The sequence below is a fragment of the Paenibacillus sp. J14 genome (assembly GCF_000518465.1).
GTDB lineage: Bacteria > Bacillota > Bacilli > Paenibacillales > Paenibacillaceae > Fontibacillus > Fontibacillus barengoltzii.
Genome location: NZ_JADQ01000016.1, coordinates 1 through 57671, shown reverse-complemented (window position 1 = coordinate 57671; position 57671 = coordinate 1). Strand labels below are relative to the sequence as shown.

Annotated in this window: 45 protein-coding genes, 1 other RNA gene and 1 pseudogene (1 of these 47 running past the window's edge); 39 read left to right on the top strand and 8 right to left on the bottom strand. The window is 46.9% G+C overall.

Annotated elements, in window-relative coordinates; translation table 11 throughout:
* The 12 genes from M891_RS25280 to M891_RS0108245 form a co-directional block, all read left to right on the top strand.
* Positions 1–257, top strand: partial view of a glycosyl hydrolase family 28-related protein gene (locus tag M891_RS25280; protein ID WP_028538496.1) — the final stretch only. Its footprint begins 1141 nt before the window's first position; 257 of the gene's 1398 nt are visible here — the last part of the coding sequence; its start codon lies off the left edge, out of view; the stop codon is at positions 255–257.
* Between the two features lie 334 nt (positions 258–591).
* Entirely contained in the window at positions 592–1137 is a 546-nt protein-coding gene (locus tag M891_RS0108295) for a YveK family protein (protein ID WP_028538495.1), read from the top strand.
* On the top strand, positions 1137–2147 hold the full coding sequence (locus M891_RS0108290) for a Gfo/Idh/MocA family protein (protein ID WP_028538494.1): 1011 nt from the start codon (positions 1137–1139) through the stop codon (positions 2145–2147). The genes M891_RS0108295 and M891_RS0108290 overlap by 1 nt, the downstream gene beginning before the upstream one ends.
* A 17-nt stretch (positions 2148–2164) precedes the next feature.
* The gene (locus M891_RS0108285) at positions 2165–3502 is read left to right on the top strand and encodes a nucleotide sugar dehydrogenase (protein WP_084628851.1); all 1338 of its coding nucleotides are present in this window, start codon (positions 2165–2167) and stop codon (positions 3500–3502) included.
* 22 nt (positions 3503–3524) lie between these two features.
* A complete protein-coding gene (locus M891_RS0108280; RefSeq protein WP_016313980.1) occupies positions 3525–4109 on the top strand; it encodes an acyltransferase in 585 nt (194 codons plus the stop codon).
* Positions 4110–4111: 2 nt separating this feature from the next.
* Entirely contained in the window at positions 4112–5251 is a 1140-nt protein-coding gene (locus M891_RS0108275) for a DegT/DnrJ/EryC1/StrS family aminotransferase (RefSeq protein ID WP_051416876.1), read from the top strand.
* A gap of 10 nt (positions 5252–5261) precedes the next feature.
* Complete coding sequence (locus tag M891_RS0108270; protein ID WP_164744198.1) at positions 5262–6578, top strand: lipopolysaccharide biosynthesis protein; 1317 nt, start codon at positions 5262–5264, stop codon at positions 6576–6578.
* Entirely contained in the window at positions 6578–7960 is a 1383-nt protein-coding gene (locus tag M891_RS0108265) for a polysaccharide deacetylase family protein (RefSeq protein WP_051416875.1), read from the top strand. Before M891_RS0108270 ends, M891_RS0108265 begins: the two co-directional genes overlap by 1 nt.
* A complete protein-coding gene (locus M891_RS0108260) occupies positions 7957–9045 on the top strand; it encodes a glycosyltransferase (protein ID WP_028538489.1) in 1089 nt (362 codons plus the stop codon). Before M891_RS0108265 ends, M891_RS0108260 begins: the two co-directional genes overlap by 4 nt.
* A complete protein-coding gene (locus tag M891_RS0108255; RefSeq protein WP_028538488.1) occupies positions 9042–10319 on the top strand; it encodes an O-antigen ligase family protein in 1278 nt (425 codons plus the stop codon). Before M891_RS0108260 ends, M891_RS0108255 begins: the two co-directional genes overlap by 4 nt.
* Positions 10285–11418, top strand: a complete 1134-nt coding sequence (locus tag M891_RS0108250) for a glycosyltransferase (protein WP_028538487.1) — start codon at positions 10285–10287, stop codon at positions 11416–11418. Before M891_RS0108255 ends, M891_RS0108250 begins: the two co-directional genes overlap by 35 nt.
* Positions 11411–12832 carry a sugar transferase gene (locus tag M891_RS0108245; protein WP_028538486.1) on the top strand — a complete coding sequence of 474 codons (1422 nt, stop codon included), beginning with the start codon at positions 11411–11413 and terminating at the stop codon, positions 12830–12832. Before M891_RS0108250 ends, M891_RS0108245 begins: the two co-directional genes overlap by 8 nt.
* On the opposite strand, the gene M891_RS0108240 is transcribed toward M891_RS0108245, so the two are convergent.
* The gene (locus M891_RS0108240) at positions 12829–14187 is read right to left on the bottom strand and encodes a right-handed parallel beta-helix repeat-containing protein (RefSeq protein ID WP_084628849.1); all 1359 of its coding nucleotides are present in this window, start codon (positions 14185–14187) and stop codon (positions 12829–12831) included. The two genes, M891_RS0108245 and M891_RS0108240, sit on opposite strands and share 4 nt — an antisense overlap.
* Complete coding sequence (locus M891_RS0108235; protein ID WP_028538484.1) at positions 14184–15188, bottom strand: LCP family protein; 1005 nt, start codon at positions 15186–15188, stop codon at positions 14184–14186. The genes M891_RS0108240 and M891_RS0108235 overlap by 4 nt, the downstream gene beginning before the upstream one ends.
* A 345-nt stretch (positions 15189–15533) precedes the next feature.
* Here M891_RS0108235 and smpB point away from each other — a divergent pair, with 345 nt between their 5' ends.
* Entirely contained in the window at positions 15534–16013 is a 480-nt protein-coding gene (gene smpB, locus M891_RS0108230) for an SsrA-binding protein SmpB (RefSeq protein WP_016313970.1), read from the top strand.
* Between the two features lie 168 nt (positions 16014–16181).
* Positions 16182–16549: a transfer-messenger RNA gene (ssrA, locus tag M891_RS24885) on the top strand.
* A 64-nt stretch (positions 16550–16613) separates the two neighbouring features.
* Here the strand turns inward: ssrA and M891_RS0108225 are convergent.
* Positions 16614–17504: a LysR family transcriptional regulator gene (locus M891_RS0108225; RefSeq protein ID WP_028538483.1), complete on the bottom strand. Its 891-nt coding sequence runs from the start codon at positions 17502–17504 to the stop codon at positions 16614–16616.
* A gap of 132 nt (positions 17505–17636) precedes the next feature.
* On the opposite strand from M891_RS0108225, the gene M891_RS0108220 reads away from it, so the two are divergent.
* The 4 genes from M891_RS0108220 to sigJ all read left to right on the top strand — a co-directional run bounded on the left by M891_RS0108220 (position 17637) and on the right by sigJ (position 21740).
* Complete coding sequence (locus M891_RS0108220; RefSeq protein WP_051416874.1) at positions 17637–18839, top strand: MFS transporter; 1203 nt, start codon at positions 17637–17639, stop codon at positions 18837–18839.
* A 377-nt stretch (positions 18840–19216) separates the two neighbouring features.
* The gene (locus tag M891_RS0108215) at positions 19217–19837 is read left to right on the top strand and encodes an FMN-dependent NADH-azoreductase (protein WP_028538481.1); all 621 of its coding nucleotides are present in this window, start codon (positions 19217–19219) and stop codon (positions 19835–19837) included.
* Between the two features lie 91 nt (positions 19838–19928).
* On the top strand, positions 19929–20753 hold the full coding sequence (locus tag M891_RS0108210; protein ID WP_016313946.1) for an NAD(P)H-binding protein: 825 nt from the start codon (positions 19929–19931) through the stop codon (positions 20751–20753).
* A 132-nt stretch (positions 20754–20885) separates the two neighbouring features.
* On the top strand, positions 20886–21740 hold the full coding sequence (gene sigJ, locus M891_RS0108205) for an RNA polymerase sigma factor SigJ (RefSeq protein WP_028538480.1): 855 nt from the start codon (positions 20886–20888) through the stop codon (positions 21738–21740).
* 154 nt (positions 21741–21894) lie between these two features.
* On the opposite strand, the gene M891_RS0108200 is transcribed toward sigJ, so the two are convergent.
* On the bottom strand, positions 21895–22713 hold the full coding sequence (locus M891_RS0108200; protein WP_051416873.1) for a type II CAAX endopeptidase family protein: 819 nt from the start codon (positions 22711–22713) through the stop codon (positions 21895–21897).
* A gap of 300 nt (positions 22714–23013) precedes the next feature.
* Between M891_RS0108200 and fliD the strand changes: the two genes are divergently transcribed.
* The 10 genes from fliD (at position 23014) to M891_RS0108140 (ending at position 41799) form a co-directional block, all read left to right on the top strand.
* The gene (fliD, locus tag M891_RS0108190; RefSeq protein WP_176222393.1) at positions 23014–24261 is read left to right on the top strand and encodes a flagellar filament capping protein FliD; all 1248 of its coding nucleotides are present in this window, start codon (positions 23014–23016) and stop codon (positions 24259–24261) included.
* A 92-nt stretch (positions 24262–24353) separates the two neighbouring features.
* Positions 24354–25265 carry an aminoglycoside phosphotransferase family protein gene (locus tag M891_RS0108185; protein WP_028538477.1) on the top strand — a complete coding sequence of 304 codons (912 nt, stop codon included), beginning with the start codon at positions 24354–24356 and terminating at the stop codon, positions 25263–25265.
* Positions 25266–25653: 388 nt separating this feature from the next.
* Positions 25654–26331 (top strand): 2OG-Fe(II) oxygenase, encoded by a 678-nt coding sequence (locus tag M891_RS23550; RefSeq protein ID WP_051416872.1) that lies wholly within the window; start codon positions 25654–25656, stop codon positions 26329–26331.
* A 521-nt stretch (positions 26332–26852) separates the two neighbouring features.
* Positions 26853–28286: a hypothetical protein gene (locus M891_RS0108175; RefSeq protein WP_028538476.1), complete on the top strand. Its 1434-nt coding sequence runs from the start codon at positions 26853–26855 to the stop codon at positions 28284–28286.
* Positions 28283–29872, top strand: coding sequence for a hypothetical protein (locus tag M891_RS0108170; RefSeq protein WP_028538475.1), 1590 nt, complete (start codon positions 28283–28285; stop codon positions 29870–29872). Before M891_RS0108175 ends, M891_RS0108170 begins: the two co-directional genes overlap by 4 nt.
* Positions 29869–30885 (top strand): hypothetical protein, encoded by a 1017-nt coding sequence (locus tag M891_RS0108165; RefSeq protein ID WP_028538474.1) that lies wholly within the window; start codon positions 29869–29871, stop codon positions 30883–30885. Before M891_RS0108170 ends, M891_RS0108165 begins: the two co-directional genes overlap by 4 nt.
* Positions 30882–36086, top strand: coding sequence for a DEAD/DEAH box helicase (locus M891_RS0108160; RefSeq protein WP_028538473.1), 5205 nt, complete (start codon positions 30882–30884; stop codon positions 36084–36086). Before M891_RS0108165 ends, M891_RS0108160 begins: the two co-directional genes overlap by 4 nt.
* Before the next feature lie 3 nt (positions 36087–36089).
* Positions 36090–36929, top strand: coding sequence for a DNA adenine methylase (locus tag M891_RS0108155; protein WP_028538472.1), 840 nt, complete (start codon positions 36090–36092; stop codon positions 36927–36929).
* Positions 36930–37298: 369 nt separating this feature from the next.
* Positions 37299–39440, top strand: coding sequence for an McrB family protein (locus M891_RS0108145; RefSeq protein ID WP_028538471.1), 2142 nt, complete (start codon positions 37299–37301; stop codon positions 39438–39440).
* Positions 39412–41799 carry a restriction endonuclease-like protein gene (locus tag M891_RS0108140; protein ID WP_028538470.1) on the top strand — a complete coding sequence of 796 codons (2388 nt, stop codon included), beginning with the start codon at positions 39412–39414 and terminating at the stop codon, positions 41797–41799. The genes M891_RS0108145 and M891_RS0108140 overlap by 29 nt, the downstream gene beginning before the upstream one ends.
* A gap of 91 nt (positions 41800–41890) precedes the next feature.
* On the opposite strand, the gene M891_RS26070 is transcribed toward M891_RS0108140, so the two are convergent.
* Positions 41891–42034, bottom strand: a complete 144-nt coding sequence (locus M891_RS26070; protein ID WP_084628853.1) for a ribbon-helix-helix protein, CopG family — start codon at positions 42032–42034, stop codon at positions 41891–41893.
* A 270-nt stretch (positions 42035–42304) separates the two neighbouring features.
* Here M891_RS26070 and M891_RS0108130 point away from each other — a divergent pair, with 270 nt between their 5' ends.
* Positions 42305–42751, top strand: a complete 447-nt coding sequence (locus tag M891_RS0108130; RefSeq protein ID WP_028538468.1) for a hypothetical protein — start codon at positions 42305–42307, stop codon at positions 42749–42751.
* Positions 42752–42860: 109 nt separating this feature from the next.
* On the opposite strand, the gene M891_RS0108125 is transcribed toward M891_RS0108130, so the two are convergent.
* On the bottom strand, positions 42861–43616 hold the full coding sequence (locus tag M891_RS0108125; protein WP_028538467.1) for a CPBP family intramembrane glutamic endopeptidase: 756 nt from the start codon (positions 43614–43616) through the stop codon (positions 42861–42863).
* Positions 43613–45910, bottom strand: a complete 2298-nt coding sequence (locus M891_RS23545) for an alpha/beta hydrolase family protein (RefSeq protein ID WP_036699729.1) — start codon at positions 45908–45910, stop codon at positions 43613–43615. The genes M891_RS0108125 and M891_RS23545 overlap by 4 nt, the downstream gene beginning before the upstream one ends.
* Positions 45911–46061: 151 nt before the next feature.
* Between M891_RS23545 and M891_RS0108115 the strand changes: the two genes are divergently transcribed.
* From M891_RS0108115 to M891_RS25755, 10 genes are all read left to right on the top strand, one after another.
* The gene (locus tag M891_RS0108115; protein WP_028538466.1) at positions 46062–46793 is read left to right on the top strand and encodes a response regulator transcription factor; all 732 of its coding nucleotides are present in this window, start codon (positions 46062–46064) and stop codon (positions 46791–46793) included.
* Positions 46783–48243: a sensor histidine kinase gene (locus tag M891_RS0108110; RefSeq protein WP_028538465.1), complete on the top strand. Its 1461-nt coding sequence runs from the start codon at positions 46783–46785 to the stop codon at positions 48241–48243. The genes M891_RS0108115 and M891_RS0108110 overlap by 11 nt, the downstream gene beginning before the upstream one ends.
* Positions 48244–48632: 389 nt before the next feature.
* A complete protein-coding gene (locus M891_RS0108105) occupies positions 48633–49685 on the top strand; it encodes a siderophore ABC transporter substrate-binding protein (RefSeq protein ID WP_028538464.1) in 1053 nt (350 codons plus the stop codon).
* 13 nt (positions 49686–49698) lie between these two features.
* Positions 49699–50718, top strand: coding sequence for an ABC transporter permease (locus M891_RS0108100; RefSeq protein ID WP_009224926.1), 1020 nt, complete (start codon positions 49699–49701; stop codon positions 50716–50718).
* 122 nt (positions 50719–50840) lie between these two features.
* Positions 50841–51782 (top strand): iron chelate uptake ABC transporter family permease subunit, encoded by a 942-nt coding sequence (locus M891_RS0108095; protein ID WP_442952244.1) that lies wholly within the window; start codon positions 50841–50843, stop codon positions 51780–51782.
* Positions 51779–52531, top strand: a complete 753-nt coding sequence (locus M891_RS0108090; RefSeq protein WP_028538461.1) for an iron ABC transporter ATP-binding protein — start codon at positions 51779–51781, stop codon at positions 52529–52531. The genes M891_RS0108095 and M891_RS0108090 overlap by 4 nt, the downstream gene beginning before the upstream one ends.
* Before the next feature lie 301 nt (positions 52532–52832).
* Positions 52833–53003: a GyrI-like domain-containing protein gene (locus M891_RS25760; protein ID WP_309599147.1), complete on the top strand. Its 171-nt coding sequence runs from the start codon at positions 52833–52835 to the stop codon at positions 53001–53003.
* Positions 53004–53200: 197 nt separating this feature from the next.
* Positions 53201–54355 (top strand): DUF418 domain-containing protein, encoded by a 1155-nt coding sequence (locus tag M891_RS0108085; protein ID WP_028538460.1) that lies wholly within the window; start codon positions 53201–53203, stop codon positions 54353–54355.
* A gap of 27 nt (positions 54356–54382) precedes the next feature.
* Complete coding sequence (locus M891_RS0108080) at positions 54383–55492, top strand: sensor histidine kinase (RefSeq protein ID WP_028538459.1); 1110 nt, start codon at positions 54383–54385, stop codon at positions 55490–55492.
* A gap of 6 nt (positions 55493–55498) precedes the next feature.
* A complete protein-coding gene (locus M891_RS25755) occupies positions 55499–56104 on the top strand; it encodes a response regulator transcription factor (RefSeq protein WP_084628847.1) in 606 nt (201 codons plus the stop codon).
* Between the two features lie 172 nt (positions 56105–56276).
* Here the strand turns inward: M891_RS25755 and M891_RS23540 are convergent.
* Positions 56277–57671, bottom strand: a pseudogene (locus M891_RS23540) (IS1182 family transposase); the annotation flags it as partial.

Genomic DNA, 57671 nt, shown 5'->3' with positions numbered 1-57671 from the left:
ATACGAAGAACTTCACCATTTCGAGCAACACGATCGAGCATGCCGAGAAAGGAATCTGGACTTGGCAGAATGCGGAGAACGGAACGGTCGAGGGCAACAAGATTGAAACAACGAAGGGCGGAATCGACCTGACCACCTATCTTGCGAATTGCATCCAGAAGGATATCGTGGTTAAGGACAACATCGTTAAGGGACAAGCCTTCAACATCCAACTGGCAAAATCGAACGTCAATGTTAAGGTAGTATCGAACTTATAATTAAATCATCACTTGATAGAGTTTAACAGGTTTATGAAGAGACAATCGTCTTTTCGTAAACCTGTTTTTTGTTTGTCTCTCAAATGCGTCAAAAAAAACATTCTTCTCTTGATTGCAATTTGTGTTAATATAAGGTTATATTTAGGTGACTATTTTCCTAGTTTTAAATGCCTATCCTATTTTTTCATGACGGATTTTCTGGGACTTATTTTGGAGTGATATTCTGACATCGACTGAGGTGGAGCTATTGGAAAGTAGCGGTTTGTTTAAAATCTTAAGAAAACACATGATTGCTTTTATTGTTACGCTTCTAGTCTGTGAGGGAGGCGTTTTTTTGGTTAATACGCTGGCCAAACCTCAATATCAAGCGACTGCAAGCTTGGTAGCTACGATTGCTTCTACCGAGGCGGGGACTTACACCGAATTTTTGGCCAGTCAGATGTTAACTAAAACGTATGAGGATGCGATTGAGAGTCGATTTATTGCCAATGAAGCAAAAAATAAACTACAGACCAAGGAAACCGCATATGAATTATTAAAACGGATCAAAGTCAGGACAGACCCCGACACTCTAGTAATTATTATCAAAGCCACACATGACAATCCGCAGGATGCGGTGGCCATTGCCAATGCCTTCGCCGAAAGCTTTATTCAGAAATCGAAAGAGCTGGTGGAGAGTTCCAGTGTCATGATTTTGGACAAGTCAAATCTGGAAGAGGCTTCAATTCCCGTCAGCCCCCGGAAGATCTTGAACTATGCGATCGGCGGCTTTATCGGTCTATTTGCAGGGCTATGCGTCTCGATGCTGCTGGAGAAGCGCGGGGGCTCCAAACGCAGTCAGCAAAGGCGAACTCCGAGAGAAAAGGAGATGGAATTCTAATGATTCACTTTGCGATTATCGGATGCGGCCATATTGCGAACAAACATATCGAATCGATAAATAGCACGGATGGAGCGGTACTTACGGCGTTATGTGATAACAACCCTCAACGATTGCTTGAACTGGAAGAGAAGTGGAATGTCCCGGTTTATCTGAACATGGACGAGATGCTGCAACAATGCCCTCACATCGATGTCGTGTGCATCTGTACGCCAAGCGGATTACATACTTCTATGGCCATTGCCGCGGCCAAGGCCAAGAAGCATCTGATCATTGAGAAGCCCGTTACGTTAACATTGGAAGATGCTGACCGCATTGCAGCGGCAGCAGAAGAGAATGGGGTCCTGGTTACGGTGGTTCATCCTAACCGCTATCGGCCAGCCATTCGGCAATTAAAGCACGCGTTGGATCAAGGGATGTTCGGCAAGTTAAGTCATGTGAATGCAACGGTTCGCTGGAATCGGAGTCAAGCCTATTACGATCAGGCTCCATGGAGAGGGACGAAGGCCATGGATGGAGGCGTCTTGATGAATCAAGCGATCCATAGTTTGGACCTGTTGATCTGGCTTTTTGGCCCGGTGAAGGAAGTGAAATCGTTGGTGGATACCCGGTTCCGGAAGATTGAATCGGAGGATGTTGCGGTCGCCGTGCTTCGGTTTGAGAGCGGACATCTGGGGGTTGTCGAGGCATGTACGACGGTGTATGAGCAAAATTTGGAGGAGTCGATCGCTGTTTTTGGAGAGCATGGATATGCGGAAATCGGCGGCAGAACGGCCAATTGGATTAAGCAATGGAATTGCTCCTCGATGACCAAGGAAGAGACGGAGGTGCTGATTTCCGAGATTGAACGGGACCCCTTTGGCAAACCGGGACATCAATGCATCATTGAGGATATGGTGGAAGCCATCCGGGATCACCGCCCGCCAGCCATCACGCTGGAGGATGGCAGAAATGCACTGAAGCTTGTCATTGATATGGTTGAAAATGGCAGTCCACAAGTCGTTATGTAGGAAAGGGAGAGGGCGCTATGCGTGAATCAATGCTGCAATCGCAAGATCATCGTACCGAATTGATGGATAAGCTTCACAGCAAAACAGCGAAGATCGGAGTCATTGGACTTGGGTATGTCGGGCTTCCGCTCGCTGTAGAGAAGGCAAAGGCCGGATACCAGGTCATTGGGTTTGATGTCCAGCCGCACAAGGTGGACATGGTTAACCGGGGATATAACTACATTGGGGATGTAGTGGATGAAGATCTCAAAACGATGGTAGACAGCGGGCGACTGCAGGCGACTTCGGATTACTCCTTCATCTCTATGGTGGATACGGTTGCGATATGTGTGCCAACCCCGTTGGACATTTACCAGCAGCCGGATACGAGTTATGTGGAAAATTCCGCGAAGGAAATTGCCAAATATCTTCATCCCGGGATGCTCGTAGTCCTGGAAAGTACGACCTATCCCGGAACGACAGAGGAGCTCGTGAAGCCGATCCTCGAATCCACCGGATGGATCTGCGGGAAGGATTTCTTCCTGGCTTATTCGCCTGAACGGATTGACCCGGGCAACAAGCATTTCAATACGAAGAATACCCCTAAAGTCGTCGGCGGCGTCACGAAGTCCTGCTCCCAAATCGCCGAAGCGCTGTATAAGCAGGTGTTGGATGGAGAAGTGCATGTAGTCTCCAGCCCCGCAGTGGCCGAGATGGAGAAGATATACGAAAATACCTTCCGTCATATCAATATCGCGTTAGCGAATGAGATGGCTATATTGTGTAACCGGATGGGCATTAATGTCTGGGAAGTGATTGAAGCTGCGAAGACGAAGCCCTATGGTTTTATGGCCTTTTACCCGGGTCCGGGATTGGGCGGACACTGTATTCCAATTGACCCCTTCTATCTTACCTGGAAAGCAAGAGAGTATAACTACCACACTCGTCTGATTGAACTTGCCGGTGAAATTAATAACTCCATGCCGGAATTCGTTGTACAGAAAATCGCTGAACTTCTCAATACCAACAAGAAGCCACTTTATGGATCTGTCGTCTATTTACTTGGCGTAGCCTACAAGAAGGATATTGATGATTATCGGGAATCTCCGGTTCTTAAAATTGTGGAACTGCTGGAAGCGCGAGGAGCAGAGGTTATCCTAAGCGATCCACACATCCCGGCATTCAAGTATCACGGGCAAACTTACGAAACCGTGGAGCTGACGCAAGAGAGGCTTGCCCAATCCGATATTACCGTCATTGCCACAGATCATTCGGCATTCGATTATGACCTGGTCGGTCAAAGCAGCCGACTGTTGCTGGATACGCGCAATGCAATGAACGGGTATGCCAAGCCGGAGCAATATTACTTGTTATAGCATGAGGGACGGAGTGAAATGGATGACAAATTATTGGGCACACCCCACAGCGGTGATTGACGAGGGCGCTGTCATTGGGGAGAACACGAAAGTATGGCACTTTTCTCATATCTCTTCAGGATCAGAAATCGGCCATTCCTGCAGCTTGGGACAGAACGTCTTTGTTGCGCCAAGGGTCACGATTGGGAATGGTGTCAAAATTCAAAATAATGTTTCCGTGTATGAAGGTGTCATTTTGGAGGACTATGTCTTCTGCGGCCCCAGCATGGTTTTCACGAATGTGCGGACTCCCCGCTCGGCATTCCCTCGCAATACGAGCAGCGATTATCGGCCGACCCGAGTAAGAAGAGGAGCGTCGATTGGGGCCAATGCCACCATCGTGTGCGGGGTGGAAATTGGGGAGTGGGCGTTTGTTGCGGCTGGTGCTGTGGTAAACCGCGATGTTCCTCCATATGCCATCGTAGCGGGAGTGCCTGCCCGGCAAATGGGCTGGGTATGCGAATGCGGGATTACGCTTGCATTTAGCGGGTTGAAAGCGATCTGCCAGGAATGTGGACGTGAGTATGAGCGAAGTGAGAACTCAGTACATAAAACAAAGGAAGTGTAGCGATGCTCAAAGACGGAGTGAATCAAGCGGTACACCATAAGAAAATCCCGGTTCTCGACATGAGTTATGAGATGAAGCAATTGAAGCCACAAATTCTGAGCGCTTTGGAGAAGGTTCTAGACCGTGGGGCGTTCATTATGGGAGAGAACGTCAAGCAATTTGAAAAGGAAGCGGCCGATTACTTGGGTGCCAAACATGCTGTGGCGGTGAATTCTGGCACGGATGCGCTGGTGATTGCGCTGCTGGCGACAGGGATTGGTGAAGGCGATGAAGTGATTACTACGCCTTTTACGTTTTTTGCTACCGCTGAGGCGATTAGTCGGGTAGGGGCTGTTCCGGTTTTTGTGGATATTGATCCGGTGACGTACAACCTGAATGTAGAATTGCTGGAAGCTGCTTTGACAGAGAAGACCAAGGCCATTATTCCGGTGCACCTATTTGGGCACGCCGTAGACATGGACCCGCTGCTTCAGCTGGCTCAACGTAGGCAACTTGTCGTGATCGAAGATGTTGCCCAAGCCTTTGGCGGGGAATATAAAGGGCAGAAGACTGGCACATTGGGAGATGTTGGTTGCTACTCTTTCTTCCCGTCCAAGAATCTCGGAGCTTATGGTGACGGAGGACTGCTAGTCACGAATGATGACGGTCTGGCCGAGAAAGCTGCCATGCTGCGAGCTCACGGATCGAAGAAGAAGTACTATAACGAAATGATTGGCTTCAATTCCCGCTTAGATGAGATGCAGGCTGCCATTTTACGGGTCAAGCTTCCTTATATCGAAGAGTGGAATCAAGGTCGCAGTCAAGTCGCAGAGCGCTATCGGGAGCTGCTGGGCGGCATGGAGGGGCTCGTGTTGCCAACGGAGCATTCCTACGCCAAGCATGTATACCACCAGTATACGATTCGAGTATTAAACGGAAGAAGAGACGAACTTTTGCAGGGACTTGCTGCAGAAGGAATCAGTTCGATCGTGTACTATCCCGTTCCGGTCCACAAGCTTCCGGTCTACCAACCGAATGAGCTCTGTCTTCCTGAAGCGGAAGCTGCGTCTGCGGAGGTGCTGTCGCTGCCAATTTGGCCGCTCATGGATGAAGAGACGCAAAGACGGATCGCTGAGCAAATCCAAAAAGTCCTCGAATCATGAAGGAACGAAGATGATAAACAAGATCAAGAACTTTAAGCTCGACAGCTTTTTTCGGAATGTGGTCGTTCTGGCCAGCGGAACCATCCTGAGCCAAATCATCATCTTGGTGACATTGCCAATCATTACCCGCTTATATAATCCTTCCGAATATGGCGTGTACTCCATGTATACTTCCATCATCTCGATCATGCTGATGATGACATCCTTCTCTTACGAAAATGCCATTACCCTGCCGAGCAAGGACAAGACGGCAAGCAGCCTGCTGAGCTTATCCCTTCGCATCTGTGCGTTAGTCAGCCTCATCGGCGGGGTGGGAGTCTATTTCTTGGCCCATCCGCTGTCGGTTTGGACCAATGAACCGGATGTCCAGCGTTATTTCATCTTTTTTATAGCCAGCCTGTTTTTTAGCGGCTTCTATCAAATTTTGAACGGATGGTCCATCCGCAAGAAATATTTTCGGGAGATCTCGAAGACGAAGCTTTCACAAAGCCTCTCTCTCGTATCTTCCCAACTGCTGTTCAGCGGCATCTTCAAAGGTCCGCTTGGACTTATTCTAGGGGACGTCATAGGCCGGTTGGGCGGCGTGATCCCACAATGGAAGCTTTGGCGGAAAGATGTGAAGCAAGAGTCGATGCACAGCAATTGGGCGGAGATGAAGGAAGTCGCCTCCCGATACAAGCGGTTTCCGCTGTTGTCCTTGCCGTCCAACATGCTTAATAGCTTTGGGATCTACTTGCCGACGATTCTTTTTGCTGCCTTTTATGGACCGGAGGTGGCGGGCTGGTTTGCTCTCGGGCAACGGATATTGGGGTCCCCCATGACGTTGATTACCTCGTCGGTGATGAATGTTTATTTATCAGAGTCGTCCAATTATATGCTGTATACCCCCCATAAGCTATATCCCTTGTTTAAGCGGACGGTCCGTAACATCTTTATCATTGGTCTGCTGATTGTACTTGTCATGGTGTTCATTGCACCAGCGACCTTTGCCTTCCTGTTCGGGGAGGCATGGGCTAACTCGGGGCAAATTGTGCAGATTCTGGGAGTCATGTATTTAAGTCAGTTTGTCGCCAATTCGGTGGGTTCCACCATTGATGTGATGGAACGTCAGGATCTACACCTGTACCGAGAAATTGGACGAATCATTATCGTATTGGGCGCAGTGCTGCTTGCCTATTTTTCGGGGCAGAGTGCTGTCACCGCCATCCTGTGGTTTAGCTTAGCGGCTACATTGGGCTATCTGCTTCATCTCGGAATGTCTTGGTTCGCCCTGCGAAAATATCGTAACCTTCCCGAGCCGGAAGAAGTAGAACTGAGGGGATCATGATGTTAATTGTACGCTGTCCGGCAAATCGAGAGCCGGAACGGGAATATATTTTCCATGTGCTCTTGAATGAATTTCTAGGCATTTCCTATACGGTCATTCTTGAGGAACGCATGGATGTCGAGCTCTCGATGCCTTCAGTCAACGACTGCTCGTTACGGCTTCCAGATGTGTTCTTATCAACCCCGGATGAGAAGTGGTTGACGATCGATTCGCTGCCGAGGCTTCCGTTGTTACACCTGGATGCTACCGAGGCCGACTTGGGACGGATTCCAGTTATCTATGGAGATGGCAGAGCTTCGGAAAGCGGCATGTTACAAAGGTCCGAGCATAGCGTGGAATGCGGATTGGATATCTTCGGCAGCTGTTTCTTTATGCTGACCCGCTATGAGGAGGTCGTCCTGCCTGATCGGGATGAGCATGACCGGTTCCCCGCCCAGTGCTCCATCGCTTATCAAGCGGGATTTCTGGATGTGCCCATCGTTAATGTTTATACCGAGCTGTTATGGTTCCTGTGTAAATCTTTATGGCCGGGGCTGGAACGGAAGCGGCGTGCTTCTGTCAAGCGGATTAGCCATGATGTGGACCATCCCTTCTTCGCGCTTCGCCGGAACATATGGGGTATATTGAAGGGCAGCGCTGTGGAGGTTGTCAAACGAAGGGATATGGAAGCAGCCTATCGGAAGGTGCTGATGCTGGGGGGGCGCTCGCTTCGAGTCAAGCGGGATCCGTACTACACGTTCCCTTGGCTGATGGAAGTCAGCGAACGTGCGGGATTACGGAGCAGCTTCTACTTTATCCCTGAGCATACCGATCCGGAATATGACGGTCAGTATTCTTTGGATGATCCCGAGATTGAGCAATTGATGCTGGAGATTCATCAACGGGGTCATGAAATCGGGTTGCATCCCAGTTATCAAACGTATTTGTCCCCATCCCGGATTAAGCATCAATGGGGTCTGCTGAAACGGAAGGTGGATGAACTCGGGATCAAGCAGCCGATATGGGGAGGCCGTCAGCACTTTCTGCGATGGCGTGCGCCGGATACTTGGCAGCATTGGGAAGATGCTGGACTGAATTACGATAGTACGCTGGGCTATTCGAATTATCCCGGATTCCGATGTGGCGTTTGCTATGAATATCCGGTTTTCCAGCTTGCCGAGCGCCGGATGCTGCAACTCCGGGAACGCCCGCTTGTCATTATGGAGAAGGTGATCTTGCATGACGGCGGCTGGAAAGGAGAGTCTGCCTTTGAAGAGATCCGTCGCTATTATCGGGAGTGTATGAAATATAACGGGGAATTTACACTGCTCTGGCATAATAGCTTCTTATTACATCGATCGGACCGTGAGCTCTTCGCAAGGTGCTTGGAGGAACTGACATGAAAATTGCCTACCTGATTCATTGGAATGAAGGGCCGGAAAGCGGCGTTGCCAAGAAAGTGATCGGACAGATGGCCGAGTGGGCCCGTTCGGGGCATGAGGTGGCTTTCTTTTTATTTACCCATCGGCAGATTCGTGCATGGGAAGAAGTTTTGCACAACGTTACGCTGGCTGCACAGGTTTATGACAAGGGTACGGGCCGCCTGTCCGCGTTCCGACAATTATTGGGCCGGATTCGGGACTGGAACCCCGATGTGATTTATCACCGGTATGACCTGTATTATCCGGGGTTGCCAAAGCTGTTAAAACAGTTTCCCTCCATTTTGGAAATGAACACGAACGATCTTGCCGAGATGAAACAGCTGGGGAGCAAGGCAAGATACGGGTATCACTTGGCCACTCGCTCGCGGGTGCTGCGTGCGGCTCAAGGGTTTGTGTTTGTCAGCGGCGAAATGGCGGAGGAACGGCACTATAAAAAATACGTGAAGGATAAAGTCATCATTGGCAATGGATACGCCCTGGATCGGGTCTCGCCCGCACCTGTTGTGCAGCGGGATGGGATCCGGGTGATCTTCATCGGTTCATCCGGTCAATCCTGGCAAGGGGTTGACCATATTGCCGCTCTCGCCCGCATGCGTCCGTCTTGGACATTTGATATCGTCGGCTTTGCGCCGGAGGATTTCAAGGAGCCTGCGCCTGAAAATATGCTTTTTCACGGCAGACTGGATCGCAGAGACTATGAACCTCTCATGTACCAAGCGGATGTCGCCATCGGAACGATGGCACTCTACCGGAAAGGTATGAACGAGGCCTCGCCCCTTAAGGTGCGGGAGTATTTAGCTTATGGCCTTCCGGTAATTATCGGGTATCAAGACACCGACTTTCCAGAATCTGTCCCGTTTCTGCTGCAGTTACCCAATGCGTCCGGAAATTTGGAGCACCATCTAGCGGAAATTGATGCTTTTGTGCAGAGTTGGCGCGGGAAGCGGGTCCTCCGAGAACAGATCCAGCATTTGGATAATCGGGTGAAAGAGATTGTGAGATTAGAATATATGGATCGCATCAGGAAGAAGGTCAGCCAGCCTTGAACATTACCTTGATTCTGATTCTGGTGTTGGTTGTGTGCATCGGTCTCTTCATCTGCTTGTGCATTACTCGGGAGAACCTGCGGGTGGATGCCGCTTATGTCGTAGGATTTTGCGTTTATTTCGATTTGTTCGGTTATCTCTATAAGCAGGTGATGCCAGGGAATGCGCTGGTGCTGCTGCTGGCCGTTCCGTTCATCCCCGTCTGTATTGCGTTGTTTAGCAAGGGCAGCAAATCCTGGGACTTCCTCAGAGATCAAGGGATATGGTTGTGGGGCCTTGTCTTCTTGTACGCCTTGGGAAGCTTGATCTGGGCGCCGTACGAAACGGCAGGACTCAACAAATTGCTGATATTGTTCATTCATGCGGTGGTTCCTGGAATTTATACTTACATCCTGTACAAAAAATACAACAAGTTCTCATGGACCGTTCTTGCTTTGTTTGGCTTCGCCTTTGCGGCGGCCCATCTTACGCTGGGGGAGTACTCCCAGGAATATCCGGGAAGATTGGTGTTGCCTGGCGGCAACCCCATTTATAACGCGCGGATGTCGTTGTTTACGGTAACGGTCTGCTTATGGGGGCGGAACATTCCGCTATGGATTCGAATTCCGGTGATCGCCATTGCTGGTGCCTCTGCCATAGCTACAGAATCAAGGGGTCCGATTGCAGCTTTTGCAGTGGCCAACCTGATCATTGGTGCTGTCGTCTTGTTCAACAAATATAAGCAAGGTAAACTCCGCAATCTGAAAGGGATTGTCCTCGCCTTCTTAGCGGTGATTGTTCTAGGGATCTTTGCCGGCTTACCCTATTCCGCTGAGTTGAAGCAATGGGTGGAAGGCAGTCGTTTCTCCGTTCTTTTTGATCGTCAAGCGCTGATGGGGGACGACAATATGATCGGTCGGCTCGTCTTGCAGGAGAAGGCCATCGCGACGTGGAACGAGCACCCGTTTATAGGCGCAGGGATTGGCAGCGTGACGCCGCCTCTCGCCCATGACTTCCCGCATAACGTCTTGCTGGAAATCGTAAGTGAACTGGGCGTTGTGGGGATGACCCTTTGGACCTTGGCTTACCTGTATTCGCTTTGGGCTGGTCGCCAATTCCCAGTGGTGATGGTGTTGTTGCTTCAGACGCTGGGCAGCGCGCTGATGAGCGGTGATTTTGGCTATAACTTCGAGTATCTCCTGATGGCATTTGTGGCCCTTATGTTGGTACCCGAGAAAGAGCAGAAAGGGGGAGAAGAGGATGCCAAGAATCTTGTTCCTCATTACAGGGCTTAGTTATGCCGGAGCGGAGAACCAGCTCGTTCAGCTCTGTAAGGGATTGAAGCCCAAAGGCTGCGAGATTGCCGTGGTCAGCATGACTTCGCCAAAGGCGCATGTCGACGAATTAACTGAGCTTGGCGTGGAAGTGCATACGTTGAACATGAGCAGGGGGATTCCAGATCCTAGAGGGATCCTCCGCCTAAGAAGGATCATTAGTCGCTTCAAGCCAGATGTGGTGCACAGCCATTTGGTCCATGCCAATATTTTGGCCAGAGTGGCTCGGCTGTTCGTTCGAATGCCTTTGTTGATTTGTACGGCCCATACCCGGAATGAGGAAGGGAAAATCCGAGAACTCCTATACCGGTTGACGGACCCTTTGTGCGAAGTAACCACGAATGTGAGTCAGGACGCGGTGAATCATTATATTCAAGAGAAAATCGTGCCGCGGCACAAGATTCGCTTTATTCCGAACGGGATTGATGTTAGCCGTTATCATAAGCAGGATACGCGGAATAAGACTCGCGAAACGTTAGGCTTGGCAGAGCAACAGTTTACGTGGCTGGCGGCGGGGCGATTCGTGCCTGCCAAGGACTACCGGAATCTAGTCACCGCCTTCCGAAGAGTTGCGGACCTGCATCCGGACAGTCTCCTGCTGATTGCTGGAATAGGGCCTGAGCGTGAAGAGATCGAGGAGCTGTGCAAGACGTTGGGGTTGAAGGAGCACATCCGTTTTCTGGGGCTTCGCAAGGATATTCCCGAGCTCATGCAGGCGGCGGATGCCTATGTCATGTCCTCCCGCTGGGAAGGGATGCCGATTGTCCTGTTGGAAGCCGCGGCCAGTGGATTGCCGATCGTGGCAACGGATGTCGGCGGCAACCGCGAGGTGGTGCAAGATGGGGTAACGGGCTTGTTGGTTCCTGCGGAAGACAGCTGGGCATTGGGGGAACAGATGCTGGCCCTGATGGAGAAGTCGCCGGAAGACCGGCAAAGAATGGGCGCAGAAGGAAGGGAATACGTGCAGCAGCACTACACGATGGATGTGGTGATCGACCAATGGCTGAGCCTCTATGCACTACAAGGATTACCGCAGATGCGGAGGAAAAAGCATGATTAAAATCATTCGTTTGAGCGGCTCGAGAGTCGTTGTTTTGCTCTTGGATTGTCTGTTTATTTACATCAGCTATTTGCTGGCCTATACGATTAATTTTCAGGGCAATGTTCCGCAGGAACAATGGAACTCATTCTACGCTTATGCCCCATGGCTCGGGCTGTTTACAGCACTCACTTATTACTTCTTTAATTTGTACAATTTCGCGGGACGTCAGAAGCCGACCAAATGGCTGTACAATTTGCTTCTGGCGGACCTGGTCTTTGTGGTTGAACTGATTCTGCTGCATTATTGGCTGGAATCCTTCAGCCTTCCGAGAAGTGTGGTCGTCATTGCCTGCTTCATTCAATTGGCCTTGACGTTCGCGCTGCGATTGACGTTGTTCTTTATCCAAACCAAGGGAATCGGGAAGAAAAGAGCGCTTCTGGTTATTAGCAATCATAGTTCATCTATCGCCATCATTAAAAAGTTGAAAAACGAAGGCAAGGTCTGGTTTGAGCTTCGGCACTTGCTGGTTGTGGATCAGGAGACCTCAACACTCGGAGAGGTATGTTGGGAGGAAGTAGACACCCTGATACTGGGACCGGACATCTCGGCGCCTGTTCGAACGGAATTAATTCGTCAGGCGGGACATCGTGATATTGAAGTATTGCTGATTCCGGATTTTTACGAGCTGTATTTAATGAAGGCGGAGCTCCAGCAGATCGATGATTTGCTGTTGTATTCCATGATGCCTCCTGCCTTGACGATCTGGGAACGGATGGTCAAGCGCGGCATTGACCTTGTGGTCTCGTCCATTTTGCTGTTGCTCGCCTCTCCGGTGATGCTGCTGATGTTTGTGCTCATCCCGGCTACTTCGAAGGGAAAAGCGCTGTTCTACCAAGAACGTGTGGGGATTCATGGAACAACCTTTAGGGTCATGAAATTCCGAAGTATGGTGGATAATGCGGAGAAGCATACCGGGCCTGTACTGGCAAGCTCCGGGGATGCTAGAATCACCAAGCTGGGGCATTTCATCCGGGCGACCCGGATCGATGAGCTGCCTCAACTGTTTAACGTGATTCGCGGGGATATGAGTCTGGTGGGGCCGCGGCCAGAGCGCCCTTATTTTGTCGAGCAATTTGAGAAGGAACTGCCTCACTATTCGTATCGCCTTATGGTGAAGCCGGGACTCACCGGAATGGCTCAGGTGATGGCCAATTATACGACGCTGCCGTCGGACAAATTGCGCTATGACATCATGTATATTAAAAACTACTCACCGCTGCTGGATTTGAAAATCCTGTTCCAGACCGTACTGGTCGTGCTGCAGCGGGAGCAGTCTAAGGGATTGCAGGCAGAGGCCAAAGATTTTGACAGCATTGAGGATTACCTGCGGCAAGTGCAGATGGAGGTGGCTCCCGGGAGGGAGACACCTTAATCCAGGTTAGGAAGCGACAGGATCCGGTTCTGGTTCGCGGCGATCTTGTTGTTCTCCACCTTCACCTTGGATGCTTGGTAAGCCTGCTTCGGATCGAGAAACAGGATTCCGTATCGAACATTCGAAATCGTATTATTCGAGATGATCCCGCTTTGCTTGCTGTCGATCGGCGAGAAAATCCCCGATTTCATATTGATAATGCGATTGTCAGCTACCTTAAAATTAATGATATTCCCCAGTCGAATGCCATTTGAATCGGAGTAATCTGCGGTTGCTCCGTTTGAAATGGTATTTTTTTCGATGATAATATCTGTAAGTAAGTCCAAATCGGCTTCGATGGCTGCGTAATAACTTCCGATGCCATCAATTACGTTGCCCGTGACGGTGACATGGCTGGCATAAACCGAAATGCCGGAGAACATGTCCTGCGGGATCGGATCCACAATTGGATAGAAGCGATAGTGATTATCCCCGTTGTATGAGTTCGTAATATGGTTGTTCTTGATCGTCACGCCTGGCGCTGCGATTTTAATCCCGCGTTTTCCGACATGATGAATTTGGTTGTTCTGGATGAGCGAATTGGTTTTGGGTGTGCCGTCCTTCGCTTTGTCGAAATAAATGGCGTCCGCATCTTCACGCGGAGTAATAAACGAAAAGGTGTTCCCCGTAATGTTGACGTTTTGAGCATAGGGTTGATCAGGCTCAGCCCAGACGAGAATCCCGCGGGCAATCGGGTTCGGATGAATGGCGGAAATATGTGAAATGTTAGAGTTCTCGATGGTCACTCGGTTTGTGTTCCCGTAAATAAGGATGCCCGACAGCAACGCATTATAATTCGGATGATCCGGGTTCGAAGGCTGAGTGATTTGCATGATGGTACAATTTTTGATCTGAATGTCTTTGGATCCGGTGTGAACTCCAACTCCACGAATTAAGAGGTTATTCGCATCGATCGTAATTCCTTCCAGGGTAATCTGGTTCCCAGATAACCAGAAGGCTTCATAGCCGAACTCTTCTCCACCCGGGAATCGGGTAAACTTCAAAACGGGGTTGCCCACGCCAACCACCTTGATGTTGCTGGTGACGAGCAGCGGATCGTTCAAATCCATTAAATATGTACCCGGCGGGATGGTGACCACTGCCCCGTTCGGCTGGTCGGCCGCAAGTTCGAGGGCCTTATGGAAAGCGGCGGTATCATTTGTCGTTCCATTTCCAACGGCTCCGGTGTCCTTCACACTGATTAAATAAGGTTGAGGGTTTTGCTCATCGGCCGCCGCAGCATGGGGAAGCAAACAGATGATGAGCAAGATTGAAGCGCATACCCCCGTTAAGGTTCTCCTATTTCGCCTCTTCATGGTTCATTCTCTCCTAACAAAGACTTCGCTAATGCTTCCCATTCTTCAAGATCGGGAATCCAATAATATAATTCGCTCTTGACTACAGGGTCGTACAGCTTGTCGCTTCTGCCGGGAAGTTGGGTGTAAGTGAATTGATCGCCGTCGATGTCTTTCGCCAACCAGGCCAGGCTGATCATATCGCTGTCGGTGAGGTTCGTATCCAGAATGTCTTGTTTTACTTGATTGATCAGAGAGGGAAGTTTCTTTAAATTTTGCGGTTTGGCCATGGTTAATGCAATTTCCTTGAGGACCATGGCTTGATGAGCCTGCCGTCCCGAATCTCCCCCTGGGAGCGATTTGCGTTCCCGAACCAAATCCAGAACATCGGCGCCGTAGAGATGATTGTCTCCTGCAGGAATGGTCTTGTGCGCGTAGGTGAATTTGACGGGCTCATCCAGGTGGATGTCCAGACCACCCAACGTATCGATGAAATGCTCGAAGCCTTCAAAATTCGTTTTCAAGTAATAGTTAATGCTACAGGAACAGAGATTGCTTACGGCTTGCATGGCAGCCATGGTTCCGTCGTGGCCATCTCCCTTTAGTTCGGCCAGGACGTGCGCGTGGTTGATCTTGGTGTAACCGATTCCCGGAAGGTTGACTCTGGAATCGCGAGGAATGGAGATTAAGTTGACGATCTTCTTTCCAGGGTTCACATGGGCTAGAATAATCACATCTGTCCGGGATGCTTCCTGATCCCGAGCGTCCGTCCCCAAAATAAGCACATTGAAACTTACTTGATCTTTACTCTTGTCATTCGTATCGGATGAATTCGACTCAGATGATTGGGATGACGAGGTGGTAGGTGAAGAGGATTCTTCTGGTTGAGGTGCAGCCAAAACAGGAATTTCTGTATTGTTGAAGTGAGTCGCCGGACTCAGCTTCCAATAGGTAAACAGCCCCGCTCCGACTAGAAGCAGGATCAATATGCCTGCATACCCCATTCGTTTTTTCCATTTCATACTTAAATTATTGCTCCCCTCCAAAGCAGACAATCCGTTGGGGTAATTTCCCCTTCATTCTGAATTGTAACTTAAGTCGCATAAGCTGGCAAACCTTATCAGGATTCGTCATTTCGCGGAATCATCAGATCTGAAAGTCCTGGGCATCGCAGACTTTATGTGTTCCATAAGGGAGGTTGCGCTTAACGTACTTGATAAGGGTCAATTCTTGCTTTTGGCCGCTGGAGTTGGTACAATAAATGTCTGATAAACTGCCCGGTGGGGCTTCCGATTTAGCTTCTGTTGCGCGTTTTGTTGAGCTGAAAGTCGGAAGAGGAACTCACCCAACTTTGAGGAGGATGGAGCATGGGTAAGAAAAGTGACGGTAAAGTGCTGGCGCAAAATAAAAAAGCTTCCCATGACTATTTCATCGAAGATACCTACGAAGCGGGCATGGTGCTCACCGGCACCGAGATCAAGTCGATTCGGAATGCTCGGGTGAACATTAGCGATGCGTTCGCGACGATCCGGAACGGCGAAATTCATATTCACAACATGCATATCAGCCCGTTCGAGCAGGGGAATCGGTTTAATCCAACCGATCCGACGCGGACACGCAAGCTGTTGATGCACAAGGCACAGATCAATAAGCTGTTGGGTTTATCCAAGCAGGAAGGGTATACGATCGTACCGCTCAAGATCTATATCCGCAACGGATATGCGAAGCTGCTGCTGGGTCTGGGCAAAGGGAAGAAGCAATACGACAAGCGTGATTCCGCCGCGAAGCGGGATGCTCAACGCGATATTCAACGGGCGTTGCGCGAGAAGCAGAAGATTGCGAGATAACAGGCTCGCGACGGTAGTTCCCAGCGTTTCCATCAAGTCCATAAACATGATGGGAAGCAAACATGGTATAATAATGGATGTAAGAACGAAACATCACTTGTTCGTAATGCGAGCAAGCAGCAGGCCCTTGCAGGCTGCACCTTGATCCTCGAACACCCTTTTTATTAAGGGGGCGTTTTTGGATTCGACGGGGGTAGATCGAGCATGGGTAGCGGGTAGTGGGGAGCGTCCGCTTTATCAACGCTAACGCCAAATTTAAACGGCAAAGCTAAACAACCAACTCTGGCTCTGGCCGCCTAATAACGGCCTCCAGGCTCCTACCTTCCATCGCCCATGTGGCAGGATAGGGGCTCAACTTTTAGTGGGATACGCTGTCTAGTCTCCGCCTGCGGCTAGCTGAAGAAGACAATCAGGCTGACCCGAAGAGAATCCGGTGACGGGGAGTCTCTAGGGTGACATCAATACTGTCACTACACCCGTAGAAGCCTATGTGGCGTTGCCTTCGGACAGGGGTTCGACTCCCCTCGCCTCCATTTGAACTTAAAAAACCACAACCTTATGGTTGTGGTTTTTGATTTATTGCTCGGCGATCCTGTATGATCACTCGAAACCTTCGCCCGACTCCTGGCCCGTTTGGAGCAGGACGGTAACCAATTGTTTGGCTGCCGGCGATATCTCCCCGAAGGAATGCGCGATGATGCCGATATCACGAGTGACGTCCGGTCGAATCTCCTTGACGACCAAATCGTGCGACACGGAAGATAGCGTAAAATTGGAGATCAGCCCGATGCCTAGCCCGTTACGGACCATACGGATCAAGGTTTCGGCCGATTGCACCGTCAAACCTTCCCCCAACTCGATCCGGTATTCTCTCAGGATGGAATTCATGGCGATCTCATGCCCGCCTTTACAGAAAATAACCTCGTCTCGGTAGCAATTCAGATCGATAATCGGTTCTTTCGCCAGCGGATGATCCACAGGAACGATCGCAACCATGTAGTCGGACTGCAATTTCTCGAATTCTAATGAATCGAACGGAGACGCCACAATTCCTAGCTCTACAGTCCGGTCTTCCACCCATTGCTTGATTTGATCGGAGACGCCTTCCAGCAACTCGATTTTCACCAACGGATATTTTGTACGGAAAACGGCGATGGCCTTGGATAGCAAGTTTGTTGTTGCTGCGGGGAAGGAACCGACTTTGATCTTGCCGCCGAGCAGGCGGTTCTCCCGGCCGGCAATTTGATAAATGCTGTTCTCGATCGCCTTCATCTGCCTGGCTAATACGAGAATCTCCCGCCCTGCTTCCGTCAGCAGCAACCCTTTATGCTTGTCACGGATGAACAGTTGGATGCCAAGCGACGCCTCCAAATTTTTGATCGCTTTGCTCACGGCTGGCTGTGAGATGAACAACGCTTTGGATGCCTCCGTAATGTTCGATGTCTCTGCAACCTGCACAAAGATTCGGAGAAGGTTCAAGTTCATTTGCATGCACTCCACCATAACCAATTGGTTATTTCATATATTCAATTTATGTATTTTAGTTATATCTGATTATACCCTATGATGAGATTCGAGAGCGAATAGTGCTATGAGAATTCTTCATCTTAGGAGGTCTTGTGGATGGCAATTGCTTCTGATCAAGCCCAATATACCACCCCTGTCCCTAGCGCTTGGCGAATATGGACGACCGCTTGGCTCGTAACGGCGGTCTTCATCCTGTCCAATTCGGCCACCCCACTCTATGTTCGCTGGCAGCAGGAGATGGGCTTCTCCAATGGTACGCTGACATTAATCTTCGCCGCATATATCGCAGGTTTGCTCGCGACCTTGCTCGTCGCCGGTCAGTTGTCTGATCGGTACGGTCGCAAGCCGGTGTTGTTCCCGGGCCTTGCGGCCGCCGTGCTCGCTTGTATTCTTTTTGGCACGGCCTCCACGGTCGCATCACTCCTGCTCGCGCGATTACTATCGGGCATTGCCGTCGGCGTCATCGTCTCGGCTGGCATGGCTTCGGTCGTGGATGTCGGAGGCCCCGCTCGGAGAAAGACGGCTGCGCTCGCCGCTTCGGTCGCCATGGTGCTGGGTGCAGGACTCGGTCCGCTGTTATCAGGCATCTTTTCCGAGTTGCTCGCCCGACCGGTCGTTCCCCTGTTTGGTACCCAACTTTTGATATTAGCGAGCGCCTTCGCCGTTGCCGGGTCGCTTCCACGACTGCGCTTTCCAGCGCGTCAAAGCGAATGGCGGCTTCGGCTGCCCAGCGTGCCCAAGGGTAACCGGCTGCACCTTGCTCTTGGCATCGCGGTCTTCGCTCCGGGCATCACGTCAACATCATTTATGCTGTCGCTCGGCCCCTCACTACTGAAGAAGCTGCTGGGCGCCTCGGATCCGCTTATCGCCGGTGGAATGACATGCCTCATGTTTTTGATGGCGACGGGCGTTCAATTTCTCCTGAAGAAGCTTACCATCCGAGGCCAGCTTCTGATGGGCGCAGCGTCCGTCTTCCTCGCCATGCTCTGCATGGTGATCGCTTCCTATGCTTCCGCCGTCACCCCGCTAGTGCTGGCTGCCTTGCTGGCCGGTGCGGGTCAAGGTCTCGGCCAACTCGGTGGCCTGACACTGATCGGCTTGCATGTTCCTGAGCATCGCAGAGCCGAAGCGAACGCGGTTCTTAACATCGGCGGCTATATCCCTGCCGCTATCCTCCCTGTGTGCACGGGCTACCTGATCGACTATACGGGATTGGCCACGGGAGCAACCGCCTTTGCCGCGATCTTAACTGTGGCAGCCTTGGCTGCAGCAGGGTTCGTACGTGTTAAGCTGCCGTAATCAGTGGGGTGTGTCTGCATTTTATATCTACGGAGCTTACTCCATCGTGGACAACGGACAGGATTCGATGACTCGGAAGTTTTTTAAGGTATACGTTTTATTGGAAATATTAAGCTTGCCCTTCGTCGGCAAGTTTTTTTGTTTTCATACAGGTCACACACCTGTTTCACCCCGCCAATCCGCGTTCGAGGTGGTCTCTTGTGTCCATAGGTTACCAGACAAGTCATTGGCCATGTCATGGAGTTTCCATGTTACAAATCAGAGCCGTACGTCGTCATATGTGCAAAACGCAAAGGGGAGATGAGGATCGACGCAAGCAATACCATGATTATTTTTAGAGACAAAACTTCTATTACATTTCTGGAAGAATGATGAACATGGCAAATGTATTATTCGTTAAAGCTAACAATCGGGAGCAATCTATCAGCTTAAAGCTATACGACGCTTTCTTAAGCGAGTACCGGGAGAAAAACCCGAATGACAATATCACGGAAATAGACCTTTTCGAAGTGGAGCTGCCTTACTACGACGGCGAAATGTATTCGGGCATTATCAAGCTTTCCAAGGGTGAAGAACTTACAACCCGGGAACAAAACGCCATCGCGATCGCGAACAGCTACGCAGATCAATTCCTGGCAGCAGATAAAGTCGTATTCGCGTTCCCGCTTTGGAATTTTACGATTCCCGCTCCATTGCTGACCTACCTGTCCTATCTAAGCCAACCTCGCAAAACCTTCACTTATACGGCACAAGGTCCGGTAGGGTTGCAAGGCGACAAGAAAGTCGTGCTGCTTAACGCACGAGGCAGTGTTTACTCCGAAGGCCCGCTGGCTCAAAAAGAGATGTCTGTGAACTACGTGAAAAGCATGCTGGCATTCTGGGGAATAACGAATATTGAAACGGTTGTCATCGAAGGTCATTTGCAATTCCAAGATCGGTCTCAGCAAATCATCGAAAACGGCTTGGCCCAAGCGGTTAAAGTAGCATCCAACTTCTAGTTCACAATAAGCGCGTAACCTTATACCGCTGTCCTCAGCTGCATCATGTTCAAACGGTATAAAAATAGGAATAGCAAAGGATGTGAAAAACATGATTCTGGTTACAGGTGCCACTGGATCGGTAGGCCGTGAAGTTGTTCGGCTGCTGCATAAGGACGGTTTAAAGGTACGGGCGCTCGTCCGCAATCCGGAGAAGGCGAATCTTCCTGCAGGAGTTGAGCGGGTAGCTGGAGATTTATTGAAGTCGGAGACGTTTCTAGCGGCTTTGGAAGGCGTAGAGAAGGTGTTTTGGATGTTGCCCCTAGCCGCCGACTTTGATTTCCCGCGGATCGCAAGGCTTTCCGGAGTGCGGCATATCGTATTGCTCTCAGCGGCAACCGTTGAAATTGGAGCAGGAAATGCTATTGCACGGCTTCACTTAAAAGCCGAGCAGGCAGTGCGGGAATCGGGTGTATCCTGGACATTCCTGCGGCCCAGCGGTTTCATGACCGATGCGTTTCGATGGAAAGATTCGATCAGAACCGAGGGGGTTGTCCGGGTGCCATTCGGCGACCTCAGCATACCAATCATCGATTCGCGAGACACAGCTGCCGTCGCAGCGAAAGCTTTAAGCTCAGACGGACATGAAGGGAAGATCTATACGTTAACCGGACCTGAACGACTTACTCGTAGAGAACAAGTACGCATACTTGGCGAAGTATTGGGTCGGGATATCGGTTTTGAAACGATCCCGGACGACATCGCTTATGAGCAACTGCTTCGGTATATGCCTGGGGAAATGGTTGACGCACTCTTTGAACTATCCAAGCAAGGTCAAAGATTCTCTACTGTGCTTCCTACCGTGATAGAAGTAACCGGTCGAGCGCCGCGCACCTTCAAACAGTGGGCGATCGATCATGCTGAGGAATTCGGTTAACGATTGAATTATGGAACTCTCGCCGCGGCCAAATATGCCGAAAACGGTTGCGATCAGTCACGCCAGTATGCTTCGATAGATAAAGAGCACCCCGGTGTGCAATTTTTACAACAGGAAAAGGTGAGATGGCGTATGGAGGAACTGTACGATAAATATAAAGCGCTGTTGTTCACGCTGGCTTATCAGTTGACAGGTTCTGCGGCAGATGCGGAGGATGTGGTGCAGGACGTGTTCTTTAAGGCCTGCGACGTAGATCCCGAACGTTTGAGGGAACCGAAGGCCTATTTGTGCAAAATGGTAACCAATCGCTGTCTCGATCTGCAGAAATCTGCGCGGAGGAGGAGAGAAGTGTACGTCGGTCCTTGGCTCCCCGAGCCGATTCCGACACCGGAAGCGGATACGCTCGAAACGGTCGTCCGCCGTGACCTGCTGTCTTATGGTATGCTTGTACTGCTTGAGAGGTTATCGCCGACAGAGCGTGCGGTTTTCGTTCTTCGTGAAGCGCTTGGATTCGATTACCCCGATATCGCCGAACTGCTTGGCAAGCGAGAGACAAATTGCCGCATGTTGATGAGCCGAGCGAGAAGCAAGATGGGCATATCCGAGGAAGAAACGGTTGCGGCCGACGCGATCGAATTGGAATGGGTGAGCCGCTTCCTCACATCCCTCGAGCAAGGTAACGTTGATCTTGTGTTATCCTTGCTGAGCGAAGACGTCATGCTCGTCACTGACGGGGGTGGAAAAGTCATCGCGGCTACACATCCGATACAAACGCGCGAACAAGTGGCCCTTATCCTTGCTGGCGCGCTCCATGGCTTGAAGTCTCAGGGAAGTCTTCACTCCGAGTTTGCAGCTCTGAACGGAGAGACTGGAATTGTGCTTCGATCCGGGGACGAAGCCGTGGCCGCTATCTATTTACAACACCGGGGTGAAAAGATTCATAGAATCTACGTTGTAAGAAACCCGGATAAGCTTACTCGGGTATAGGGAGTCAACTGCGGATTTTTCATAAAGATAGAAAACTGGGAACGCGAATGATTTGGGACTAAAGTGAAATGTGGATCTGGCATACCACGGTTCGCCCCCATTTTGGAAAATAAAAACCACAACCATGAGGTTGTGGTTTTTTTGCTATATGGCATCAATTGTGAGACGTTCTTCCCCGTCTCCACATGTAGAAGGTCAGTCCAGCGTAGAACAGAATAACGAAGAGGCTCATGTCCCCGCTGATATATTTTGCGGCTTCTTGATGCTCGACCGTCACTGCGGCAAAAATGAGCCACACTAAATTATGCGTGGTGTGGATCATCGAGGAGGTCCATACACTGCCGGTCCGCATGCGAATTTCGCCGATCACGGGGCCAAGAAAGATCGTGCTGAGCACGGTCATGGGCAGCAGAAGCCAGAGATTCTCATCGGAGTGGTACGCTTCCGTGTTGAGAATTAACGGGAAGTGCCATACCCCATGGACGGCTCCGTGAAGTAACATCGCCTTTTTTCGGCTCATGCATCCAAGCATGGTCGGCAGCAGATACCCGCGCCAGCCAAGTTCTTCGCCCATGGATTGGGTTAACACCGACTTGATGTATAAGAAGACAATAAGCAGCGGAAATACCGTCCAACTGAAGCCTTCAAAGTCACTTCCAGGCTCGAAGGAGGATAGGTTCGCCACATAGGCGACGGCAAATCCCACAGCCAACGGGATGATTGGAACGATCAGCGCAAATCCCCAACTTTTGAAACCGAGCTTATGCAAACCAAGCTTTTTCCAGCCTGATTTACGGTAACCGTCACGCGTCACGATCAACATCATGATGAGCACTGCAATCGTTGGCGTCATCATATAAGCAAAGGTATTCACATGAGGGATGAAGCTGAAACCAACCGCCAGAAGCAAGACGAGCACGATAAATACAATGGATTTAGTTGAATCTTTCAGGGAGGAAAATATGTTAATCACACCTTCTTTTAAGAATACAACCGTATGAGTGGCTGCATTCCAAGAGTATCAAAGTCATGTCATATGGACATAGTGACCGTTGTCATAATAAAAGTCATATCTGTCATGCCGTGGACTTGCCAAGGCTTGGAGAAGATGCAATAATTCTAATCACATGCGAAGTTAAAGTTTTCTTTAAACTTCAACTATCGGCGATAATTCGGAGATAAAATAAGAGGAAAAGTGTCGAATCATCGTGCGAAGCGGGACCATGCATCCAGAATAAACTTTACAGTTCCATGATAAAGGGAGTGATGGATGATGTTATCGAACGACTCGTATAGCTTGATCGATTCGACGAGCGGAACGGCAGCCATGAATGTTGAATCCTCCAATAGAATGAGTGAGAGTTCGTCTTTATTGTCCAGGCTCATCTCACCAAGTATGCATTATGTGCAATATTTCAAGACAGCGGCAACCGGAATTGTTAACTTCTTGAAATCTACATACAGAGTGCAAGAAGCGGCAAAAAAATTGATGCTGCGGAATAATCCATTATTCGAAGCAAGAACGGTGGAAACCTCGGACAGCAGTCTGGTTATTGCAATGGCATCGGCTGGAGCTGCAAGGCAAACCTATGATGTGAAGTTGAAAGCGATTGCGACTTCTCAAAGGAACAGCGGAACCCTATTGTCTGGAGCAAGTGCGTCCGTTGTAAGCCAAGGGATAAATGAATTCACCCTTACCCTTGGCGGCAAGACGACCAAGCTATCGGTGGTGATCGCTGAGCACGATACGAATGATCAAGCGCTGAGCAAGTTACAAGAGGCGATCAATGCAGCAAAGACAGGGATCACTGCAACGATGGTCCCAGATGCGGATACGGGCCACCTGAAGCTAGAGTTATGCAGCGACCACACCGGAACGGATCAGGCTTTCGAAGTTGAAGACGTTATCGGCAATGCGATGTCAGCAACAGGTGTACAGAATGCAACCGAAATTGCGTCCAATGCCTCATACAGCGTGAACGGCGGTGCAATTCAAACGTCTCAGTCGAACACGATTGAGCTGGAGAAGGACAAAGTGACGGCAACACTCCTGGCTCCATCGATGGAAGCGGTGAGGATTCAGGTTAATCCGGATGCCGATAAAATCATTTCACAAGTGAGTGAGTTGATATCGAGTTACAATGCCATGGTGGGTCGTCTGACAGAAGCTGGCGGGATCTTAAACCCCTCTATCCGAAAAAGCTTGGACTTCTTAGTCGATTCCCCGACCTACGAGCAACTCGGACTCTATCGTGACGGCGACGGCTTACTCCAGTTGGATGAAGAACAGTTTAAGAAGAATTTGAGCTTGAATTTCGATCAAACTACGCGAGCAATTAGCAGTCATGTCGGCCTGGCTTACCGTCTAGCCTTAGCTATGGAAAGATTCAATACCGTGCCGGCCAGCAGCCTGATGAACCAAACGGCTCGTCAGTTACAACAATTCGCGATCTACCAGTCCTCGATTCAAATCACGATGCCAACCTACGGAAGCGGTTTGTTTGTGAATATGCTGTTTTAGTCATGGATTATTCATCGGGTCAACCAGAATTGGTTGGCCTTTTTTGGCATCAGGTATAATGATTCTAGGCGGATTGGGGGAGGGAGCATTCTGTGTTCGCGGATATCCAAGGTTACGAAACGTTCAAAAAAATCGATCCGATCACCAAAGGCTGGTCGAGCGACCAAAAATACTATATCGAAACCGTCACCAACGAGAGATGGCTGCTGCGCATCGCAGATATTTCCCAGTACGACCACAAGAAACATGAGTTTGAAATGATGAGAAGATTAGCCGAAAGCGGGATACCCATGTCGCGGCCTGTGGATTTTGGGGTATGCAACAACGGCCAGAGTGTCTATTCCCTCTCGACCTGGTGTGACGGCGAAGATGCGCAAGCGGTATTGCCGAAGCTGACGGACACGAGGCAATACCACCTTGGCGTGACAGCCGGGCAAATCTTAAGGCAAATTCACAGTATCCCTGCCCCGGTGGATCAAGAACCGTGGGAATCCTCTTTTAATCGAAAAGTAGACCGGAAAATCAAGCAATATCATGACTGCGGCGTAAAAATGGTGGGCGACGAGCAGATCATCGCTTATATTGAAGCGAATCGGCACTACCTTAGCGAGCGACCGCAGTGCTTTCAGCACGGGGATTATCATGTGGGGAATATGATCATCTCACCCGAAGGGGAGCTGTGGATCATCGATTTTAATCGCTGGGATTACGGGGATCCGTGGGAGGAGTTTAATCGCATCGTGTGGAGCGCTAAGGTCAGTCCGCATTTTGCGACGGGACAGATTCACGGTTATTTTCACGGAAATCCTCCGGACGAATTCTTTACGTTATTGGTTCTCTATATCGGCACCAATGCGTTGTCTTCGATTCCTTGGGCCATCCCTTTTGGTGAAGTGGAAGTCGCCGTGATGCAGCAACAGGCCCGAGATGTCTTGACGTGGTTTGACGGGATGAGGAATCCGGTGCCGGCGTGGTACTTGTCTGATTTTAAATCCAGTATATAGATGGGATTCCGTACAAGTTGAAGTGTGGGTGGAGGATTTGCGGCGATTGATTTTTATGATGGTTGTGTCCTGTATGACTTTGTTGCTCCTCGCGCTTCATGTCTCCAGAGGAATTTACGCTGGGTGCGGTTATCGATGAGGTCTCGTTAAGAGCTGTGAGTGAGGATCGGAGCAAGCGTCAGCAATCCCTTGTGGAGTTGAAACAGGAGTGGGATGCGGCGTGTTTGAAGTGAATAGAACCATGTTAAAATCAACAACCCTGCGAGGTTGTTGATTTTTTGTTTGATGGAATGATCCGTGGGAGAACGGTTGAATGAGGGGGATACTCGACGAACTTAGGCTGATGTATAATAATTCCATCAAAAACTGAATAGTAGAGGTGATAGAGATGAGCGAGGAGATTTCCATCTTGCCGATTCAATCCTTCTACTCGCTCGATGATCGTACCGTTGCGGCGACGGTACTGCACCAAGAGCCTTTGATCATGAGATTCGAACGGCTGCTGACGGACGACGAATGCCGGCAATTGATTGAGGCAGCCGCTCCCCGACTACGAGACTCCAAACTCGTGAACAACGTGGTCAGTGAGATCCGCACGAGCCGCGGGATGTTTTTCGAAGAAGAGGAAAACCCCTTTATCCATCGCATCGAAAAACGAATCTCCGCCTTGATGAATGTACCCATCGAACACGCGGAAGGCTTGCAAATCCTCCACTACAGCCCAGGCCAAGAATACCAAGCCCACTATGACTTTTTCGGCCCAAACAGCCCTTCTGCTGAGAACAATCGGATCAGCACCCTGATCATCTACTTGAACGATGTGGAGGCAGGCGGAGAGACCGTCTTTCCCTTACTGGATTTAGAGGTCAAACCCGAGCGCGGGTCCGCCTTGTACTTCGAATACTTCTATCGTCAACAAGAACTCAACAACTTGACCCTGCACAGCAGCGTCCCGGTGATTCGCGGTGAGAAGTGGGTAGCGACCCAGTGGATGCGGAGGCAGCGTGTGAGGGGGGGGTGTTTTGGTGAATTTGGAAAACAGATAAGAGCGCAATATTTATCGTGACGAGATATGGAGTTGACTAATGCTCGATTAATTTGAAACAAAACTTTGATGGCACAGCCATGATATTTATGGCTGTGCCATTTTGTAATTATACTACTTCCGAACACACTAATATCTGTCTCTTATGAATATCTTTATTTTGTGATTGTTTTGGTGTTCAGAATCAAACCTTTCTTACAAGGGTAAACATGCTTCTTTTGAGAAATTAGAATTTCCGTATTATTTCAAGATAAACAATTTATGAAGGGGAATAATATACTTATTCGTTTCTTGTCCACTATAACGAAAACGGCTGCTGAGAAGGGGAGCGAACAATATTGGAAAAATATACTATAACTACATATATAGAAAAACAGGTTATTTTTTACTTGTTTACGAAATAAGAAAGAATAGGCAGGACTTTTGTCATAATTTGTGGAAAATATAAAGGTTAGCTTCTTCTTAATTTTTTTCTTCGGAATGAGGTGGAAATAAGCAACATATGAAACTAATTTCCCGATTTATGAAGGGGGTAATTATAGATGCGTAAGGCGTATGATACAATTCTTCAATCTGAAGTCTCTGCTGAGTTGGCTGCTCAAAATGGCGGTTTTGAAGCATATCGTTATGAGTGCTCTTGTTGTGGAGAAGAAGTGTTTATTGCTGCGCCATACAGCACTAGAATGGTGGCACATTTTAGACATCGCAGTGGGAACAATGATGTTGAATGCGAGAATTACCTAGGTTTGCACGGAGCCATCAGCACTGATGCTCGTTCCAGACGGAGCAAACGAGAAAGAGTAGAGTTCTATTTTGATAATAGTAGTAGAATGTTTTATTTAGGTCTTAGGTTTAGCGAAAGCGAAATTAAAGTGTACGAACAGCAAAATGTTGATTTTGAATTAAGAACAAAGGATGCCAATATACCTTTTTGTACATTGAGAATTAACTTTGAGAATTTTGCACCAGATGTTGTTACAATGATCCCTTTGGATCATTTTTCATATAGCTATTATTTATCAAATACTCTTGAAACTACAAAAAGAAAGTTTAACTTCTTTTGTAACAAAAATAGTCCAACCTTTTTCAAAATACACGACTATGATAATGATTTTAAGGCAAAGTTAGTTCGTAGCAATACAATATACACTAATACAAATTATTTTGTTTCTATAGAAGAAAAGACCAAATTTACCTGCGACTGTTTTCCTAAAGGTGTAGAAGTTGGAGAAATAATCTCATTTGAAACAATGAATAGAAAATTTTCTGGGTTTGTTTTAACAATTAAACAAAAAACCGCTACTATAGATAATTTGCTAGAGTCATGGGGCTATCGATTAGATATTTCAGAGACACTAACTTTGCTTTGGCCACCATCAAAAACGTCAAATGAAGTCAATATTATCACATCAGAAAATGCTTATATATATTCGAGCTTTGAATTACAAGCACATGGGAATATCAATGTATATTCTAGGGAAATATCAAAAATATCACCTGAAATTTCAAAAATATCAATTACACAAAGAACTAAAATATTTAGAAAAAACTCGGAAATTATTATTGATAAAGAAATACCTAAATTTCACGGTTATACGGAGATAATCCCCACCAATATTAAAGTTAACAAGTTTACTATACCTGATAAGGGTGTCTATTATCATTTCAATCGCTATGGAGTTTCTCCATTATCATGTGGGCAGGATATTTATTTAACTCCAACAAGTTCAATAATCCACTATGAGTATAGTAACTACCCTGTAAGTTACATTTATCCTGACAGCAAAAAAGAGGTCTCTAGTGAAGATTTTCTTAATGATATCCTGGCACATAACAAACGATTAGAGGAATTCGATGATATTAGCTTTAGTTCAATTACACTTAGTGAAACAGCTTCTCGGTACATCGATAAGTGTAGGGTAAAAGGTAAAATTAACTCAGTTGCTAAGCAATTTATCAAGGAGGGATGGATATGAGCTATATCCATCAATTAACCGAAGATGAAGTGTATTATATATGCTCAGTTATACCACATAAAGATATAATTCGATATTTTACAAAAAATCCAAAAGAGTTTGCAAAAATCCGCCCAGGGTTCCGAGCTAATGCAATCTCAAAGCATGATGTTGTTAATTTGCTATTTAATAATCGTAATCGTCGTTTTATTTCGTTATTCATTGATAAACATATCAAAAATTGGCTTTCTCAGATTAAAGATCAAATAAACAGATATATAAGTGAAGGGGATAATAAAGAAGAGGCCTTTTTACGAACCCTACCTTATTCTTTCTTTTTCAAGAATGTCAAATTATATTTCAAACTTTTAGAGGAAAAATACTCAGAGGAATATATTTCGTTATTAAGTGTTGCAGTCACATCTCTAAGGGATATGAGTAAGAAACAAGAACTATCAGATAATAATATTAAGGAACTAGAGATTGAACTCGAGAAGCTTAAAGCGGATATTATATCGAAGGATGTTGAATTAATAAAATGCAGAGATGAGTTATCGTCTACTAGAATAGCACATGTTGAATCAATAAATGATCAGCTCTCAGTTATTGCTGAACTTCAAGCTGGTGCTGAAGAAGACAGGAATAAAATAGATTCTCTCCAAAAAGAAAAAGCACAATTACTTGATAAAATAGACCAGATTTCGAAGGCATTGGTGGACGCAAATAATTACATTGAAAAGCTTAAAGAACAATTGATAATCGAATTAGAAGAGGGACAAAAACGTATGGATGAGGAACAGAGTTCTGTAGTGTTTTCCAAGTGTCCATCTGATATGAATGAGTTCAAGGATTATTTAGGATATAACCTTTCCAATATTGGAGTGAATTACAAAGCAGAATATTTCACACTTCTGATAATGCATTTAAGTAAAACTCTATTTTATGGAGTACCTACTATAGTAAATCGCGCTACTGGGATGAATATTATTAAATGTGTGTCGAATACACTTATAGGAAAACCAACTGTAAGTACATTGAGTTATAGGAATGATATTACAGGTGATAAAATAGACCGGTTTTTACAAACAGCAGATCGTGTTGCTTGTTTAGACAACTTTATTGGCAACTATAATGAGACCGAGTTAATTCCAATACTGGATAAGCACAGAGATAAAATTATATTTCTAACTGTTGCATATGATCGAACACTCTATTATTTGTCAAAGGAATTTATGCGTTACTTTAATTATTTAAATTTGAATCGTATAGGAGTTCTCTCCGTAGTTACTGAGTTAACAGAAGACCCCTCAATAATACAGGAGCATAGATACACAGCACAATTTGAACGGGAAAACAATAGATATAGGAACATATTCAGGGGAATAGTTAAAGAATTGGGCTACCCTCATAGCTTAATTGAGCATTTTAGTCAATCAATAGATAATGAAAGTGATTTATGCTGTGTACTTGCGTTTAATGTTTTACCTTATTGTGTAGATGTGTTACATATTAATCCGTATAACACATCTGATCGCTTATTAAAATATGCGGGACCAGATGGCCGATGCACGCAAAAACAGCTGCTTTTGGGGTGGTTCTCACAATGAATGAACTAATTTGCGCTATGTCAAAGGATATGGGCATTAGTCGGTATAAGGGGGAGTCAATTGATTCGTTCATTTACCGAGTTTGTTATTCAGCAATGGGGCTCTGGTGCCTGTGGATAGCACAAAGCTCTTCGAATAATATGGTTGGGGCAACCAAGAAACACCAAACAGTAGTTATAAATGAGTTAATGAAACGTTACATTGAACTTTTCCCTAGCATAGCTAGCAAGTTTAGCAATGACAAAAAAACAAATATAAGTTTCTCTGTTCATATACGTAGCGTGTATGAGGAGACAGGTTATCTTTTTTTGAATGCTAATAATAGAAATGAGTTATCTAATTTTGGAAGAACTATCTGTATTGGTAATACATCCTTGTTTTTCGGTATTCCTACTAATAATTTTATTTTAAATGGACTTGGTGTGTTTACTTCACCAACAAGATATACAGTTACAATTTCCGAATTTTTATTAAGGGATTCTCTCTCTTATGAGGAATATTTATTGTCAATGTATGAAACTACAGACTTTTATGAGAAGGATGATTTGAATGATGACTTGCAGTTTTTTAATCCATTATCAGACGCTAATCCATCACAATCGTGGTCAGCCCAAATATTTACAGACTTTACTGTGGCTCGAAAATCTGAACAGGGTCCGTACTACAGAGTTATTCGAGGAGATGACAAATCACTTTTATTTGCAGATGAAACTATTGAGCGTCACGGTCACAGTTTAACAGCCTATGAATATAGACGCTTATATTTTGCATTAAAAGCTCATTACGATAACCCTTTAGTAGCCAAAATAGTAAAAATAGATGATGAATACTCAATACTTAGGCTAACGGGTTATCTACCAAACCGAGAATACTACTTTCTACTACTTATATCTTGGCCAATCAATAATGCTTTTAATAAAGTGCATTTTTTAATAAAAAACGACTTTATTGCAGAGATTACAAGTACTCTCAATAATATTGGTATTGAGGTAAGAGGGGAAGATGTGAAATGAGAAATGCAAATGGTGTACAACATTACTATCGGACTATCCGAGAAAAATTGACAAATTATATAAAATCAGACTATTTAGCTAATAGTGAAACCCTGCTCCTTTATGTTGATGATCTTCTGGGTGAACTTTGCTCTAAACATACAAATATTGCCCGTGAGCCTTATATCGAAACCTCCGCCTCATATAAAAAAGTTCCAGATGCTATAAAAAATTCTCCTCACATCAAACAAAGTATTAAGGAATCCCTACTGAAACTTATTGAAGCCAACCTTGGTATATTCGCTGATCCGTTTGAACACCAAATTAAGGCTCTTGAGTATTATTTGGCAGGGAGTGATGTGTTTGTTTCAACAGGAACTGGTTCGGGTAAGACAGAAAGTTTTCTTTGGCCAATAATAGCTAAATGTTTCGATGAAGCCAAGAATCATTCAGGGCTGTTTAAGATGGAGGCTGTTCGCACTCTCATTATTTACCCTATGAACGCGCTTGTTTCTGACCAACTTGCCCGATTTAGAAAAATAATTGGAAGCGATGAATTCCGAGATATATTCATTAAGGATACTCAAGCCAGCCGTATTCCACATTTTGGGATGTATACGGGTAGGACTCCATATTCTGGTGATGCAAAACTGGCAAGTAGCCGTGAACTAGCGAATGCCTTCCGTAAAAACTATTTAATAGATGATACAGCCGATGCCGAAACTCAGCGGCGACAACTAAATAATATAGAAGGACTAAAAAGAATCCATAAATTCCCTGCAAGATTTGGTGACAAAGGGCTAAAAGATTTTATTGAAAATTTGGAAAAGAATATTCACAAACCGTCACCATTTGATGCTGAACTCATAACGCGATTTGAGATGCAGAACTGTCCTCCGGATGTTCTAATTACCAACTACTCCATGTTGGAGTACATGCTTATGCGTCAGCGTGAAGCGACGATTTGGGAAAAAACTAAGCAGTGGCTAGAAGCATCCGATGATAATAAACTCCTAATTGTTTTGGATGAAGCACATATGTATCGTGGTTCTTCAGGTGGAGAAATTGCACTACTGTTGGAGAGATTATTCTACCGTTTGGGAATTTCGGTTGATAGAGTACAATTTATTTTAACAACTGCGAGTATGCCTCAAAATGAGCAAAAAGCAATAAATGAGTTTTATTCAGCGCTAACTGGTAAAAATATAGATTACTGCAAATTCTTGTTTGGTAATAAAGAAACTATCCCAGATAAATTTGAAGTACAAACAGATATTGACGCATTAGCTTCAATTAGTGCTGATGAAGTACAAGATGACAACATTATTGTCCGAATTAAAGATTTCGCAAAAAAAGTGTTTAACTATGATTTAGCAGATAATATTACTCAGAGTCAGGCTCAAGAATGGCTTTACGATAATCTACCCAAATATCAAGCATTTATGTTGCTTCATAAAATGTGTCGTGACGGTGCAAAATCCTATAGTGAGATCAAGAACGAACTCTTCGGAGACAGTAATAATGCTGAGAAAGCACTTGATGCTTTACTAGCCATAGTGCCTCTAGCCGCAAAGAATGGGAATATCCTATTCCCAGTGCGACTTCATATGTTTTTGCGTGGACTACAGGGGCTTTATGCTTGTTCTAATCCAAATTGTAATAGCGCAAGGTATTCAAATAGTGAGAAACTTCCATTAGGTAAGGTTATATCTTTACCAAAAGATAAATGTAATTGTGGTGGGCGAATTTATGAGCTTGTAAACCATATTAAATGTGGGGCTTTGTATTTTAAAGTTTATGTTCAGAAAAATGAGGGACAACCCTATTGGTATGTATTCCCTCAACGAGGGTTAAATGGTGATGTAAACTCGCTTAATGAAATGCTACTTTATGTTGCACCGAGAGGCTATCAGAAAAGAAAAAACGATAAAATAGGAGCGCTTGACCCTTTTACGGGAAAACTATACACGTCACCACAAAATAGCGATAATTTTTTAACAGTTATTTATAATAGTGATTTTGACTCAAAGTCACAGTCATTTACTTTTAATGTTTGTCCAAAATGCAGAAAGGCAATGCGACTTAAGAAACCTGTTAATTTTTCTACCAAGGGTAATATTCCGTTCTATAACCTGACAAAAGCTCAATTTGAACTGCAACCTGCGAAATCTGAATTGATTAATCAAGGTAAAAAAGTCCTGTTGTTCTCGGATTCCCGGCAGAATGCTGCAAAACTTGCACGTGACTTGTCAAAATCGTCTGATGCGGATGCTTTCCGAGAGGCAGTTATCTTATCCTCTCTTCTTTTGCGGATGGATGGAAAAGAACATTCTTTATCTGATTTATATCCTGCATTCTTAGATGTATGTGTTCAAAACAATCTCTCTTTTTTTAGTGGCAAAAGTAAAGAAAAATTTGAGAACCATAAGAGGCTGTTTGTTGATAAGAAAAACAAAACCGAACGTCGTGGAAAAGCAATTGACTATGGGGTACTAGTTCAAGAATATCAACCATTACCAGATGAGTATTATGAGCAACTGCTGACCTTTTTCACGGAAAGTCCTCGTTCATTCAAGGATATTGGTATTGGTTTCTTAGCCCCTCTGTCATCAATTCTTAGTGAACTTGAATATGATTTGGATGATTTTGGGGTGTCTATTGATAGTAAGACACTTTATCAAATGCTAGTTCTGTTATTTTGGGATGTAATGGATGATAGCGCTGCTATCGGTGAAATAATTCCTGATGATGTCAGAAGAGGCTTACCAGGCCGTAGTAAAGTACAAACATTTGGTTTGGGTGATTTTTTAGCAGAATTAGACAGACAGTTGATCCAAAGATTTCAAGAAATGCTGAATATCGATGGTTTAGTATTTAGGAAGATCATGGAGAGTGTTCGTGATTTGTTCTTCTCACAAGCATCAAATAATAGATATTACATCAAACTATCGGCGGTAGAAATAAAAATTGCCGATAGAGACTTTATGTGGTATCGTTGCGTGAAATGTGGGAAACTATCTCCTTACAAGATTGGTGACTATTGTGGTTCTTGTTATGATTCTACAGATGTTGTACCAATAAATGCTTTGGATTTATCACGTTTTGATTTCTGGCGAATTCCAGTACTTAACGCTTTGAATAAAATTGAAAATATTCACAAAATCAAAACTGAGGAGCATACAGCTCAATTATCTCATAAAGAAACCAGAAGTGATACCTGGAGTCGTACAGAAAAATATGAGATGCGTTTTCAAGATATTAACGTAGGCGAAAACGGTGAGGAATCGATTGATGTTTTAAGTTGTACGACAACTATGGAGGTTGGTATTGATATTGGTTCGTTGACTGCCGTCGGACTTCGAAATATTCCTCCAATGAGAGAGAATTACCAACAGCGGGCTGGTCGTGCTGGTCGTAAGAATGCAGGTATTTCCACAATTGTAACTTATGCTTCTGGTGGTACGCATGACAGTCATTACTTTATGCATCCTGATGAGATGATTTCTGGAGCTCCGCGTAAACCATGGATTGACCGAACTAATCCTAAAATTAAGCAGCGTCACACAAACATGTTAGCCTTAAATGGTTTTATGTCAACCTTAGAAATGAAATTACAGTTTGATGGCATTGTTGATATAGGTATTATAACGTTTTGTGAGAAATTTGGGGAAAAATACATTAATTATGTAAAAACTATGGATATGTGCACTGATGAGACAATCAGCCAATTCCGTGATATCTGTCAAAAGGTTTTAGTTGAAGGTAAACGAAATGAGTATATTAATAATGATAAAGAGACTTCGGCTTTTGATATCTTTTATCGTGAAGGCTACATTCCATCATATTCATTCCCGAAAAATATTGTGAGGTTTTATGTCGAGAAAGAATCTGAGAGGGGTAAAAATGCACCTCGAGACATACAGTATGCACCTGAGAGAGATATTGCTATAGCTCTCAGTGAATATGCGCCTGGTAGATTTGTCACGATAGATAAAAAGATATATAAAAGTGGTGGTATCTACGCCAATCCTCGTCCAAAAGGATACGAAACAAATCAAGCTGAATACTATTTCAAGAATAAGGATTATTATAAAGATATTATTATTTGCTCCGAATGTAACTGGTTCGGAATGGAACAGGAGGATTATTCAAAAGAGCAATGTCCATATTGTGGAGCGCGAACAGATCACAGAAAAATGTTACGTCCATGGGGGTTTTCTCCTGTTAAAGGTGACGAAGTAAAATTTGAAGATGAAGATGAACAATACACTTATGCTGAAGCACCTTACTATTCCTATGTTCCAGCAGAGACGGATATGAAAAGTTATAGGCAAAGTAATATTCGTTATGCAAAGCTGTCTGATAGGAAGGTACTAACAGTGAATATGGGAAGTAACAAGAATGGTTTTAACGTATGTAAAAAATGTGGAGGTGCGGAGGTTGCGGATTTGAGTAATAATGGTCATTTTACTTTTTCACAACCTTATCATGACCGTTTTTTGTGTCGGCATGAGAGATATGTAGCAACCAATATTTTTTTAGGATATGAATTTTTAACTGATATGTTTATGTTGGATATATCTTATGACACTACTAAACTTATAGGTAACAGCAATGCGGAGGAAAAGAGCATACTACGTGCTGCAGTAACGACCTTACATGAAGCACTTAGAAAAGCAATCTCTTTGGTACTTGATATAGATTACAGTGAGATAAGTGGAGGTTGGAGACCAAGAATAAAGAATGACGGTGACTCACACATTGAAATGTTTTTCTATGATAATCTTTCAAGCGGTGCAGGTTATTCATCTCTTGTTAGTTCGGTTCTTGATAAAGTGTTAGAAAAAGCAAGGCTTATTCTTTCGGAATGCGAGTGCTCACGCTCATGCAAACACTGCCTTGATAACTTCTGGAATCAGAGAAATCACCACTTTTTTGATCGGTACTTGGGACTACAGCTATTAAACTATGCTGAATTTGGGCAATTACCGGATGGATATGATTATGAAGAGCAACAGGGGCTTCTTGCACCATTGTATAGGCTCATTGCTGATGATAGAGAACTCATGCAACCTAGTCCACCAACTGAATTTGAGGTTGTTCCAGCAATTATAAAAAAGCCGAAAAACACAAGGAATAAGATGTATTTAAACCCATACGATCTGTCCGATTGGTTACCAAATGCATTTCTGACATATAGAAAAATGATTAGTGAGAGGTAGTACATGGCTAAGTCTCTTTCACCGCTCCGTTACCCAGGCGGGAAGTCAAAAATATATGATAAAGTAAAAACTCTTATAGAAATCAATGCTTTTGGTAACAAAACGTATATAGAGCCATTTGCAGGTGGCTTCGGTATAGGGATTGGTTTATTAAGAGAAAATGTTGTACAGACAGCTGTGCTAAATGATTTTGATTCCCACATATATCACTTTTGGTACTCAGTGTTTCATCACACTGATGAATTACTTAAGATGATTGTGGATACTCCCATAACCCTAGAAGAAAGAAAGACTCAACAGGCTATATATGATGATAGCTCTGCTGATGCATTGAGCGATGGGTTTGCAACGCTTTTTTTAAACCGTGTGAATTTCTCTGGTATTATTAAGGGGGGGCCGCTTGGGGGAGAATCGCAGAGCGGCAAATATAAGCTGGATTGTCGTTTTAATAAAGAGGATATAAAAAAGAAAATAGAGAATATCGCTTTGTTGAAAAATCGTATCACTATTTATAATTGTGATGCTAGTGATTTAATAATTAACAAGCTGAGTGAAGTTAAACATAATGCATTTTTTAACATTGATCCTCCTTATGTTATCAAAGGGAACAGACTGTATACTAATTATTTTGAGGAAGATGATCATATAAATCTTGAGAGGGTAATAAGCCAACATCTACAAAATTATCCATGGATCGTAACTTATGACAATTGTGAATTAATTAGAGATATTTACAGTCAATATCACTTGGAGGAATATTATATTCAGCACAACGCAGGTGGTAGTGTACTAGGTAAAGAATTAGTTATTACGAACATTCCGAATGGATCATTTGTTTGGTGAGTTTCAACTTGTAATCAAAATCAGATATATACAGATAAACGTTTATACCAATAACGATTTCGTCCTGAATTTTTTAGTCAAAAAAGCTCTTACTCTTAAGAGTAAGAGCTTTTTTGACTATGTTTAGTGCATTTTGAATAACCGAGTAAGTTTGATTGGATAGTGTTTCTCAGACTGGTTTAATTTATTTAATGAATCAGTTTCTCGCTGAACAGAATCAAAATTAGCTTCCAGATCATTGATTTCTTTAAACAGAGTGATCAAATCACGTTTCTCCAAAAACCTTCTGTTTTGATACAAGATTATTGGAATATAATTTATGAAGGTTATATTGAAAATATGTAATCAATATCAGAAACGAGGGTCAACATGCTCACTCAAGTTAGAAGCTGGACACACGATGATGCAATTCCTAATCTCATCGGTAGAAAAAAAGTGGACTGGTCTATTTTTGAATATGGGTCGACGATACCAAATGAGTTTGTGAAATTTTTCAATGAAGCCAACGGTGGAGAAGTGGTTGAGGTTGGTAAAGGAAAACAACTCACTCTTATTTATAATGGGCTCCATTATCAGGCCTCTTTAAGAAATGTTGATCAAGTAAGTGCAGGAAGAACTACTTTTCAAATACGTTACCACTCGCCTGAGATTAAAGAGCTTATGCAATCTGTTTTCAAAATTTCTTATGAATATATCATATCTCAAAAACCTCAGGATTCGGCTAGCAAAAAGCAAGTGCTCGTACCAGACGAATTAGCAGAGTTTATCGAGTTTTACTCCACAGGTGAACCATTCAAGTATGAGATGAAACTGATCCCCTCCACGAGTGCAAAATCCCCTGACATTTGGTGGGTCAATCAAGGTTCAACTCTTAATGCAGAAAGGGAAGAAGGGATACTGTGGGCACCTTTGTCTGGAAAAGGAGGACGCTCGCAATATCATTGGGATACGATGGATGAAGTGCGAAAAGGGGATATCATCTTACATTACGCGAATGGATCATTGCGTTTTGTAAGTAGGGTGATTGAAGACCCTGTACATGCTCCAAAACCCTCTTCAATGGCAGGGTCAAGTTGGGAAGAGGAAGGGAGACTTATTCGGGTGGAGTATTTTGCAATTGAGCCGAATATTCCATTGAGTAATTTTTCTCAGGAAATTTTGAAATTGAATATTCATCAGGGACCAATCCATTCAGGTGGTGGGGTGAAACAAGGATATCTATTCCGGTTCACCATTCCGGGGTTGACAGTCATCCAAGATCAATCACCTCAAGTAAAATGGCCAGATTTTACGCGTATAAAGGGAGATTACAATATGGATGAGGTAGTAAAAAGTCCAGCTCTCATTGAGGACAGAGATGTAGTGGAAGTTCTACGAAAGATCAAAGCGTATATTAGCCAGAAGGGGTTTAGTTACCCATTGCACCTCATCGAAAACTTCTACCTCTCCCTCAAAACCAAACCTTTCGTCATCCTAGCTGGCGTGTCGGGAACCGGGAAAACCAAGCTAATTAAGCTCTTTGCAGAGGCGATGGGGGCGACCTCGGAGAATGGACAGTTTACGCTAATTCCGGTCCGGCCGGATTGGAGTGATCCGTCGGATTTGATTGGCTACAGTGACTTGTCCGGTAAGTTCCGTCCAGGGCGGGTTACCGAGGTGTTGTTAGAGGCATCCCAAAACCCGAGCAAACCTTATTTCATCTGTCTGGATGAGATGAACTTGGCTCGAGTTGAGCACTATTTCAGTGATATGCTCAGCATTTTGGAGACTCAGGAATGGCGCGACGAACGTATTGCTACCGCTCCAATCCTTCACAGCAGCTCGCTTGTGCAGGACGAGGATCAAGAGGTTTATGGCAATCTATCGATTCCGGAGAATGTGTACTTGGTCGGAACGGTCAATATGGACGAGACAACACACCCTTTCAGTAAAAAGGTACTCGACCGGGCAAATACCATCGAGTTTAATGATATCTTTTTAGATCGGTATCCTGACGAGGAGTTAGGGAGAGGGCAACGTCCAGAGGCAACGCCTAATCGATTCCTAAGAAGTGATTATCTGCAGCTAGTCGATGCCTATGGTGCGGATTCCAAGGATTTGATTCGAAGCACGACCGAAAAGCTAATGAACATCAACAGCACTTTGGAAGAGATCCATGCGCATGTTGGTTTTCGGATTCGGGATGCGGTGTGCTTCTATATGCTCTATAACCAGCGGTTTGGGTTGCTCACTGAGGATGAGGCGTTTGATCACCAGTTGCTCCAAAAAATATTGCCTCGCATTCAAGGCAGCAGCGCTTCGATCCGCAGGGTTCTTCTGAAACTAATGCGGGAGTGTGTGGATTTTTCTTTTGCCGTCAATGAGTATGAGGAGGATATGACCTCCTTGTTCGAGGGGGATAAGTTCAAATCACTGATCGATCGGGCCAAGTATCCGCGTAGTGCCAAGAAAATCGCTTCGATGTTACGGAGGCTAGAAGAAGATGGATTCACCTCGTACTGGTTATCGTAATGCGCCAATCGAGTTAATACGCATAGAGACCAATTGGTTTGATTTGTATATCAAAGGGAAGCCATTTCATCCGACCGTCGAAACGATGCAGCTACATCGGCAAGATGGGGATGTGTGGGTGGATGCCCATTTCCATATCGAGGTCCCATCTCCAAAGGTGGTTATGACTTCAGTTGAGGTGTTCTCCCATCAAACCATGGATCTCGCGACTTGGAATCCTGGTGATTCGGCAGCGCCTCTATTTTTCGAAACCCAACCTTATGAATTCGTGCTGGAGAAGAAGCAAGAGGATTTGCCCATCGTGTTCTTCCATGAAAATCTTCACTTACGACAAGCGGTGAAACCTATAGGTAGTCGCAGTCGGATCTTGTCTGGAGTGCTCAACTTTCAGAATGAGGTCGGCCTTACGGAGTTGGAGCTTCGTTTGCATGGAGAAGTGATCTTTAAACTACAGCTTGAAGTGTTCCCGTCCAAAATGGACTACAAGCGCGATTATGAAGTGATTTTGCGAGAGGTAAATGAGCAGATCTATAACCTGTCTTTTGACTTCCTGCGCAAGACGTTTCATCTTACCGGATTAAGGGAGACACGGCAGCAGAGTGTAACGGAGTTTTTTACGATATTACAGCGGGTTTTTGTGCAGCTGACCCAAGGCATTGATCGGATCAAAAACGCTCCCCACTACAAAATGCGCCGTGAATCTCATCTTGTGGAAGCGTCGAAGGCGAAGCGGGTGGGGAAGGAGAATATCGCTTTTTTGCGTAAACGGCCAGAGCTATTTCTTCCGGGGCAGGAGCTACCTACGCACGTGCTTGAGACCCGGCGATATAGAGACTTCGATACGGCGGAAAATCGATTCGTCCGCTGGTTGTTATTGCGCATCACTTCAAAATTGAAGGAGCTACGGTCCAACGCAGCAAGGAAAGAGAACGTGGACCCCGTATTGCTGAAGAAAATCGACGTGATGAGTTCGCAGGTACAGCGGCTGTTGAGACAGGATTTTTTGCAAGTTGGGGATATGAAGCAGGTCTCCCTATCCCTGGTCTTACAGATGGCTCCGGGGTATCGGGAGGTCTATCAGATCTATCTCTTGCTGATGAAGGGGCTTTCGATCCAAGGCGATCTGTTCCGGCTATCGATGAAGGATCTGGCGCAATTGTACGAGTACTGGTGTTTCCTGAAAATCCACGATTTGATGCGGCGAAAATATGAGCTGGTAAGCCAGGACCTGATTAAGGTGAACCGGAGCGGTCTCGTTGTGACGCTGAACCAGGGGCGGAAGGCGAAGATGGTGTATCGGAATCCGCGTAATGGAGAGGTGTTTACCCTCTACTATAATGCTCTGCCCCCGGGAGACAGCCACACTACGTTGGCACAGAAACCGGATAATGTGCTGACATTAAAAAAGAATGATGCGGCGATTGAGTATAAGTATATTTTTGATGCCAAATATCGTTTGAATGCAGCCCATGAGGGGACGCCTTACTGGAAGAAGTACAAGCAGCCGGGGCCTGAAGAGGAAGACATCAACACCATGCACCGCTATCGGGATGCGATTGTGTACCAGGATCAACGAAACGGTGAGTACGAGCGGAGTATGTTTGGGGCGTATGTGCTCTTTCCATATCCAGATGAGGTGAAGTTTAAGGAGCATCCTTTTTACAAAAGCATTCAGCTCGTCAACATCGGGGCAATCCCGTTTCTGCCCAACACAACCGGTCTGATGGAGCAACTACTGGATGAGATCATTCAAGACAGCCCGGAGAAAGCTTACGAACGTTCCACTCGCCCTCGCGGGACGAAGGAATATTACTACAACAAGTTTGCGGGCAAGAACGTCTTGGTAGGTTCACTCAGAGAGCCTTCCCAGCTGGAAATGGCGCTGAAGCTCCGTTTTTACCATATGCCACTGAAAAATATCGTCGACCACAAGTTACTGACTCAAATCGAATACATTGCAATGTGCCAGTCTCGCAAGAAGTTCCTGGGCCCAGGGAACACGGGGATCCATTGGTTTGGTCGTGTTCTGGATTGGAAGGTGGTCCGGAGAAGGGAAATCACGGAACGGCCCGCTCGGCCTGGGACAGAAGAGGAGTTGTATGTTAAGTTTACGATCGAACGGTGGGAGCGGCGGGACAAGCCCATTGCGCTAGGTGGACAAGGGATATATACCTGTCTGTACACGAGCAAGTACATGTTTGATCGAGCCAGTGAAATTGCGGAATTGAAGCTGGAGAATGAGGAAGACCTACGGGAATGGCGTGAAGCACGTCGACTTGGTAAGGTGAAGGTGCAACTGGATCACAGCGATGTGGATTTGGCAGAAAAAGTGGTGGGGATTCGGGTGGAGGAATCCTAGGAACACTTCTGAAATAAATATCTTGAAGCAATGAAGCCCGCTCGTTGAGCGGGTTTTTGCTTTCAAGGTTATATGATTGAATTTACATGAATTATTCGTTTGTGGAATCGATAAACTTAACATTCTTAAGGGCATATTCCAACGCCATGTTAATGATTTCGTTCCGAGAACGATTGCTCTTCCGGGCAAGTTCATCTAATTGTTCTTGAAGGATTTTTTCAATGCGAATGGACATTGTCACAGTCTTGTCTTCCCTTGGAGTTATGATGAACTCATCATTGCTCACACGAATCACCTCACATATCAGTATAGATAGAAAGTGAGGAATTATAACATAACACAAAATGTATTTAGAAATGAATACAAATTGCAATGTAGTAATATTACATATATAATTACAAACATGATGAAACGACTGAAATGACCCTCTTGCTGCACTCATAGTATGCAGAAGCATTCGTTATTTTTGACCCCGGGGCTGTAATTCATGTAGGAGGCATCATTTATGGAAATTATTTTAGAATCAATTCCAGGTGGAGCCTTATTCTTTGATGAATACATAACCGACTTGTTTAAAGTGAGATTTTATCTGGAAGACCAAAAAATCGTTAGTCCTATTTATGCTTATGGTCCAAACTCAGAAGGTAAGGAATTCAAAACTGAACTCTGTTTGAGCAGCTTACTACCCTATGTAGATGAAGTTAGAATTAAAAGAATTTTATTAGAGATCTTGATATCGGATACAAGATTGGAATTGAACTCCTATGAACAGGAACTAGACACAGCAAGTTCCGAAGAACTGGCGAAAATATGGGAACCCCGCGATAAAAGCAAATGGTGGACACTGTTATATCTAACAAAAAGAGAAGTTCTGCATTACAGTAAATACGATGCACAAAGGAAACTTCATAAATACGAGAAAATGCTAAGTGAATTGTCGGATGAGTTTTAGTTTCTTCACGTATTGAATGGCTTCTTAAATATATAGGACAGGGATACGACGCCCCTCGCGCCCATGAAGAGAAACCACAACCTTATGCGGTTGTGGTTTCTCACTATGCTTAGTTTATCCCATTGAACAACACAGGAAGCAAAATCAACTGGTTAATGACATGCGTGGCGATATGTCCGAGCATGGCGTAGGCTATTCCGTGTTTCCAATACAGATAGCCAAATCCGATGCCTGGCAAGAAGTTAAGTAATAGCGTCCGGGCTACAGTCACGTTGCTTAACCCCAGCATTTGTGCAGTGGCAGGAAGATGCCCTGCGGCAAAGATCAAGGCGGCCAAGACTATTCCCACGATATAGATGCTATTGCGATCCGAGGTGTTTGTCAGCTTGCTGGCCAGCCAGATGAGGATCGACATCAGTCCGAATCGGATTAGAAGCTCCTCAATGATTCCCCCGTACAATACGCTTCCCGCAAAATAAAGCCAGGAAAATTCAAACTTCTCCGATAGTCCCAAACTTCCGGCAAACACCAGCTTCTCTGCAATGGCAATAAAACTGGCGGACAACAGTCCGATGCTCAGCGCTGCTACCAGGCTGGTTCTGCTCCACACCAATGGCTTGTTCAGATTCACTTTGGGAGCAGCCCAGATCCCTGCGATTGTAGCCAGTCCGGCTAACACTGCCGTTTGAAGCATGGTGATCAGAATAAGGACTTGCTTCGACCCGAGTTGCGCCGCGATTTGATCTTCCAGTTCAGGGGATAAGACAATCGTTTGCTGGGCTCCTAGCAAAGCCCCGGAGATCAAGCCTAGTACGATCGTGGCAATCACTTTTTTTGCAGATAACATTCTCTTTGTTGTGGTCATCGCTCGTTTTCCTTCCCAATACTAGATTTCAAGGCATTGATGACAGCAGCATCGTCACGAATGCCGACATCACGTAAATAGATCGAGCCGCTGGCGGATTGATCAAACACGAATCGGATTTGGCGGATCCGCTCCGGCTGGAACAACGAATTGACGTGGCTGAAGTCGGATAGCTGGAAAGCAAAGTTTTGAAACACCGGCTCTTTGGTCGGCATCAGCGACGTCAACGGCCATTTTACGATACCGCCTTGGAACATCGGCAGCAGACCGCCCGCTGCACTTAGCGGCAGGGAGGCCGTGTTGCCGCTGATATCCTCGACTTCGATGGTCAGATCGACCAGCTCTTCCTGTGTACCCGACCGATCCGCCATGGAGAAGACGAGGGTGCCATTCGGCGGGATAGCAACCCCATTATCGGGTAAGGCGATCGTATAAGAAGGAGTGCCATCGACCTTGACGCGGTCCCATCCGAGACGAACGGCGTTAAACGGACCGGGGGCGAACTTCATTTCGACCTTTTCTTCTTTCCATTCCGTGAGCCGCTCTCCTATCAGTTGCCCGCCGGGCAGCGTGGTGGTGGAGAGGTCGATATCCTCGTCGAAGGTGCTGATGAGCGTCGTCCGGGCGTCTGAATAATCGTGGATGTACATCGTATCCGGCAGCCACTCCTTTGCGTAACCTAGATTTTGGAAAATAGCGCGGTACTCTGTTCTCCCATACAAGGTTGCATCAAGGAAGGACGAGATGAGCACCTTCGCCGCTCGCAGCTGCTCCTCCTGCGGGATCAGCTGGGCTCGGTTGTACAGCAGGTTGCCAAGCCCCGGCGCATCGCTCCGGCCCCATACCGTATTGAACTGCCCGTGATTGGCCCCGTAAATATAGACGGACGCTTTAAAATCATCACTGCCCGAGGTAAACCGGATCCGGTTGTACTGGCTTGCTCCGGCAAAGGAACTGACGTCCATGTCGTGAGCGCCTTGCAGGGCGAGGTAGTTCACATCAGTCAACTCCGTTGGCTGGCTTGCCGGTTCGTATTGCCCGTCTGTACCCGCCAGCGAGATGACGGAACGGATGCCAAAGCCGTAATTGAACTTGATGTTGCCGTCCTCCGGCGACGACTTCAGCCGGTTGTACGCGGCCGCCACGGTGACTGCCTCGCCGCCCCGGGAATGGCCGATGAGCGCGATCCGGTTCATGTCCACTTTCCCATAGAACGGATTGCTCGCTGTGCTGTTCCATTCCTTCCATACGCTCAGGTGCTCCAGCATGAGCCAGCCGCGTGCGGGGTTTTCCTTCTCCAGCACGTTCAACATGAACAAGTCGTCGAAGGGCGACGTGTTGAGAAAATTTTCATCGATCGACACGACGATATAACCTCTACTTGCGAGAAGTTCCCCCAGATAGGCGTAGCCTGGGTCTGAATAATCGGTGGCAAGATGGTTGCCATGCACGATCATCACCAGCGGAAAGGGCCCGTCTCCGTCTGGATACCAGACCAGCCCGTTTAACGGCATCACATCTGGCCCAAAACCAAATGTCTTCGTCCGGAGCGAGGACCAGTTCGCCACAAAGGCCGAGCCGTCCACCGGCTCCGTGATCAGCGAATCTTCTGCGTTAAAAACCTTTCGGTAGCCGTTTGCGCTGCCGTAGGTTAGTTTTTTGATCGGATACGTCCCCGGCTCCGCAGGATTCGCTAATGTTCCCGGGTAATGCCCTGCTGCCTTCATGGCCGATAGCCGGTAAGGCTTCACCAGTTCGGCGCGCCCGCCATCGACCAACCAAACTCCCGTACAGAGGGTAAAAGCTACGGTCACTGCCGTCGCCATTCCGGCGATCACCTTGGTGCGTGTTGTCGCTTCGCGATAGGAACTCCGGATCCAGCGGGAGATCAACGCCCCCGATAAGGAACAGCCGATCAGCACGGACAAGGTGACGATCAGCATGACCGTCATCGGACCGATGAAGCTGATGAACATCAGGATGAAGGAGGCAAGTGCCAGACCTATGTACCTCGAAGGCACACGCTTGGCAAGATGCAGTACCCCAGCAAGGATCATGGCAATGAAAGTAATGGCAATCAGGAACACTCCGGTTCCGATCACATAATCCCACAGGCCCCGCGACCCAATCAGGTGATAGCTTTGGATGAGAAAAATGACGCCCGCGATACCATAGAGCGCGATGGATGCTCCTTTCCAGCCCGGAGTCAGCGGGGGTTGACGCTTGATCCCCCCGACAATCCGTTCCCGCCACGTTCGGATCGAACCCCTTCTGGACAACTCTGTTTCTGCCATATCATGACCTCTTTCTCAGATGATTGTTACAACAACATCCAATATAGGGACCTCGTCTTTCCGCCACCTGTCGCTTTTCTTACAATAACCTTACATAGCAGGAAATCGGCTTTACGGTGCGAACAATACGAAGGAGTGAGGTGGTGGAATAATGCGCAAAACGATACTGTTAGTCGACGACGAGCAGGACATCGTGGACATGCTGAAGCTTTTTCTGGAGCCAGATTATCACGTTCTTGAAGCCAATGACGGACAATCCGCGATGGAGATGTTCGCTCGCGCGTCAATCGACCTGGCGGTGATCGATATCATGATGCCTTATGTGGACGGCTTCAAGCTCCTTCAATGGATACGGAAACATTCCAGGATTCCGGTGATTGTTCTGTCGGCCAAAAATCAGGAGGCGGACAAAATTGCCGGGCTTGGCCTCGGTGCGGACGATTTTATCGCCAAGCCGTTTAGTCCTTTGGAGGTGGTGGCCCGAATTCAGGCGCATTTGCGGAGAACGTACGAATTTAACGATGCCGGCGCGGCGGCGGGAGCAGGCGTGGACACGGCCATTGCTGAGACCCGGCTGGGTGAGCTAATCCTGGATCATGAAGCGTGCCTGTTATACAAGCGCGGAGAACCAATCGAGCTGAGCGCGATCGAATACAAGCTGCTGAAGTTGTTTATGAGCAAGCCGGGGCGCATCTATACGAAAAAGCAAATCTTCGAGCAGGTGTGGTCCGAACCCTATATCGCTGACGACAATACGATTATGGTGCAGATCAGTCGGCTGCGGGACAAAATCGAGGATTCGCCGCGGGAACCCTTTTACATTAGGACGGTTCGCGGCCTCGGATACCGGTTCGCCAAAAAGGATGAGCTGGATGCAACGTAAACCAAAAAAGCTGTTTGGGATGTTGCTTCGGAACTACGTGATTTTTTCACTGACGCTGGGAATGAGCTTCATCGTGCTGCTGCTTTTTTTCGTGGAAAGAACCAACGTGCGAATGCCTAAGGATATGTCGTTGCTGCAAGCCCATGCGATTGTTCGACCAAATCCGGCCGATATCCCGACCGATGTGGTTGAAGAAGTGGGCGGTTGGGTGGAAGTTCTCGATGAGCAGCTGCGGATCCAGGAGGTTAGTGGAGAGAAGCGGGACGGTGACAGAACAGCGTATACGGAGCGGGAAGTGAACGCTCTTTTTTACGATACGGACGACAATCCGTACTATACGTCAATGGCTCCATTTCATACGGAGGACGGAGAGCGTCGTTACGTCTTGGTCCGGCTGCCGAAACAACAGATCCAAGCGGAATTCATGCTCAACGAGATGACGGAGGACTATCAGAGAATCTTCTGGATCGCACTAGCCGAGACGGGAGCGTTGTTCGTCTTGCTATTTGGAATAAATGTATATGTATACAGTCGCTTGGCCGCAGTCAGACTAACTAACCCGCTTAGCGCGATTGCCGCAGGTATCCGGAGTGTATCGGATGGGCGTTACCATGAGCGGCTTCACATCGAAGCGAATTACGAGCTGGCGCAAATTCAGGAGAGCTTCAACAAGATGGCGGAAAAGCTGGAGCGAGCAGAAGCGAGCAATCGACAGCTGGCGGAGAGCAAGCAGCAAATGCTTGTCCATATTTCGCACGATCTGAGAACGCCGATCACGACGATTCAAGGTTACGTAGAAGCGCTGCAGCATGGGGTCATCAAGGAGGAGTCCGGACGTCAACGGACACTTGGCCTCATCCACGGCAAGACGAAGCTGGTCGCGGAACTGATCGACGATGTATTTGAGTTGGCGAAGCTGGAGGTTCCGGATTATCCTGTCGTCAAAAAGGGATGTGATCTTGCAGAGTTCACGCGCGAAATGGCCGCCGATTATTACGATATGTTCGAGGAGAAAGGGATGACGTTCGAGTTCGACATTCCTTCAGACGAGGTGTCGGTGCCGATCCATACGAAGCTGCTGTATCGAGCCGTCTCCAATCTGCTGGCGAACGCGCTGAAATACAATCCACCGGGGACGCATGTACGGCTGTCGCTTATTGATGAGCCGGACGTAGTGCGGATTGAGGTTGCAGACAACGGCGTTGGCATCCCTGCTGAACTGCGTGCCCGTGTTTTCGAGGCGTTCGTCCGCGGAGACGCTGCGCGCAAGAGCGACGGCGGCTCAGGGCTTGGCCTGACGATCGCCAAGCATATCGCAGAGAAGCATGAAGGCAGCCTTGTGCTTGATAGCGACGCAGGCTGGACGCGCTTTGTGCTGACCTTGCCAAAGACAGGGGAGATGAGCCCGGTCATGGAAGAGCCGCACGCGGTGAGCGAAGTCGGAGCTTAAATGCGTCACACGACAGCGAATTGTAGATTTGCCATACCGCAGTTCACCCCCATTCTGAAAGCCCAGTCCGTATCAAGACTGGGCTTTTTTCCTGTCTCCCCCTCCTCAACCAGACCTGTTTAACCTTGTGCGACCGCTGTATAGTTATCCCTTCTCTGGAGCGTAGACTTTGATATTCTCTAATTTTAGATGCAAAAAAATTTGAATTTCTGTATTGATATTAATTTTTCATGATGCTACAATAACACTCAGTGATAATGATAATTATTATCAATGAATGATAACTTGCGATGTAAGGAAGTAAATTCATGCAGGATGGAACAAGGTACATACGGATTTAGTTAATCATTCTATTTATATAATTTTTATTTAAAGGAGAGGTCATACAAATGAAAAGATTCATAACGAGCATCTTGATGGTCATCTTGGTATTGGCGTTAGCCGCATGTTCCTCTAATACAAACACTGCGGGGGAAAGCAATGTGAAAGCAAATAACAGCAACGCTTCCACTGCAACCGAAACGTCCGCTGAATCGACGGAAGCAGCAAAACCAACGACCGTTGAGTTTACAGATAGCCATGGTACGGTAACGGTTCCGGTTAATCCGAAGAGCGTCGTTGCTTTGGATAACAGAACGTTTGAAACCCTTGCGGATTGGGGGGTTAAGCTCGCGGCTGCACCTAAAGGGGTAATGCCTAAAGATTCCCCTTATGTTGCCGACGAATCGGTACAAGATATCGGTAACCACAGAGAGCCTAACCTGGAAGTCATCGCTGCGGTTAACCCAGATCTGGTGATTGTAGGTCAACGTTTCTCCGGCTACTACGAAGATATTAAGAAGCTTGTTCCGAATGCAGCCGTCATTGATGTAAACGTTGATGTATCCGGTGAAAATGGCACGCCAGGTGACAATCTGGTCAACGGCTTCAAAGAGATTACAACGAAGTTTGGTGAAATCTTCGATAAGAATGAAGAAGCAGCTCAACTGGTAGCCGAATTCGATCAAGCGCTGGCTGACGCGAAAGCAGCTTACAATGGAACAGACAAAGTCATGAGCGTCATTGTTTCTGGTGGTAACATTGGTTTCGCTGCTCCATCTACTGGCCGCGTATGGGGGCCGCTGTATGATATCTTCGGTTGGGTTCCAGCTCTGGAAGTTGCGAACGCAACGACGGACCACCAAGGGGATGAAGTTTCTGTAGAAGCTATTGCGCAAAGCAATCCGGATTGGATGTTCGTACTTGATCGCGACGCTGCAACTTCCAGCGGAGAAGAGAGTGTTCCTGCTCAAGACGTAATTAACAACGCTCCGGCACTTCAAAATACAACAGCCGTATCTAAAGGACAAGTTTTGTATGCTCCTACGGACACCTACACAAATGAATCGATTCAAACGTTCATTGAAATCTTCCAAGAAATTGCGCAAACTCTAAAGAAGTAAAATAAAGGAGTACATGATTGTGCCCGAGAATGTTATCGCTGAGGTTGAGACTACTTCTCAACCTCAGCTTTCTAAGCGTAAAAAGATATGGACATTTCCCTTCATACTTGCCATCCTCGGCGTTATTATTCTAGGTATCATCTCTCTGTTTACGGGGGTGTATGATATCTTTGGACAAGAAGACGGCTGGGATATGTTCTTCATCACTCGGATTCCAAGAACGGTGGCCTTAATGCTTACCGGGGCGGCGATGGCCATGACAGGGCTGATCATGCAGCTGATGACACAGAACAAAATGGTCGAGCCGACCACCATCGGAACAACGGAGTGGGCGGGTTTAGGTCTGCTTACGGTCTACTTGCTAATCCCCAGCCCTTCATTAGTAGTACGGATGACGGGTGCAATTATATTTTCATTCGTTGGAACGATGGTTTTCTTCTTCTTCCTAAGGAGTGTAAGACTTCGCTCTTCTCTGATCGTTCCGATCATTGGATTAATGCTTGGTGCCGTCATCTCGGCATTGTCCACTTTCTTGTCGCTCTTCTTTAACATGTCTCAAGTGATCGAAGGCTGGTTCATCGGTTCTTTCGCTCCAGTTCAAGCCGGAAGATATGAATATTTGTGGATTATTATCATTGTCACGTTCTTCATTTTTCTGTATGCCAATCGTCTAACGCTAGCTGGATTGGGAGAAGACGTAGCCACTGCTTTAGGTGTCAATTACAAACGACTTATTCTATTGGCGAATTTACTCATTGCAGTTGCCGTAGGGATTGTCGCCTCGGTCATCGGCAATCTTCCTTTCTTAGGATTAATTGTCCCTAACATCATATCCATGGTTCGCGGAGACGATCTTCGCAGCAATCTCCCTTGGGTATGTGTCATGGGGATGGGGACGATCATGCTGTGTGATATCGTATCCAGGGTTATCATTATGCCGTTCGAAGTGCCCGTCTCCTTAATTCTAGGTACCGTAGGAGCGGTCGTTTTCATCCTCATTTTGCTAAGACAACGAAAAAGCAGGAGGCTGTGATGAAGACATTAACAGTGGATTCTCAACTCAGCATAAACAGCGAATTAAACGCCAGCCCTCGTGCTAGATCTGCCAGCGCTTTTCGAACCAAGAAAGAAGCGAAACGCTACTGGATTTTACTCATGTTGTTCATTGGTGTGGGTTTGCTTGCTGCACTTGGGTTGTTGCTTTATAACAATCCAGTACCGGTGGACTCTCCCTCTTTCGTTCCTGTTGTAAAGAGACGGCTCGTGGCCATTGTCGCTATGTTCATTGCTGCATTATGTCACAGCTTCTCAACCGTCGCGTTTCAGTCTGTAACGAATAACCGGATGATTACCCCTTCTCTGCTGGGTTACGAATCCCTTTATTCAGCGATCCAGACCGGTACGTTGTTCTTCTTCGGAGCGGGTGCGCTCGTCAGCTTCACGGGGCAGGGCGCCTTCTTCCTTCAGGTTTCGCTGATGGTTCTGTTGAGCTTAACCTTGTATGGATGGCTGCTGTCCGGGAAGTATGGCAATTTGCAGCTGATGCTTCTCATCGGCATCATTATTGGAGCAGGCCTGAATTCCGTTTCGGGCTTTATGAGACGAATGCTTGCCCCATCGGAGTTTGACCTGCTGCAGTCCAGGCTTATTGGCTCGGTCAATAATGCGGATTCTGAATATTTTCCTATCGTGATTCCGCTTGTTATCCTTACTGCCTTAGGTCTATTCTTCTTTTCTAGAAAGTTAAATGTCCTGGCGCTAGGAAAAGATGTGGCAACGACCTTCGGCTTGAATTATCAGGCGGGCATCATCTTTACGCTTGTCTTAGTCGCTGTCTTAATGGCTATTTCTACTTCATTGCTTGGTCCGCTGACCTTTTTTGGTTTTTTAGTGGCGATGCTGAGCTACCAAGCCGCACCAACGTATGATCACAGATACGTCTTTCCAATGGCTTTTGCCATCGGTTTTTGTATTTTAACGTCTGCTTATTTCTTGTTGTATCACGTCTTTCATGCACAAACCGTCGTAGGTGTCATTATTGAGTTATTTGGTGGACTTACGTTTCTGATTGTAATCTTAAGGAAGAGGTCGCTATGATAAGTATTCAGAACGCTAGGAAATGGTACGGGGATGAAGTCAAAATCGGGCCCTTAAACATCGAAATTCCCAAAGCCGGGGTAACCTCCTTAATTGGCCCGAACGGTGCTGGAAAATCGACGACGCTTCTCATGATCGGCAGATTGCTGAACATGGATGAGGGTCAAGTTACCGTCGCCAATATGAACGTGACAACATCGAAATCCGATGATCTAGCAAAGATCCTCACGATCTTGCGCCAAGAGAATCATTTCGTTACTAGACTTACCGTCAGACAGCTCGTGGGGTTCGGTAGATTTCCCTATTCCAAGGGAAGATTAACCAAGGAAGATGAAGTCATCATTTCGAAGTATATTGATTTTCTTAAACTGACGGACCTCGAGCATCGGTTTTTGGATGAGCTTTCAGGCGGGCAGAGACAAAGAGCCTATGTAGCCATGGTGCTCTGCCAGGAAACCGAGTACGTGCTGTTAGATGAACCGCTCAACAACTTGGACATTGCCCGTTCGGTACAGATGATGGAGCATCTGAAGATCGCCGCGAATGAGTTTGGCCGAACCATTCTTACCGTCATGCATGACATCAACTTCGCCGCCAAGTATTCCGATCGCATCTGCGCGATGAAGAATGGACAAATTGCCGCATTCGGAACGGTTCAAGAGATTATGAAGCCTGAAATTTTGTCGGACATTTTCGAAACGAAAATTGAAATTATCGAAGGACCTTATGGTCCGATCGCAGTTTATTAGGTGAGCGGGAGATCAGTTAAGAGCATAAAGCTGTACGAGGCGAGTTTCAGGTTGTCCTGGGCTCGCCTTTTTGGTGTCTTTTGAACCAAGGAGAGCCCCTTGATTGAGCTAAATTGGCATTGATTGAATCATTGCAGAAGGCGATTGATTATATGGAAGCTCACGTTCTTGATCCTGACCGATATCACGGTTGGTGATTATATTCGGCGGCGTCGGTTAACGCTGGCGGCACAAGAATTAATCAGCACAGACAGCATGGTGTTACTCCGAGTGAAGCCCGAAAAGGGATCGGAAAACTACAATCCAGGGACCTGTCCCAACCGCATTTGTAAATACCTACAGACAAATTTATTCGGAATGGCTGCCTTCAAATGGGTATGTGCCTGCTGAACTCCCGACTATTGAGGCTTATATCAGTCAAGATCTCTATAGTCCGAATTCCAAGAATGAAATCTGGCCTGCCGTAAAGTGAAATTGTATTATCAGAAGGCTTGATTCAGATTCAACGGAGAATCAAGTACATTGGACGAGGCTGATCTGCAGCCTTGAGCCCTATAAAAGTGATCACATGACACTGTCATCCCAATCTCCTGACAACTGTGAATTCCGCCGCCCCGGTGTTCAAAGGTAGAATGAAGCTACCAAGAGAAACGAAAGGACGGGAAAGGGATGGAGAATCACGGCGGGAGAATACGCTTGCTCGATATTCTGAGAGGGTTCGCGGTGTTGGGGACGCTGGGGACGAATATCTGGATTTTCGCGCATTTGGGAGACATTAATTATGTCTTTACTTTTTATCATGCGGCGTGGTGGTCGTCGCTTCAGGACTTCGTGCGAGTCTTCGTGTTGTTCTTGGTCAACGGCAAGCTGCTGGGCTTGCTGACGATCATGTTTGGCGTTGGGCTGGAGATGAAGTATCGCCAGGCCTTGAAGCGGGGGAACCCCTGGCCGGGAATGTACCTTTGGACGTCGTTTATCCTGATGGCGGAAGGGTTGCTGCATTTTACACTGGTGATGGAGTATGACATTTTGATGAGCTACGGGATCACGGCGATCATCGCCGCATTTATCGTCAAAGGCGGGGATCGGGCGATTCGGCGGGCGATGTGGATCTTTGGCGGGGTCCATGGAGCAATCATGCTGCTGATTCTAGGCTTCGGGATATATCTTGGACTTTCCGGGGTGCATTTCTCGATGGGAGATATGAGTGAGACGAGGGCGTTATATGGCGGCGGCAGTTGGTTCCAGCAGGTTCAGGATCGGCTGGTGAATTTTTGGGCGCTCCGTTTGGAAGCGGTGTTTGTCATTCCCATGAACCTGTTTCTGTTCTTGCTGGGTATTCGGATGATGCGGTCTGGGGTATTTGCTCCGGATGAGAAGGGGAGACAGCATCGAAGAAAGCTGTTGAAGCTAGGTTTGGCGTTAGGAATTCCGCTGAATTTGCTGATGTTTATCCCCGGCGGGTATTTGGATTTCCCTGTTCGGTACTTATTTGCCCCGCTTCTCTCGCTGGGGTATCTCGCACTCATCGCGAAGCTGATTGAACGTTACGAAGGGCTGTGGCTGTGGCATCGGCTGGAGCAGGTGGGGCGGATGTCGCTGAGCTGCTATGTCTTGCAAAATATTACCGCTTCCCTTATTTTTTATGGATGGGGTTTGGGCTTGGGAGGCAAGGTCGACGCATTTACCACCGTTCTCATTTGGATGGCCATCTCCAGTTTCCAAATCGTCTTCGCCTCGCTGTGGTCCAAGCGGTTCCGATTCGGGCCGATGGAATCGGCGAGAAGGTGGATGACGAACCTCGCGGGCAAGCAGGCCGCTTGAGGATCAAGCATAAGGTGAGGATGCTAATTGTTTCGGAAGCTGTACCCTGAGGATCAAGTCGAGAAATTTCTACTGCTGGACGTTATTATCATTGTATTTCTAATGTACCGCGTCCTAGTGCTGGACGTTCCCTATCCGATCTTCATGAAAATCGGGTTTCTCCTCCTGTTCCTTGCCGTCTATTATGTCTGTCTATGGCATCGTCGCTGGTGGATGCTCCTGGGAAGCTACGTTGGCTTCCTGCTGATTCTCGCGCTGAGCCTTTATGAAGGAATGGGGGCTTTGCTGTATGGCTTTGTGTTTGCAGATTTTTTGGGAAGGGCGGATCGCAAGCGAGTCATTGGCATCGGCATGGTTGGCATTGCCGCGATGTTCCTTCTGGCCGGTTGGATCCATGAAGGGGAGCCGGCGGGAGTCTTTCGGACGATTTATTTTCCATTAATGGTGGTTCAACTGGCGTACCCTCCGATCCTTCAGGTTCGAGAGGGGACGAAGGCGCTGAAGGAGAAGCTCAATCTCGCGAATGCTCAGCTGGAACGCTATATTCAGGAGGAGGAGCGGAACCGGATCGCCCGGGATCTTCATGATACGTTGGGACAAACCTTGACGATGATTAAGATGAAAAGCGAGCTGACCATCCGGTTAGTGGATCAACGCCCCGAACAAGCGAAGGAGGAGCTGCGCGATATCGTGAACACCTCCAGGCACGCTTTAAAGCAGGTGCGGGAGCTGGTGACCGGAATGAAGTTCGTTCCGCTGGAGAAGGAGATCGAGGTGGCGGGGGAGCTTTTGCATAAAGCCGGGATCCGGTTGGTTGTTACGAATCAGACGCCCTTAACTCCTCTATCCCCGGTGGCCGAAACGATGCTGGCGTTATCCGTCCGAGAGGCGGTGACGAACATTCTCAAGCATAGCGGGGCTAGTGAATGCACGCTCACCCGGTATGAACGGGATCAGCGGTTGTATCTCGAAGTAAGCGATAACGGCAATGGCCAGCTGGAGCCGGGAAAAGGCAACGGTGTACAGTCGTTCCAGGAACGGATGGCGACGCTGCAAGGGGATGTCGAAATGAAGCAGCGCCCGGGGCAGGGAACATCGATTACATTTATTGTACCGCTAATCGGAAATAGGGGGTGAAGCCGGATGATCCGTATCGTCATTGCCGAGGATCAACAAATGCTGCGAGGAGCGTTTAAATCGCTGTTGTCTTTTGAAGAGGACATGGAAGTTGTCGCCGAAGCGGAGGACGGAGAAGCCGCATGGGAAGCGATTGTGCGCTTAAAGCCCGACGTGTGCTTACTGGATATTGAGATTCCGGGGCTGACGGGGCTAGAGATTGCCGAGCGGCTCAAACAGTCTGGAAATCCGGCCAAAGTGATGATCGTGACCACCTTTGCCCGTCCGGGGTATTTACAGAAAGCGATGGACCTCAAATTAGAGGGGTATCTGCTAAAGGATGAGCCCATCGAGTTTCTGATCGATGCCATCCGCAGAGTGATAGCCGGTGAGCGCGTGATTAGCAAGGACCTGGCGGAGGTGCTGTTTCTTAGAGAGGACAATCCGCTGACCGAACGGGAGACTGAGGTGCTGCGGTTATCGCATGCCGGACGGTCAACTCGGGAAATTGCGGAGACGTTGTTTTTGACGGAAGGAACGGTCCGAAACTACTTATCCCTGGCGATTCAAAAGCTCGGGGTGGAGACCCGGCAGCAGGCCACGGAGCGGGCGAGGGAGCAAGGCTGGATTTAGGCGAAGGCAGGAGACCTTCGTTATAGTCTCGGTCTAATACTATTGTAGGGGCTGTCCAATAAGTCCCCAAAATAAAAAGTTGGACGGAAAAACGTGACGTTTTTTTCGTCCAACTTTTTTGGTTCTGTCGCTTTTGCAGGAGAGTAGCGTGGCGGATACCCGCCACCTTCAGTAGATTGTGGGCCAAAGCCACAATCCCAAACTCCGTGTGAACCTTCTCTAGCCCTCGCAAGGAGAACCGCCGGAACGACCTATTGCCCTTGATGTGACCGAATACGCTCTCTACCTCGACTTTACGTCGAGCATAGATCGCGGATTTCTCGTCATCCTCAAGGGCTTTTTTGGCCTTTATTTTTAACTCTTCCCAGATCGTATTCCAGTGGATCTGGCGGTTTCCCTTTGCCTTCGTGCAGCTTGTCTTGAATGGACAATCACTGCAATCTTCACATTCATAAATTTTAAAGCTTTGTTCCAGGCCGGAAGTGTTCTTTTTCGTTTGGTATTTCTTAAAGAGAACATACCGGCCATTCGGGCAAATAAAACGGTCATTGCGCTCTTCATATGTCCAGTTGGATGCGTGCCGAATGTCCTTCTTGTATCGACGTGTTTTCTCTTTCATGTAGCTGCCGTAAGGAATGAGAAAATCAAAACGCGGCTCTTTTTCTTCGCCCACTGCATACAAGTAGTTCTCTTCACTGCCATATCCCGCATCAGCAATCACCGTTTTCGGCATCGGCAAACCAGACGCAGCCAATCGCTCCATATGTGGAATGAAGCAACGCGTATCGGTGGGGCGCTGGTGGATGCTGTAAAATAAAACGAACTGGTTTTCCGTTGCCATTTGCACATTGTAGCCCGGTTTCAGTTGGCCATTTTTCATGTGGTCTTCCTTCATCCGCATAAACGTAGCGTCCGGGTCCGTTTTGGAATAGCTGTTGCGATCACCAAAGCAGGCTTTCTGCTGTTCATATTTGGTGAGTCGGGGAAGAAAATCCTCCCGAATTTGTTTCAGCGGTTGCTTCAAGGCACTGCGCTTTTTGCGTAAGACCTTTCGCTCCTGGCTGTCATTTGCCTCGGCGATTTGTTCCGTCAATCCTTCGACCTTCTCCTCCAGCACGACTGCTGCTGCTTCAAGCTTGGCAGGGAGTTCGTTTGGTTCTGCTGCATATTCACCAGCTTCTTGCTCTATGAGCGTATGAATATGCGCAAGGGTCGCCTGCACCTTTTCCTTAAGCTTCTCCTCGGAGCGAAGCGTGGATTTTTTCCACACAAACGAATACTTATTGGCGTTAGCTTCGATCTTCGTGCCATCTAAGAAGTACTGTTCCATCGTGATGTAGTTGTCTGCGATGAGCTTTTGGATCATCGTTTCAAACAGCTCGTCCATGAACGCTTTCATGCGCACACCGCGGAAATCGTTCAAGGTGCGGAAGTCGGGCTGCTGCATGGCTGCCAGCCACATGGCGGGGAGATTTTCATGCAACAGCTTTTCGATACCGCGACAGGAGTAAACCTTTTGCGAGTAACCGTACAGAATGACTTTTAGCATCATTTTAGGATGGTAGGA

What these genes read in the sequence shown, in the direction of transcription:
- M891_RS0108290 (WP_028538494.1), top strand. Translation starts at nt 1,137, where the DNA reads ATGATTCACTTTGCGATTATCGGATGCGGCCATATTGCGAACAAACAT.
- M891_RS0108215 (WP_028538481.1), top strand. Translation starts at nt 19,217, where the DNA reads ATGGCAAATGTATTATTCGTTAAAGCTAACAATCGGGAGCAATCTATC.
- M891_RS26070 (WP_084628853.1), bottom strand. Translation starts at nt 42,034, where the DNA reads ATGTCCATTCGCATTGAAAAAATCCTTCAAGAACAATTAGATGAACTT.
- M891_RS0108110 (WP_028538465.1), top strand. Translation starts at nt 46,783, where the DNA reads ATGCAACGTAAACCAAAAAAGCTGTTTGGGATGTTGCTTCGGAACTAC.
- M891_RS23550 (WP_051416872.1), top strand. Translation starts at nt 25,654, where the DNA reads ATGAGCGAGGAGATTTCCATCTTGCCGATTCAATCCTTCTACTCGCTC.
- M891_RS0108160 (WP_028538473.1), top strand. Translation starts at nt 30,882, where the DNA reads ATGAGAAATGCAAATGGTGTACAACATTACTATCGGACTATCCGAGAA.
- M891_RS0108250 (WP_028538487.1), top strand. Translation starts at nt 10,285, where the DNA reads ATGCCAAGAATCTTGTTCCTCATTACAGGGCTTAGTTATGCCGGAGCG.
- M891_RS0108165 (WP_028538474.1), top strand. Translation starts at nt 29,869, where the DNA reads ATGAATGAACTAATTTGCGCTATGTCAAAGGATATGGGCATTAGTCGG.
- M891_RS23545 (WP_036699729.1), bottom strand. Translation starts at nt 45,910, where the DNA reads ATGGCAGAAACAGAGTTGTCCAGAAGGGGTTCGATCCGAACGTGGCGG.
- M891_RS0108115 (WP_028538466.1), top strand. Translation starts at nt 46,062, where the DNA reads ATGCGCAAAACGATACTGTTAGTCGACGACGAGCAGGACATCGTGGAC.
- M891_RS0108175 (WP_028538476.1), top strand. Translation starts at nt 26,853, where the DNA reads ATGCGTAAGGCGTATGATACAATTCTTCAATCTGAAGTCTCTGCTGAG.
- M891_RS0108280 (WP_016313980.1), top strand. Translation starts at nt 3,525, where the DNA reads ATGACAAATTATTGGGCACACCCCACAGCGGTGATTGACGAGGGCGCT.
- M891_RS0108085 (WP_028538460.1), top strand. Translation starts at nt 53,201, where the DNA reads ATGGAGAATCACGGCGGGAGAATACGCTTGCTCGATATTCTGAGAGGG.
- sigJ (WP_028538480.1), top strand. Translation starts at nt 20,886, where the DNA reads ATGGAGGAACTGTACGATAAATATAAAGCGCTGTTGTTCACGCTGGCT.
- M891_RS0108155 (WP_028538472.1), top strand. Translation starts at nt 36,090, where the DNA reads ATGGCTAAGTCTCTTTCACCGCTCCGTTACCCAGGCGGGAAGTCAAAA.
- M891_RS0108105 (WP_028538464.1), top strand. Translation starts at nt 48,633, where the DNA reads ATGAAAAGATTCATAACGAGCATCTTGATGGTCATCTTGGTATTGGCG.
- M891_RS0108100 (WP_009224926.1), top strand. Translation starts at nt 49,699, where the DNA reads ATGATTGTGCCCGAGAATGTTATCGCTGAGGTTGAGACTACTTCTCAA.
- M891_RS0108220 (WP_051416874.1), top strand. Translation starts at nt 17,637, where the DNA reads ATGGCAATTGCTTCTGATCAAGCCCAATATACCACCCCTGTCCCTAGC.
- M891_RS0108235 (WP_028538484.1), bottom strand. Translation starts at nt 15,188, where the DNA reads ATGAAATGGAAAAAACGAATGGGGTATGCAGGCATATTGATCCTGCTT.
- M891_RS0108210 (WP_016313946.1), top strand. Translation starts at nt 19,929, where the DNA reads ATGATTCTGGTTACAGGTGCCACTGGATCGGTAGGCCGTGAAGTTGTT.
- fliD (WP_176222393.1), top strand. Translation starts at nt 23,014, where the DNA reads ATGTTATCGAACGACTCGTATAGCTTGATCGATTCGACGAGCGGAACG.
- M891_RS0108270 (WP_164744198.1), top strand. Translation starts at nt 5,262, where the DNA reads ATGATAAACAAGATCAAGAACTTTAAGCTCGACAGCTTTTTTCGGAAT.
- M891_RS0108140 (WP_028538470.1), top strand. Translation starts at nt 39,412, where the DNA reads ATGGATTCACCTCGTACTGGTTATCGTAATGCGCCAATCGAGTTAATA.
- M891_RS0108265 (WP_051416875.1), top strand. Translation starts at nt 6,578, where the DNA reads ATGTTAATTGTACGCTGTCCGGCAAATCGAGAGCCGGAACGGGAATAT.
- M891_RS0108225 (WP_028538483.1), bottom strand. Translation starts at nt 17,504, where the DNA reads ATGCAAATGAACTTGAACCTTCTCCGAATCTTTGTGCAGGTTGCAGAG.
- M891_RS0108145 (WP_028538471.1), top strand. Translation starts at nt 37,299, where the DNA reads ATGCTCACTCAAGTTAGAAGCTGGACACACGATGATGCAATTCCTAAT.
- M891_RS0108240 (WP_084628849.1), bottom strand. Translation starts at nt 14,187, where the DNA reads ATGAAGAGGCGAAATAGGAGAACCTTAACGGGGGTATGCGCTTCAATC.
- smpB (WP_016313970.1), top strand. Translation starts at nt 15,534, where the DNA reads ATGGGTAAGAAAAGTGACGGTAAAGTGCTGGCGCAAAATAAAAAAGCT.
- M891_RS0108275 (WP_051416876.1), top strand. Translation starts at nt 4,112, where the DNA reads ATGCTCAAAGACGGAGTGAATCAAGCGGTACACCATAAGAAAATCCCG.
- M891_RS0108260 (WP_028538489.1), top strand. Translation starts at nt 7,957, where the DNA reads ATGAAAATTGCCTACCTGATTCATTGGAATGAAGGGCCGGAAAGCGGC.
- M891_RS0108095 (WP_442952244.1), top strand. Translation starts at nt 50,841, where the DNA reads ATGTTGTTCATTGGTGTGGGTTTGCTTGCTGCACTTGGGTTGTTGCTT.
- M891_RS0108245 (WP_028538486.1), top strand. Translation starts at nt 11,411, where the DNA reads ATGATTAAAATCATTCGTTTGAGCGGCTCGAGAGTCGTTGTTTTGCTC.
- M891_RS0108285 (WP_084628851.1), top strand. Translation starts at nt 2,165, where the DNA reads ATGCGTGAATCAATGCTGCAATCGCAAGATCATCGTACCGAATTGATG.
- M891_RS0108090 (WP_028538461.1), top strand. Translation starts at nt 51,779, where the DNA reads ATGATAAGTATTCAGAACGCTAGGAAATGGTACGGGGATGAAGTCAAA.
- M891_RS0108130 (WP_028538468.1), top strand. Translation starts at nt 42,305, where the DNA reads ATGGAAATTATTTTAGAATCAATTCCAGGTGGAGCCTTATTCTTTGAT.
- M891_RS0108125 (WP_028538467.1), bottom strand. Translation starts at nt 43,616, where the DNA reads ATGACCACAACAAAGAGAATGTTATCTGCAAAAAAAGTGATTGCCACG.
- M891_RS25755 (WP_084628847.1), top strand. Translation starts at nt 55,499, where the DNA reads ATGATCCGTATCGTCATTGCCGAGGATCAACAAATGCTGCGAGGAGCG.
- M891_RS0108170 (WP_028538475.1), top strand. Translation starts at nt 28,283, where the DNA reads ATGAGCTATATCCATCAATTAACCGAAGATGAAGTGTATTATATATGC.